This window comes from Caballeronia sp. HLA56 (genome assembly GCF_054655155.1).
Genome location: NZ_BAAHOB010000002.1, coordinates 567,397 through 625,067, shown reverse-complemented (window position 1 = coordinate 625,067; position 57,671 = coordinate 567,397). Strand labels below are relative to the sequence as shown.

The following is a 57,671-nucleotide window of genomic DNA, read 5'->3' as shown; positions in this document are numbered from 1 at the left end:
ATGACCGCCGTGAAGCCGCCTGTCATATCGACGATCACGCCCACGACGATAGGCACGATGATCGCGCCGCCCGTGCCCGCGAAGTTCATCACGCCGCCGACGAGGCCGACTTGCTCGCGCGGTGCGAGCATCGCGGGAATGAGCCAGTACAGGCCGCCCCACAAGTGAAAGAACACGCCGAGCGACAACACGGCGACCGCGAGCCGGATATCCGCCACAAACGGCAAAGCCAGCAGACAAAGAAGCGACATGCCGCCCGACACGCCGAAGAGGATCTTGAACGCCGTCTTGCGTGCGAAATGCCGTTGCAACCAGTCGGCTGTCACGCCCGACAGAATCTCGCCGACCGCGCCCGCGAGAAAAATGATGAAGGTCGCGAAGCCCATGCTGCGGATATCGAGCCCGCGTCCGACCGACAAATAGTTCGGTCCCCAGGTCACGAGGCCGAAGAACACCATCGCCCAACCGACACGGCCCACCACCATCGCCGAAATGATGCCGCGTGACAGCGGCGCCATCTTCGCGCTAGGGGCTTCGCCAGCAACGAGCTTCTGCTCGCGGATATACGCGACTTCCGCCTGGTCGATACCCGCGTGCCGCTCGGGCGTCTCGCGCAGCATGCGATAGACGACGAGACCGAAGACGATCGTCACCGCTCCCACGATCAGGAACGCCGAACGCCACGATCCCGAGAAGCCGATCAGCGCGCTGATGAGCAGGCCACCGAGCGCCGAGCCGAGCGGCGCGCCGCTATCGATGAGTGTCACGCCGCGCGCCCGTTCCGCGGGCGGCAGCCACGCCGCCGTGAGCTTGGTCGCGGCGGGCATGTAGGGCGCTTCGAACACGCCGAGACCGATACGCGTAAGCAACAGCGTCACGCCGTTCATGGCGAACGCGGCAAGACACTGGAAGCCGCCCCACAGCACCGCCGAGATGCCGATCATGCGGCGTGCGCCGAAGCGGTCGGCGGCCCAGCCAGCGGGAATCTGGAACGTGCTGTACGTCCAGAAGAACGCAGAGAGGATCAACCCCTGCATCGTCGCGGCGAGATGAAACTCGCGCACGATGGTCGGCATTGCAATGGACAGCGACATGCGGTCGATGCAGTTGATCGTATAGAGCACGAAGAGCAGCAGCACCATGCGCCAGCGGGTGGTGCAAAGAAGCGCGCGCAGCGAACTGCCCGAGGCGCTCGCGGATAAATTGGTTTGCATGTCTCCTCCTGTATGGGTCGAAAGCCCTCGTCGTATCGCAGGCCGTTTATAGCGACGGATTGCGCTTCCACGCTTCGTAAAGCGCCGAGCCTTGCAAGTCGAGCGCATCGAGCGGAACGAGGTCGCCCTGCTTTACATCGGCGAGAAGACGCTTGTTGGCCGCGAGATAGAACGGCGCCGCGACTCCCGCCTTCGCGCGTTCGATGAGCAATGGCGTCGCGCCCTGAATGGTGTGATGATGACCGCCCATGGCAAGCGTCTCGCCCGCCTTGAAGTCGCGTTCGGCACGCGCCACCATTTGCGCGTGCGGCAACTGCTCCGCGCTGCCAGTCGGCTGATTGAGCAGCACCGCCGAAAAAATACTCATCGGCGTTTCGAGACCCATCAGGTGATACGGCAAGTAGATGCATGCATAGCGGCCGTTCTTGCCGACCACATGGCCCTTTTGCTTGAGCAACTCCCAGGTTTCCTCGTCCTTGCAGCGCACGATGACGAACACGCCGCCACCGAAGCTCAGATCGTCCGGACGACGCAGGCAGTTGAAGACATCGACCACGCCGGTGCGCTCTAGAATGCCGCCGTCTTCCTTCGGCACGAAGATATCGGCGAGTTCATTCAAGCGCGCGAGCGGATAGTTGAGCGCATCGGCAGCCGGCACGAAGCCGGTCGAATTGGCGACGACGTTCATCTCGCAGTAATCGGGCGTCGCGCTTTGCGGCAGCATCGAGAGCGCCTTGCTACGGGCGGCGAGCGTCGCGGCGATATCGTCGCCTGGCGTCCAGCACGCATCGAGCGAGACTTCGTGGCGTTGATCGAGATAGTCGATGGTATGCGCGTCCGGATCGTAGATGAAGTCGTACTCGCTCGACTTGCCAGCCACGATCACTTCGAAACCGAGCACGCGCGCCCACGTCACGAGGCCGATTAGATTGCTCGGCTGATCGCCGTCGGGCGTCGTGTACGTCACGCCGTTTTCGAGCGCGAGCCGGTTCAGATACGGGCCCACGACCGAATCGGTTTCCTTGGTCGCCATCGCCACGTGCACGCCGCGCTTCAATGCGTTCTCGGCGATCTGCACGCTCACTTCAGGATGCCCCGTCGCTTCCACGACGATATCGAGCTCCACGTTCTTCAACAGCAGATGGTCGCCCACCAGCGCGATACGGCCATCGGCGCGAGCGGCGCGCACGTCGTCGGCGTTGTTGCAGACGCGCGCCGTATCGTTCGCGAAGCCGAGCGAAGCCAGGGCGGCGAGCGTGCCTTCGATATCGATATCGCACAGCGCGGCGATCTCGAGGCCCGGCAACGCGCGGCATTGCACGAGCAGCGAGCGGCCGAAGCCGCCTTTCGGACCGACGAGCGCCATGCGGATCGTGCGGCTGCCGAGCGACTTGAAGAGATGTTCGTAGTTCATGGCGATGTCTGTCCTTTAAGGCCTGATCTTGTGGGGAACGTGAACGGCACGTTTAGCCGATCACCGAGTTGATGAGGAGAATCACGCCGAGCGCGACGAGCGATTGAAACGAGACGAGCAGCGTCCAGGTCTTGAGCGTATCGGCGACCGAGAGGCGGAAATATTCCTTGAAAAGCCAGAAGCCCGAGTCGTTCAGATGCGAGAGCATCAGTCCGCCCGAGCTCACGGCGAGCACCAGCAGTTCGAGATTGACGCCGGGCGTGGCCGCCGCGATCGGCGCGACGATGCCCGCCGCCGTCACGGTTGCGACCGTCGCCGAGCCGATCGCGATACGGATCAGCGCCGCGACCGCCCAGCCGAGCACGAGCGGCGAGATCGACCAATGCGTGGCCCAATGCGCGATGGCGTCGCCGATATGCGTGGCGAGCAGCATCTCTTTCAGGCCGCCACCCGCGCCGAGGATCAGGATCACGGCGGCAGCGGGCGCCACGCTCTTGCCGAGGAGCTTTTGAATCTGCGGCAACGTGAGGCCGCTCTTGACGCCGAGCGACCAGATTGCGAACAGCACGGCAATCAGCAACGAGACGATAGGGTCGCCCACGGTTTCGAGCAGTTCGCGCATCGGCGTGCCGGTCGGCGCGTAGTTGCGGCCGAACGTGCGGATCATCATCAGGACCGGTGGCAACAGGACCGTGATGAGCACGAGCGCGAGCGGCGGCGTGGCGCGGCCGGCTTTCTTCTCGTCGGCGGCAGCGGGCGAATAAAGACCCTCGCCTGGCGTAACCGGCAGAAAGCGCATGACGAAGGCCGTGAAGAGCGGGCCGGAGAGAATGGCCATCGGAACGGCGACGATCAGGCCGAAAAAGATCGTGCGGCCCGCGTCCGCATGTAACGCGGCAAGCGCGAGCGTCGGCGACGGATGCGGCGGCAAGAGACCGTGCGAGACGTAGAGGCCGGCGGCCATCGGAATGCCGACGGCCATCAGCGGACTTTTCGTGCGATGCGCGATGGCGTAGACGAGCGGGACGAGCATCACGAAGCTCACATCGAACAGATGCGGCAAGCCGATGAGCAGCGACGCCGCGCAAATGGCCGCCGGAATCCAGCGCTTAGAACCGAGTCCGATGAACGCATTGGCGATGCGATCCGCGCCGCCCGATTCGAGCAGCAAGCCGCCGAGCATGGTGCCTAGTCCGACCACGAGCCCCACGGAACTGAGAATGCCGCCAAAGCCTTTTTCAAAGCTCTTGATGACGGCGGTAGGCGCGAGTCCGGCCGCGCAGCCGAGAAAGCCGGCCGTGAGAATGAGCGCGAGAAACGGGTGAAGCTTGACCTTCGTGATCAGCAGTACCAGCAGAAGGATCGCGATAACGGGCGCGATCAACGTATAGAGCGAAGGCGACATGAAGTAGTGCGGCTCGAAAAGCGTGGCGCCCCGCCAGTGTCGACGAGGTTTTCTTTGCGGTATACCGGACGAATGCGACGCCCGAACGATGGAGTTATTTGCCGAAAACACGGACGAACTACACGGGCATCGGCAAGAAACCCTTATTCAACGGTGTTTTCGGTTGATTGGCATGCAGGTCTCCAAGTCGCGTTCTTATAAATTTCGCAGGCGTCGGACGACGTTCTGCGCTCTGTCTAATTCTGGTATACCGAAATTTAGTTCTATCGTCGTGTACCGTCAAGTGCGGGATCGCACCTAGACGGGCCGATTGTCGGCCGCAAATCTCAGGTGACGCGTTCGCTGGTAAAGTGGCATACCAGAGCGGCCGAGGATGTCGCCGCGACGAGGGAACAAGCAAAAATGAAGGATTCAGACGACGAGCAGGAAGGCTTCGACAGCGCCGACGAGCCGGATTCGCTGCTCTCCATGCAGATTGCGCAACGCTTGCGCACGATGATCGCGACCGACGAACTCAAGCCCGGCGAGCGCCTGCGCGAGCGCACGCTCGCCGAACGGCTGACGGTCTCGCGCACGCCATTGCGCGAGGCGCTCAAGGAACTGGCGGGCGACGGCCTCGTCGTCGTGCTGCCTAAGCGCGGCGCGGTCGTGGCGGACCTGAGCGCGGCGGAAATCCGCGAGAAGCTCGACGTGTTGGGCGCAATCGAGGCGTTTGGCGGCGAACAGGCGTGTCGTTTAGCGACGGATGCGGAGATCGCCGAGATTCGCGCGCTCCATCACGAGATGCACGCGGCTTACGAGCGGCGCGACCGCATGAATTACTTCCGGCTCAATCAGGCGATCCACGCGAACATCATCGTGGCGGCCAAGAACGCCACGCTCACGCAAGTGCACGAGCGGCTCAACCGGCAGCTTTATCGCTATCGCTTTCAGGGTAGCGTGACGTCGGAGACGTGGCATACCGCTATAGATGAACACGAGATCATCGTGCAATTGCTCAACGCGCGCGATGGCGCGCGGCTGGGGGAATTTCTGAGGCGGCATGTGCATAGCACCTGGGAGCAGATTACGCCCGAGCGCGACCACGAAGTGAAGGAGCAGACGCTGCAACGCGTATGATCGAGGAACCCTCACCCACCACAAGAAACCATGCTGCCGTCAGGAGACACCTACGAAGCAGTCGATGCCGCCTTCACCTGGCGCATCCCCGCGCGCTATAACATCGCGCAAGACGTGTGCGACAAATGGGCGGACGGCTCGAACCGGCTCGCGCTGATCGTCGAATCGAACGATCTCTCGCAGCAACGCTATACCTTCGACGACCTGCAACGCCTCTCCAACCGCTTCGCCAACGCGCTTGCCGAACGCGGCGTGCAGCGCGGCGAGCGCGTGGCCATCTTCGTGCGGCAATCGGTCGAAGCGGCGATCGCGCATCTCGCGGCCTATCGCATGGGATGCATTGCCGTGCCGCTCTTCGCGCTCTTCGGTATCGATGCAATCGAGTTCCGGCTCGCGCATTCCGGGGCCGCCGCCGTCGTGACGGACGCCGAAGGCGCGGCGAAGATCGCGTCGATTCGCGCATCGCTGCCGGAGTTGCGCCACGTCTTCGCGACCGATGGCAGCGACGCTACGTTCTGGCCCGCGCTCGAAGCGGCATCGGAAGAAGACGCCCTCGTCGATACTTCCGCGGACGATCCCGCCGTCATCATCTATACGTCTGGCACCACGGGCAAACCGAAAGGCGCATTGCACGGACATCGCGTGCTGCTTGGGCATCTGCCGGGCGTGGAGATGTCGCAGCAGTGCTTCCCGCTCGACGCGACGCTCATGTGGACACCCGCGGACTGGGCGTGGATCGGCGGCCTCTTCGATGTGCTCTTGCCTTCGTGGCATCACGGCGTGCCGGTACTCGCGCGGCGCTTCGACAAGTTCGATGGCCACGCCGCGTTCGATCTGCTCGAACGGCATGGCGTGAGCCACACGTTCCTGCCGCCGACCGCGCTCAAGATGATGCGCGCGACGCCGCAAGCGAAAGCGCCGGCGCTCGCGTTGCGTTCGGTGGCGAGCGGCGGTGAATCGCTCGGCGAGGAGTTGCTGTCGTGGGGCCGCGCAACGCTTGGCGTCACCATCAACGAGTTCTACGGGCAGACCGAATGCAACGTGGTGCTCTCCTCGTGCGCCAGATGGTTCGAACCGCGCAACGGCGTGATCGGGCGCGCGGTGCCGGGGCACCGCGTGGCTGTCGTCGACGATTCGGGTAGGCCGCAGCCTTTGGGCACGCCCGGCAATATCGCCATTGCCGCGCCCGATCCCGTGATGTTTCTCGGCTACTGGCGCGACGAGGCCGCGACCGCGCAGAAGTTTCGCGGCGACTATCTGTTGACGGGCGACCTCGGCATGCTCGACGCGGAGGGCTTCTTTCGCTTCATCGGTCGCGACGACGATGTCATCACGAGCGCGGGTTATCGCATCGGGCCGGGACCGATCGAGGACTGTCTTTTGAGGCATCCCGCCGTGCGCTTCGCGGCGGTCATCGGCGTGGCGGATGAACGGCGCACGGAGATCGTCTGCGCGGTCGTCGTGCTCAACGACGGCTTCGAACCGGGCGATGCCCTCGTGCTCGAACTGCAGCAGCACGTCCGCACGCGGCTTGCGGCACATGAATATCCGCGCGAGGTGCGCTTCGTCTCCGAATTGCCGATGACGGCGACTGGCAAGATCATCCGCAAGTCGCTGCGCTCGCAGTTCACGTCTTAGCAATCGCGCGTCATACCGAACCGGCGATGAAGTCTCGCAACCACCGATGTGCCGGATCGCGATGCACGCGCTCGTGCCAGAACATCGACATTTCATAGCCGGACACTTCGATTGGCGCATCCACCACGTGCAGCGCCGCATCGTGCTCGACTAGCCGCAATGGCAGCATGCCCACGAGATCGGTCGATGCAATCAGCGAGCGCACGAAGAGAAAATGCGGCGCGGACAGCACGACGCAACGCGCGACGCCGAGTGCCGCGAGCGCTTCATCGGTCGGACCGAAGAAGCCTCCGCCGTCCGGCGACACGATCACATGTTCGAGCGCACAGAACTGCTTGAGGCTGGGTTTCCGCTTGAGACGCGGATGCCCCTTCTTCGCCACAAGCACATAGCGTTCGGTAAAAAGCGCCTGCCGATGCAGACCCGGTGGCGCGCCTTCGGTGATATGAAACGCAAGATCGATCTCGCCGCGTTCGGCTTGTCGCGCGAGACGCGGCGGCGTGGCTTCGAGCACGGCAATGCGCGTCTGCGGTGCGGCCAGCCGCAAGCCGTTTATCGCCGGCATGAGCACGGTGGACTCGCTGTAATCGGTTGCGGCGATACGCCACGTAAGCTCCGCGCTCGCCGGCTCGAATGCCTGCTCCGGCGACACCGCGCGCGCAAGTGCTGCAAGCGCTTCGCGCAATGGCTCGCGCAAACCCTCGGCGCGCGCAGTCGGACGCATGCCGCGCGGGCCGGGCAGCAATAGCGGATCGCCGAAGATATCGCGCAGTTTCGCCAGATGCACGCTCACCGAAGGCTGCGAGAAGTTCAGCCGTTCGGCCGCGCGCGTGACGTTGTGTTCGGCGAGCAGCGCGTCGAGTGTCACGAGCAGATTGAGATCGAGTCTGCGGAGAATATTATCCATCGAAATGCCTGGCATATTGACTATTCATTTCCAATATACCTTCATCCGCACTAGTCTGGCGGTCATACGAACCCGGAGAGTTGCAGCCATGAATGTGCTGATCGTCTATGCCCACCCCGAACGCCGCTCGTTGAACGGCGCCCTCAACGACTTTACCGTGCAGCGCCTGCGCGATAACGGCCACACGGTGCAGGTGTCGAACCTGTATGAGATGAACTGGAAGACGACGCTCGACGCGAACGACGTGCGCGAGCGCAACACCGACGCGCCGTTTCATCCCAGTCTCGATTCGAAACACGCGTTCGCAAACGGCCTGCAAAGCCGCGACATCGAAATCGAACAGGACAAGCTGCGCTGGGCCGACGCATTGATACTGCAATTCCCGATGTGGTGGTTCTCCATGCCCGCCATCATGAAAGGCTGGTTCGAGCGCGTCTATGCCTATGGCTTCGCTTACGGCGTGGGCGAACACACGGACACGCACTGGGGCGATCGTTATGGCGAAGGCATGATGTCGGGCAAACGCGCGATGATCATCGTGACGACCGGCGGTTGGGAATCGCATTACGACGCGCGCGGCATCAACGGCCCCATGGACGACATCCTCTTCCCGATCCAGCACGGCATGCTGTTCTATCCGGGCTTCGACGTGGTGCCACCGTTCGTGGTGTATCGCACGAGCAAGATGGATGAAACGCGTTTCGAGGCCACGCGCGATGCGCTCGGAGAACGGCTAGACACCCTCTGGGACAACGCGCCGATTGCTTATAGACGGCAGAATCATGGCGACTACCGCATTCCGCAATTGACCTTGCAAGACGAGCATGCTGCGGGACAGACCGGATTTGCCGCGCACGTCGAATAAAAAGAAGCGGGCTCCTTTTGCAAGAGGAGCCCGCTTTGCCTGGCACGAGGATCAGTTCGGGTCCGCGTACTTCAAGGTCCAGCTAAAGTTGCGTTGCGCGCCACCCGCAAGAGAGAAAGCATTCGTCTTGCATGCGAAGTTCGAATGCAACTGGCCGACAGGCGTAGTCGACAGCGGATTGGTGACACCGTTCGCGACATCGAAATTCGACAGCGCGCAAGCATCGAAGCCGCTCGTGGCATAGCTCGTCGCGGCGCTATTGGCGTACGTGACCGAGTTACCGTTCGCGCCCGCCGCCGTGCTTTGAAAGTCCGCGAACGAGGTAAAGTCCGTTTCCACCGCGAGCGGCGCCGCAAGGGTGGCCGAACTCAATGTGTCCGTACGCGTGATCGTGCCATGCGCGAAAGTCAGCACCGTATGCGCTTGCAGGTCGATATCGGTCGTGTACGCCGCGTTCTTGGTCGCTTGACGGAACTTCGTCGTATCGAAGGAAACGGTCACCTGACCGTTGCTCTCCTGCACGCTCAGGTTCTTGTAATACGTCACCGGGATGTACGTCTTGCCGTTGTACGTCACTTGCGGAATCAGCAAGGCGTAACCCAGGTCGGTCGTGCCGTAGATGAGCTTGTCGGAGAACGGCACCGGATAGTACGGCGAATACGAGTTGTAGTCCGGCGCCTGACTCAGATTCAGGTTGATCACACGCTCGCCATCACGCACCGTCAGCAACGCCGCGTTATACGGATGCGCGCTGTCGCTCGGCAAGTTGTAATACGTGAGCGTGTAATGAGGCAATGCATCGCGCCATGATTTGAAATCGCTGTCGCTCATGGGGGCTTGGCCGCCGAAGCCGAGCTTGCTCCACCACGCGTTGACGTACATGTACTGATGCAGCAGGCTGAAGTTTTCGCCCATCACGCGAGGCTTGCCGCGATATGTGTCCGTGCCGCGCCCCTTCACCCACATGTTCACGGACGGCGTCGGCAGGTTCGGGTCGTACCAAAAGGTGTCGAAGCGCAGCGCTGCCTTGTAGATGAACGTGTAGGCGACCTGCATCTCCTTGGCACTCAGCACGCCCGCGTTGGCTGCGGCCGTGAGAATCTCCATGAAAGCGGAATCGCCGTAAGGTCCGATCGAGCGGCCGTAGTTGAAGCCCTGCCCGTCCGGATTGATCTGCGGCAGAATCAGATCGATCGACTTGCGCAAATAGCCCTTCAATTCAGGCGTCAAATTCGCTTCGTTGCCCATCTCGAGACTGCGCTCGACCGTCTCCGCGATAAGCAGCGTGCTGTAGCGGTCGAAGCGCGCCTGATCGTAGTAGGTCGTATGCGTGTTCGATGCCTCATCCGAGAAGCCGCCCGACGAATCATTGCGGATATGCTTGGTTAGCGTGTAGAGCAGCGCATCGCGCGCGCCCATGGTCGCAACCGCCGGGTCCGAAGTGGAGACGAAGCCCGGATTGCTCCAGCCGAGCTTCTGTCTCAGCCCGGCAATGCCATATGACACCGCATAGTAATTCTGCGCCGTGTTGAGCGAAGCCACGTCGATAGACGCGCCGCCAGCCGGGCACGTATTGTCCTTGCCGCTTGCATCGGGGCCGAACATGTCGCAGAACGTGAGGCGGCCTTGCAACGTGTTGAGCATGGCATCGCTAAAGACTTCGTTCAGCATGCCGTTCGCCTTCAAATTGTTGAGGGCGACGAGATAGTAGTACTCGCCCCAGGACGTGTTCGCGTAGACGTAGTCGCCGCTCGCGGACTGCGCCATCATCGCCGTGGTTATTTTCTGATAGGTTGCGAGATAGTCGGCGTACTTGGGGTCGCCCTTCTTCTTCATGTCGATGAGGATGTAAGACAGACCGAGCGCCAGCTTGCCCGGCAAGAACTTGTCGCCCGTGTTGGTATCGAGTACGTGCACGGGGCTGCCATCGCCCAGATCCATCACGACCTGAGTGAAATCCGGCGACTTGCGGATGAGGTCGAAGAGCGCGCGCATCTGGCCCATCATCGTGATGGGGACGCCGGCGCCGGCGGGCACGCTCGTGTCGTTCGCGCCGTAGACCACGGCTTGAAGCGAATTAGCCGCCACAGCGGCGGGCGGCGGCGTGGAACCATCCGATGAGTCATGGCCACCGCATGCAGCGAGGACGAGCGCCGAGAGCGTGCCGAGCGCGAACGCACGCGTGATTTGCCTGTTTCGATTCATGTTGTCTCCGTCTTTAGTTATGAATGTGGGTAGTGCGGGGGGTTTCTTTTGCGCCTCCTTTTAGCGCTTGATCGACACCGGACGTTATTTGGCCTTCCGAAGTTTTTCATCGGAATCGGTGAAGATTAAAAATGATTTGAATGAAGCCCCGAGCTTGAGTCAGCGAACTTCATCGGAAAACGTTTTCCAAATTTAGGCTTTGTAAGCCGATGCTGTCAAACGTTTTATCCAACGACCTGATAGGGGATTACCCGGCACGATCAAGGCATGGTTTTGCATGGAATCGGAGTTTCCGAAACAAAAAGGAAACCGTTTACTCATTTCTCGGCTGCGAACCAAATGTGAGATTTCACCGCGAAGTGACAGGAAGATCGACTTCTGCGCGGGGATAAGGAAAGGCCGCATGCGTCTTCTGCCATGCCGTCTGCTTTCGCGCTGCAATAAGGGAATTTGAAACAGATAACAGCGAGACTCAATCCGCGAACGGCTCATGCGCCTCGAACGAGGCAAGCCGCTGCGGACCGATCGATAGGCTAAACGCCTAACGCACTTCCATCTTGCGCTTTACGATAAGCGCGAGCGGCACAGTGAAAAAGATATGCGACATGAATCCGCCGATGACGACAGCCGGATCATAGTAATTCGGATGATTGTCCGAAGCGATCATGATGGCGACATGCATCACTATCCACGCGAGCACGGCATAGAACAATGCGATGAACGTCGCCTCGTAGCCGCGTCGGCGAAAGTACGGCCAGACGAGTGCGAAGAGAATGCCCCAAGCAATGGCGAACACGAAGTGAATACCCGTGCCAATCACATACGCCCAAATGCCGCTCGCTTCCTGAAACGCTTTTCCGAAGACCAGCCCGGTCGCGTTACGCGGAATGCCCGCGAGGGGCATCAGATGCTGTACGCCTACCCAGATCAATGCTTCGTAGATCCAGATGACGACGGCGCCCGCGAGACCACCGGCTACACCGGCGCGTATGGCCGACGACGCGCTCGTGGGCTTGGGCGTTGCAATGCCGTTCGGAAACTGACTGCCGCTCGGATGCAGGTTGCTACTCATGGACGCTTCTCCGGAATGGTTATCAGGCGATGACGCAAGCTAGTCCCTGTGTTTGATAACGCAAAGGATGGGTAAACCATGCCCATGGGCCGGAAAATGCACGTCAGCGTGATTTGGCGCGGCGTTGCGCAGCAAGACCATGCGGTGCCCGATAAACAGATTCGATGCCTTCGAAGCGTTTTCGCATGAGTCAGGCGAAGCGTCTCGGTGAAGCCGCGTACGGCATGAAGGACGCTTTCCTTGCGTATCATTTGCCTTGCTATCTGTTTTGTTTATCGGCCACCGGAAGCGCGGTATGTCCGCTCCGCCTTGGTGCAGCATGCGGGCGCCGCAAACGTTGACGCTTTAGAGCGCCGACGAAGCAGGGTTGCCGGGTATACGCCCCCTCCCTATTGCGAAACTCTTTCGTCATCCTCCGTACTCGCTGGAAAGTGACCCGACGACCTCAGGAGACGATGATGCGATTACTCTGCAGCAACCCCGCCCTACTCAGACGATGCATCCGCACGCTTTATGCGTGGCTTGCTCTTTTGACGACATGCGTATTCATGGCGCCTCAAGCAATGGCGGCCAATTCAAGCGGTCTAGCCGACCTCCCCTCGATCCTTCCCGCGATGAACTGCGCGGCAGTCGCCACGCTCGATCTAAGCGGCGTCACCGATGGTACCGTCACCATCACCTCAGCCACGGTCCTTGCAAAAGGAACGGTCATCAGCAACCCCGGCATGCCTCAAGGCGCGACGGCTGGACCCGGACTGCCTTCCGAAGTGTGCGATATCAAGGGAACCATAGGCCCTGGCGCATCGCTCTTTGAATTGCGCTTGCCGACGCAAGGCTGGACGCAGCGCTATCTGCAAACGGGATGCGGCGGTCTGTGCGGCAATCTCTCGATCAGCGCGCCGATGGCATCGACCTGCGTGCCGGTCACGAACGGTCAGATCGCCATCTCCGCCACCGACATGGGCCACGAAGGCGGCAACGATGGCGCATGGGCGCTGAATCCGAAAGCCAAGATCGATTTTGCTTATCGCGCGGAGCACGCCACGGCGCAGGTATCCAAGGCGATCATCAACAAGTTTTATGCGCGCGCTCCGAAGTACTCGTATTTCGACGGCTGCTCAGACGGCGGACGTGAGGCGCTGATGGAAGCGCAACGCTATCCCGACGACTTCGACGGCATCGTCGCGGGCGCGCCGGCCAACGATCTGATCGTGCAGAACACGTTCCACCACGGCTGGGCGGCGGCGGTCAACATCGACCAGAAGACGGGCAAGTACATTCTGCTCGCCGACAAGTTGCCGATGATCCACGCCGCCGTGCTGAAGTCGTGCGACGGTCAGGACGGCGTGACGGACGGCATCATCGACAATCCGCAGGCTTGTCATTTCGATCCCGCGAGTCTCGTGTGTGCGAAGGGACAGCCCGACGCCACGTGTCTCACGCCCGCGCAAGCCGCAGTGGTGCGCAAGATTCACGATGGCGCGACGGATCAGTATGGCCGTCATCTCGAACAGCCGATCGCGCGTGAATGGGGTTCGGAATTGCAATGGTCGCTCTTCGTGCCCGCGACGGACGCCGGACCTAGCGGCAGCATCAACTTCGTGATGCCGTTCCTAACATACCTCGACTACTTCAACGACTCGCGCCCGAACGCCGCGTTCAGCGATCTGAAGTTCACTGTCGAATCGTTCTGGAAGACCGTGCAGACGTCGAACTATCTTGCTGCAACCGATCCCGATCTGAGTGACTTTCATCGACGCGGCGGCAAGCTGATTCTCTGGCACGGCCTGGAAGACCAGCACATCTCGCCGCAATCGACGCTGCAGTACTACGCGAAGATGAAGGAATACATGGGCGACGAGCGCGTCGAGAAGTTCGCGAAGCTGTATCTGTTCCCGGGCGTTGCGCACTGCGGCGGCGGCGACGGTCCCAGCACCTTCGACATGCTGACGCCCGCCATGGCGTGGGTTGAAACGGGCGCGAAGCCGGGCAAGATCGTGGCATCGCTCGTCGATACGACCGGGCAGACCACGCGCACGCGTCCGGTGTTTCCGTATCCGCTGGCAGCGCGCTACACGGGCTCGGGCAGCACGGACGACGCAGCGAACTTCGTCGCGTACAACCCCGGCAACACCAACGTGAATCCGCATTGGGTCGGCGAGTTTCTCTATTCGCCGGGCTATGAAGCGTCATGCAGCGCAAACGGATCGCAACTCGTGTGCAAGGGCGGCAACCACTGGCGCGCCGCTCATACCGGTCATGACGACGACAACGGCTGGAACGACGGCCGCTGGGAGCACGATCATAGGTGATCGCACTTGATTGCATTTGATCGCACGTGAGGAAAGCGCTGGCGCCTACTTCGAAGTCCGGCGCCTGGTCACCGCCCTCACGATCAACAAGCCGCCGACCATGACCGCCAGCGACATCAGCGTGGTCATGGTCCCGAGCGCATAGATGACCGGCGTGGTCACCGATGTCGTCAGGCCCTGCAATTCGAGCGGCAACGTATTCTGCTCGCCGATAGCCTGCGACGTCCGCGCGATTTCATCCCATGACAGCGTGAAGCCGAACATTCCCACGCCAATGACAGATGGCCCGATGATCGGCAACACTACATTCCTGAAGCTCTGCCACGGCGATGCGCCCAGATCGTGCGCCGCTTCCTCGTAAGCCGGATTGAAGCGGTTGAAGACAGCGAACATCACGAGCAAACCGAACGGCAGCGTCCACGTCAGATGGGCGCCGAGCGCGGAGGTGAAGAGGCCCATCGACGTGGTCCACGAATCCGCGAAAGAAGTAAAGCCCCACTCGTTCGCCAGATACTTGATCACGTTGTCGAGCAGACGAAACGTGAGGCCGATACCGAGCGACACGATGATCGACGGCATGATGAGACTCGCCACCGACACGTAGAACACGGCCGTATCGCCACGAAAACGCCTTCTGAAGGCGAGACCCGCCGTGACCGAGAACAGCACGGTCAGCACCGTGACCGCGAGCGCGAGCTTCACGGAGCGGCCGAACGAAGCCCAGATATCGATATCGCCCACACCCTGACGCAACTGCTCGAACCAGTGCAGCGAGACGCCGCGCATGGGAAACGTCAGACCGCCTTCGGGACCTTGAAACGAGAGAATGAAAATGGTGATGACCGGTCCATACAGGAATAGCACGAACAAGCCGAACAGCAACGCGAGCCAGTAAAAGCTGGCGGGCCGGTGCTCCCGATGTTTCTTCAAACCCGCAATGCCGCTGGCCATGTCAAAGCTCCTTCCTGATATCGACCACACGCGTGAGCGCCCACACGATCATCAGCACGACGGCCAGCAAAATGATCGCGTTGGCCGCCGCGGCGGGAAATTGCAGATAGCCCGTCTGCACCTGAATGATCTTGCCCACCGACGCAATCTGCTGTCCACCCATTACGCCCACTGTGAGAAAGTCGCCCATCACGATGGTGATGACGAAGATCGAGCCAATGACGATTCCGGTCTTCGAGAGCGGCAACACGACATCGCGGATCACCTGCCAGCCGCTCGCCCCGCCATCGCGCGCGGCTTCCAAGAGCGACTTGTCGATACGCATCATCGCGTTGAAGATCGGCACGATCATGAAGAACGTGAACAGATGCACGAACGCGAGCACCACCGAAAAGTTCGAATACAGCAGCCATTCCAGCGGTTGATCGATGAGATGCGCGTTGATCAGCGCCTGATTCACGAGCCCGTTACGGCCGAGCAGCGGAATCCACGAGATCATGCGGATGACGTTGGACGTCCAGAACGGAATCGTGCAGAGCAAAAAGAGAATGGTCTGCATGGCCGTGGTGCGCACGTGAAACGCGAGGAAGTACGCAATGGAGAAACCGAGCACGAGCGTCACGGCCCACACCATTGCGCAGAACTTGAGCGTCGACCAATATGTCTTGAAGGTCACGCAGACATCGGTGAAGGAGCTGCAACCGTCGAAGATCGCCACATAGTTCTTGAGCGTGAACGCCGGGATGATCTGATATTCGTTGAAATCCCAGAAGCTCACGATCAACGTGATCACGAGCGGCACGATGAAGAACAGCACGAAGGTGAGTGTGAGCGGCGTGGCCTGCAACCATGCGCTCACGCGCCGATGACGCTTCGGCGCTTCCTTCGCTTGCGACAGATACTCGACGGATGCCATCAGCAAATGCTCCTTGTGTGCATCATGTGAACCTCACGTGAACATCAGGCGGCGATGAACTCGTTCCACTTCTGCACCATGTAGATGTTCTCGTCCATCACCGCGTTCCAGCATGCAATGGCGCCCATGCGCTGGGTATAAGAGCCGCCGTCGCGCACCGCGCCGGTCTTTTCGAGCAATTGGCCATCGGGTGCCTTGATGTCCTGTGTCGCGGGCTTGCCTTCCATCCAGTAGTCCCACTCGTAAGCCTGCATGTGCGTCTTGGCCGTCTCCGTCACGCCGGGGTAATAACCCTGACGCATCAGATAGGCGCCCGCCCAGCCGTCCTGGAACCAGTTGACGAACTCATAGGCCGCATCGAGTTTCTTGCCTTGCAGCGAACGCGGAAAGCCGAAGCCCGACGCCCACGAGCGATAACCTTCCTTCAGCGGCTGAAACGTGCAGGCGATACCCATGGTGCGCACCTTCGTGACCGCGGGCGACCACATCGACTGAATGACCACTTCGCCCGATGCCATCAGGTTCACGCTTTCGTTGAAGTCGCGCCAGAAGGCGCGGAACTGACCTGCGCGCTTCGCTTCGATCAGCACCTTGATGGTCTGATCGATCTCGGCCTTGGTCATGTTGCCTTTGTCGCCGTACTTGACCTGACCCATCGCTTCGATGGCCATTGCCGCATCCATGATGCCGATAGCCGGAATGTTGAGCAGCGCCGCCTTGCCCTTGAATTGCGGATTCAACAAGTCGGCCCAAGTGTTGACGGGACGCTTGATAAGGTCCGGGCGAATGCCGAGCGTATCCGCGTTATACGTCGTGGGAATGAGCGTCATCCATTCGGTAGGCGTCGCGGAGAACTCCGTCGAGCGCGCGCCCTTCAAGAACATCACTTTCTTCGGGGCCGTGCCCTGATCGCCAATCTTCTTGCCGTTCACTTCGCCCTTCGTGAGCACCGGCGTGATCTTGTCCGCGAGCTTGATGCGCTTTGCATCCATGCCGGCCAGCGTGCCCGCCGGAATCAGCTTCTTGAGCGAAAAGTATTCGGTATCGACGATATCGAACGAGTTGGGCTGCGTAATGATGCGCTTGGTGACGTCATCGGTCGTCACCGGAATGTATTGAATCTCGATGCCCGTGTCTTCCTTGAACTTCTTCGCAATGTCCGCGCTCTGGTTGACCGCCGTGCCGAGATAGCGCAAGGTGATCTTCTCTTGTGCATGCACGTAAGGGAACCCGGCAATGCCCGCCGCCGCCACGGCGCCCTTGATGAAAGTGCGGCGCGTGCGGCCGCGGCTTTCCAGTTCCTCTTTGGTCTCTTTGATTTCCTGAGTCGCTTGCGGACGTGCGTTGTCATTGCTCATAGCCTTCCTCCTCGTTTCGGGTTTTGATGTGTTTGGCTCAAGCGCGCATCACGCCGCGAGCGGATGCGCGTTGCGTTGATCCCACCAGACGGTCACGCGCGCATCGGGGCCGAGGCGCTCGGCGTCGTAGTCGGCATCGCTGACGATAGAAACGAGTTCGGGGGAACCGTCGAGCGGCACGAGCGTCATGCGCACATGCGTGCCTTGATACTCGGCCTCGCGCACCGTGCACGCGAGTCCGCCGATGCGGCTCAGTCCTCCCTCGCCCGCGCTCGTGCCGGGCGTCGTGCCCTGCGGCGCGATCCGCAGATGATCCGCACGCACCGTGAAAAGCCCGCCCTTCGAACCGAGCACGTTATGGCCGCCGAGAAAGCGCGCGACGAATTCGGTACGCGGCCGGTTGAAGACTTCGAACGGCGTGCCGCTTTGTTCGATATGACCGTGACTCATCACGACGACGAGATCGGCGAGCGCCATTGCTTCTTCCTGCGAGTGCGTGACGTGCACGAAAGTGATGCCCAGTTCTTTCTGCCAGCGCTTGAGTTCGGCGCGCATCTGCACGCGCAGGAAAGGATCGAGCGCGGAGAGCGGTTCGTCGAGCAAAAGACAGCGTGGTTCATTGAGCAAGGCGCGCGCGAGTGCCACACGCTGCTGCTGCCCGCCGGAAAGCTGCGCGGGCTTGCGGTTCGCATAGGACGACATGGCGACGAGTTCGAGCAGTTCGCCCGCGCGCTTTCTGCGTGCTTCCTTCGCGACGCCGCGCATCTTGAGGCTGAAGGCGACGTTATCGAGCGCGGACAGATGCGGAAAGAGCGCGTAGCTTTGAAAGACCATCGCGGTGCCGCGTGCGGCCGGCTGTTCGCGCGTGACGTTGCGCCCGCCGATCAGCACATCGCCTTCGGAAATCCACTCGTGCCCCGCGATCATGCGCAAGGTCGATGTCTTGCCGCATCCCGAAGGACCGAGCAGGCAACAGTACGCGCCGCCGGGAATGCGCAGGTCGATCGCATCGACGGCGACGGAATCCGCATAGCGCTTCGTCACGTGAACGAGTTCGATATCGGCGGCTGTCGCGTGAACCACGGTTGATGCCGGCTGAACCATAAAGGCTTGTCCTTATGAACGCGCTGACGGGAAATGGCTTGCAGCGCGAAGCCATTGCAAGACATATGCCATTTGCTGTCGTGGTTCGGCTTCATCGCATGCAACGCGTAGCGCAGCATGCGTGTCGACACGTTGGCTCGCATATTGCACACGATCGCAAGCCTCGATCGTCGGCACGTCGCGACGCGAGGCGTGTACGTTCGCGGTGCGCAACAGGTCCGCCTTGGGGCACGACGTAACCAAACCGGTTCATGCATTCATCGACAATGAGCGACTTCAATCCCGATGTACTCCGATCGCACGGCCGTTTCGACTATCAAGCGATTCATCATGGCGAGCCGTATTGCTGGCCGAACGGCGCGCGTCTCGCGGTTTATCTCGGCTTCAACCTCGAACACTTTGCGTTCGGCGAAGGACTGGGGGCCGCGCTCGGACCACTATCGCCGCAACCGGATGTCCTCAACCATAGTTGGCGCGAGTACGGGAATCGCGTGGGCGCGTGGCGTTGCATTGAATTGTTCGATGCGCTCGACATGCCCGCGGGCACGCTCATCAACACGTCGCTCTACGATCATTGCCCCGAGCTGATCGAAGCATGTGTGGCGCGGGGCGATGAACTCATCGCGCACGGTCACACGAACGCCGAGCGTCAGAGCGATTTCGACGAAGCCGGCGAGCGCGCCCTACTCGCGCACTGTCGCGAACGCATCCTTGCGGAGTCGGGCGTAATGCCGCAAGGATGGCTATCGCCGTGGATCTCGGAGACGCATCACACGCCGGACCTCCTTGCCGAAACGGGTTACGGCTACACGCTCAACTGGTGTCACGACGACCGGCCCGTGCGCATGAAAACACGTCACGGCGCGCTGTGGTCCGTGCCTTATCCGCAAGAGCTGAACGATCTGCCGATGATCATGGCGCGGCATCTCGACATGTCCGCGTTCACCGACATGATCGTCGACCAGTTCGATGAAATGCTCGAACAGACGCAACGCGCGAGCACGCCGCAGGGCCTCGTCATGGGGATTGCGCTGCATCCGTATATCGTCGGGCAGCCGTATCGCTTGCGTCATTTACGGCGCGCGCTCGCGCATATCGCGGCGGCGCGCAACGACATCTGGCTCACCACGCCCGGCGCAATCGCGCGGCACATGGAACAGGCGGCGAGCACGGCCGCGCGCGCCGCATGAGCTCGCCGCGCATGCGTGATCAAGCCGATGCCGCCGATATGCGCATCTATCGAAGCATCTTCGACGGTGTGCTGAGCCGGCGTCTCGCGCCCGGCACCAAGCTGCCCGAGCCGGAACTGTGCGAGCTCTTCGGCGTGGGCCGCGCAGTGGTCCGGCGCGCGCTCGAAAAGCTCGCGTACGACGGCATCGTGGTGTTGCGGCCCAACAAGGGCGCGGTGATCGCACAGCCGACGCGCGAGGAAACGCGCGAGGTGTTCGAAGCGCGCCGCTCGGTGGAACGCGCGCTCGTCGAACTCGCGGCGGAGCGCGCGAGCAGCGCGGACATTGCCGCCTTGCGCGAGCAACTCAACCAGGAACACGAAGCGATGCACCGCTTCGATCAACCGTCATGGGCGCGCCTCGCGAGCGAGTTTCATCTGCGCATCGCGGCGCTCGCGGGCAATGCCATCCTGCTGCAGTATCTGAACGAACTCGTCTCGCGCTGCTCGCTTATCGTTGGCGTCTATGAACCGGCGGGCAACGCGCCATGCGAGCACGACGAGCACACCGCCATTCTCGATTGCCTCGAACGACGCGACGCAAAAGGCGCGGCGGCGCATATGAGCGCGCATCTGCAGGGACTCGAAGCGCGTATAGAAACCACACGGATGCCAGGCACCAAGAGCCTTGCGCATCTGCTCGGCATTGAAAAGGTGCAATGACATGGAAATCGACTTCGAGGCCATCACCGAATACCAGCGCTACAAGCTGATGGCGAGCCTCATCGTGCCACGGCCCATTGCGCTCGTGACCACGCTCGGTGCGGATGGCACCGTGAATGCCGCGCCTTTCTCGATGTTCAACATGCTCGGCGAAGAACCGCCCATCGTGATGATCAGCATCAACCGGCTCGCGGATGGCACGTTGAAAGACACAGCCGCGAACGTGCCGCGCGAGAAGGAATTCGTCGTCCATCTCGCCGATGAAGCAATCGCCGAGCAGATGCATCGCTGCGGCGAACGCTTCGCCGCCGATGTCAGCGAACTCGACGCGGTTGGTTTCACCGCGCTGCCGTCGCTGCGCGTGAAGCCGCCGCGCATCGCCGAGGCGCCCGTCGCGTTCGAATGCGTGCTGTGGGAAACGCTGGAAACCGCAAGCCGGCACATCTTCATCGGCAAGGTATTGATGCTGCACGCACGCGACGAACTCATCGACCTCGACACCTGGCGCGTGCGCTTACAGCATTACTTTCCGGTCGGGCGCTTCGGCGCAAGCGATTACGTGACGACCCGCGACCGCTTCGAGTTGTAACATGGAGCCCGTCAAGGCTCGCGACCGCCATCATGCCCTCCACCGTTCGTAATTCGCTGCTATGGGTTTTCGAGCCGCTCGAGAGCGATGACACGTTCATTCAAAAGCGCATGTTCGGTTCCGACGCCGCGTATATCGATGGACTGATGTGTCTCGTGGCCGCCGACCGCGACAAGCCATGGAATGGCGTGCTCGTATGCACCTCGCAAGAGCATCATGCAGCGCTCATCGAAGACATTCCGGCTTTGCAGCCACATCCCGTGCTCGGAAAATGGCTTTACGTGCCGCAGGACGATCCGGCGTTCGAAGACACGGCGCGTCGGCTCGCGGAACTCGTACTCGCTCGCGATCCGCGCATCGGCGTCGTGCCGGGTGCGCGCAAACGGCGCAAACCAGCGAAGCGCAGCGCGCTTGCACGGACTTGAGCCTGTCCGATAACGCACGGCGAACCAGCGTACACTGAGCGACTGCGCACGATCAGGTTCCATGATCGGTCAGCGCCTTTTGCTACCCGTTCTGCCCTCGTACTCATGCCCAAATCAACGCACAGTGGCGCGGCCGTGCCCGCCACCGAAGCGGAACGTCTCTATACGCTGCGAAGCTTCGACGTACTCGATTCGTTGCCCGAACCCGCTTTCGACGACATCGCCACGCTGGCCGCGACGATCTGCCAGTCGCCTATCGCGCTCGTTTCGCTGATCGACCGCGACCGGCAATGGTTCAAGGCGTGCATCGGTCTCGGCGCACGCGAGACCCCGCGCGATCAGGCGTTCTGCGCGCATGCCATTCTGGAACCCACCTCGCTGCTGGTGATCGAGGACGCGACGCTCGATCCGCGTTTCAGGGACAACCCGCTCGTGCTCGGAGAGCCGCATATCCGCTTTTATGCGGGCGCGCCTATCGTCACGGACGACGGTCACGCGCTCGGCACCGTCTGCGTGATCGACCGCGAGCCGCGTGCCTTGAGTCAGGAACAATGCACGGCGCTCGAATCGCTCGCGCGTCAGGCTGCCATCATGCTGAAGCTGCGGCGCATGGGCATTCAGCGCGGCGAGGAGAAACGCGAACTGCAGCGCAAGATCACCGACGCACTCGCCGATGACGACGCCGCGCACGAAACGTTCAAGCAGAATCAGCGCGTGGGTTCGGTCGGGCAGTTGACGGGCGGCATCGCGCACGACTTCAACAATCTCCTGCAGACCATCAGCACGTGTCTGCAACTCGTCGAGCATCGCGCGCACGATGCGGATCAGGTGCGCCGTTGGAGCGCCAACGGTCTGCAGGCGGTCACGCATGGCGCGGCGCTCATCAGGCAATTGCTGACGTTTTCCCGGCAGGAATCGGTCGAACTGGAGTCGCTGTGCGTCACGCGTTCGGTGCACGGCATGAAGGAACTGCTGGCGCGCGTGCTCGGGCCCGAAACCCAGCTTGCGTTTCAGCTTCGCTCCGAAGGCGTTCGCGTGCTGACCAACGCGACGCAACTCGAAGCGGCGCTGCTCAATCTCGTCATCAACGCACGGGACGCAATGCAAGGACGCGGGCGAATAGAAGTCGCCACACGTGTCTTCGAAGCCGAGGGCGACCCTGATCTCGCGAATGGCAATTACGTGGAGCTGCGCGTGTCGGATACCGGCCCCGGCATGCCGCCCGAAGTCGCCCGGCGCGCGTTCGAGCCTTTCTTCTCGACCAAGCCCGAAGGCAAGGGCACGGGGCTCGGGCTTTCGCAGGTGTATGGCGTGGCGCTCAAAGCGGGCGGGATCGCGCGGATCGGCACGGAACCGGGCGCGGGCACGACCGTCTCGCTGTATCTGCGAACGGCCGTTCAGGAAGCGGGCGATGCTGACGGCGAATGCGAAGCGGCGAGCCCGGTCGCGCTGCGAAAGCGCGTGCGCATCATTCTGGTCGATGACGAAGCCAACGTGCGCGAAGCGTTATCTGAACTGCTGCGCGACGCGAACTACGATGTCGAAGCGGTGAGCGGCGGCATTGCGGCGCTGCAGGCGATCGATCGTTCGCCGCCCGATGTCGTTGTGACCGATCAGGCCATGCAGGGCTTGAACGGCGGCTTGCTCGCGCGCATTCTCGCGGAAACGCATCCGCGTCTGCCGGTGATGTTCATGACCGGCTACGACGATATCGATGCCGTCAAGGCGACGCTACCCGAGGACGCCATCGTATTGCGCAAGCCCGTCTTACTCGATGAATTCGCGCAGGGCGTGCAGACGTTGCTGGGCGACTAGCGCTGTGGCTCGTTGCGCGGCCAGCTGCAAGAAAACGACTGAGCGTTTCCGCAGTGCAGGGAAACAAGGTAAGGACTGATGGAGGGATAGTTCGCCGGTTTCCCAGTCGCTCGTCTATGGATTTTCCTGACAGTATCGATTGCAATCCACAGGTGGCTGCGCGCGCGAGCTTTCGTCGAGTTTAACGAAATACCGCTAAACGTGCGCCGTAAGCGTGCAAATTCCGTGGCAGTCCCGCAAAAAACAACGCCATTGTTGTTTTAACGAGCGCTGATGTTTTCCCCAAGTTACACTCCGCTTCGCAGTCTCTACAGTGCTCACCGCGCATGCGGCGAAGGCCTCGCCGCCGCGCATTTCCAAGCCTTTCTTCTCTGCGAGTTCCTGATGAAAATGTCTCTCAAGAAAGCTGTTGCCCTGTTGGCGGTCGCCGCTATCTTCGCACCGAGCGTGTCGTTCGCCGAAGCGCAATACCCGAACAACAAGCCGCGGCCTCCTTACAAGAAGCACAGCCACAAGCATCACGCAAAGAAGGCCGCAGCGGCATCGCAGTAAGCAGGATCATGAATGCCGGGCGCGGCATTCATGCGGGCTTCATGCTCGCCGATTGCCGCGCTCAACCTGCATCGCCTGAACTGATCACCGTCTGCATGCTCTTCAGAAGCGTGCGCAGATATCGCAGTAACCCCACCGTATCGCCAAATTCCATGAAGCCGGGCGTTTCTCCGTCGCTGAAAAGCCGTGCGCCGTCGAGCGCTTCGTCGATGATGATTCCGCCATACGCCGCGTGCGGACGATAAACGCCCGTCTCGACATGCAAGGTATTGGCATTGACGGCGGCATCGCGGATACGCATCAGAAACTGCACTTCGGGCGTGCGCGAACCGGACAGGCGATGCGCATCGAAAAAATCGGCGACGGCGAGAATCGCGTTCGTCGACGGCACGCGAAGCGCGAAAGCCATGCGTTCGGCGGGATCGTCGAGTGACGGAAGCGACGGCGGCGGATCGTCCGGCGCGCGCTTGGCAGGCATGCCGTCTTCACTATGCGTGTGCGCTTCGGGATGCGCGTGGCGCATCGTCAGGAGCCGCTCCACGCCGCTGAAATCGGGCGCAGGACCGCCGTTCTCGATCCATCCGCTCAATAGCGCCGCGTGGATATAGAGCGATTGCAACTGGGCGTCGATAAACGCGACACCCATGCGGCAGACATCGGGGGATTGATTCTCGGGCATGTCGTCTCCTGTGAGGGGCAGTCAGCGCAAGCACGCTGACTGCGGTCCTTCTTCGAATAGCACGAAAGATCGCAATATTCGCACCCGCAAGAGGCGACATCGACGGCGCGGTGCGAACGCGCCGTCATCGATAGCACTTAGAAAATGTTGCGCAGCCCGATGGAAACGCCCGTTTGATTCGAGCGTCCCGGCAGTTCCACGAAGCCCGCGCCCGTTACCTTGTTGAAGTCCACCGTGCCGTAGACTTCGGTGCGCTTGGACAACGCATATTCCGCGACCGCCACGCCCGTATAGCGATTGCCGCTGCCGACTTCTCCACCGCCGATCGCCGCATTCTTCATGTGGTCGTAGTAGAACGCGCCGGTGAGCAAGAGCGCGGGCGTCACTTGATAGGTGATGCCGGCGAAGGGACCATCGTCGCGACGACCCGAGCCTTTGAGGATATCCACGCCCGATACGAGATCGCGTTGCGACAGCGTGCTATCGACGAAACCGGTGTCATCCGTCGAATGCAGATAGCCGACGTAGAGCTTTGCCTGACCGATGGTATAGACCGCGTTGGCGTTCCAGATCTTCTGCTTGTTGCTGGCGTTGTCGCTGTTCTGCTGGTAGCCGCCGCCGATGGCAAGCGGCCCCACGACATACGAAGCCGTGAAGCCGTACATGTTGCCCGCGCCCATGTGACCCGGCACCTGGCCCGAGAAGCCGCCCGCGCCCGTCGACGTGTAGTTGGTGCCGAACGAGTACATCGCCGCGACCGTCAGGCCCGCGAACGTGCCGTTGTACTTCACCGCGTTATCCGCATAGAGACCGGCGCCGAGCGCGACCGGCAACCACGCATTCTCGAAGTAGTTACCGACCGTGAGCGGGTCGTAGGTATCGCCCAGCATGTCGAAAAGCGGCGTCTTCTGGCGGCCGAGCGTGAGCGTGCCGTACTGGTTCGACAGACCGACATACGCCGCGCGATTGAACTCGCGCTGGCTATCCGAGTACTGGCCGTTCTGCAATTCCACGCCGCTTTCCAAACGGAAAATCGCCTTGAGACCGCCGCCGAGATCTTCAGTGCCTTTCAAGCCGATCCGGCTATTGGTGATTGCGCCGTTGGTCATGAACACCTTGCCGTCGTTGTTGGCATTGGCGTTGGTGAGATAGCGCACGCCGACGTCGGCGACGCCGTACAGCGTGACCGAACTTTGCGCGAATGCGGTGTGACAGGCGAGTGCAATGGCCGTGATGCCAAGGGCGGATACGGCACGCGATGTGATCGTCTTCATGGATGTCGTGAGCTGGATGCTTTGATCGATGTTGTATGTCGCGCTTTGCCGATGGCTCTCGTGAAGCCGATCGAAAAAAGCACGCGGACTTTTATCACATCGAATATCGCAGCGGACACGATGGGGCAAGTCATCGCAAAAAGGTGTGGTGTTTTGCGCAACTGACGCGCGTTGTTTAGTCGATCACGTGACACTGGCGTTTTTGTAAAGATACGTTATATCATCTCACCGCCTGCGGTGGATGCCGTTCCTTACGCCTCCGTACGCTCATCGGATGCAACGTTATATCATTTCGACAGGAGCAATAAAATCTTGCACCACACGCCTTTCGCTCATCCAGCGCCGCGCAGACAACGCCTCTTGCCACTCGGCATGCTGCTGGTCACCGCCGTGGCACGCGGCCAGACGGCCGCCGGCAACGTAACGGACACCGCGCTCACGCCGGTATTCGTCACGGCGAATCCGCTTGGATCGAACCAGTTGATGTCGCCATCCAGCGCGCTCGACGGCGACGCCCTCGCTCTGCGACGCGGCGATTCGCTCGGCGAGACGCTCAACGGTCTGCCCGGCGTCTCCACGACGACTTACGGTCCGATGGTCGGCCGGCCGATCATCCGTGGCATGGACGGCGACCGCATCCGCATATTGCAAAACGGCGTCGCGGCCTTCGATGCGTCGTCGCTCTCGTACGATCACGCCGTCCCGCAAGATCCGCTTTCAGTGGAGCGCGTCGAGATCGTGCGCGGACCGGCGGCGCTGCTATACGGCGGCAACGCGATAGGCGGCGTGGTGAACACCATCGACAACCGCATTCCGCGCGAGCCGATCAAAGGCGTCTCCGGTCAGGCCGATGCCAGCTATGGCGGCGCCAACGATGCGCGCGCGGGCGCGGCGCTCGTGGAAGGCGGCAACGGGCAGTTCGCGTTTCACGTCGATGCCTTCGACCGCGAAACCAGCAAGGAGCGCGTCCCCGGCTTTACGCGCTCGGATCGCCAGCGCGCGCTCGACGGACCGGACGCGCAAGAGCCCTACGGCAGCATCCCGAATAGCGACGGGCGCTGGCACGGCGGCGCGGTCGGCACGTCCTACACCTGGGCCGACGGATATGCGGGTGTGAGCTACAACGGCTACGAAGCGAACTACGGATCGGTCGCCGAAGACGATGTGCGTCTGCGCATGCATCAGGATCACGTGACGGCGGCATCGGAGATACGCAATCTGCAAGGACCGTTCAGCCAGCTCAAGTTCAACTTCGGCTATACCGATTACGAACACAAGGAGATCGACGACGGCGAAACTGGCACGACCTTTCGTAACCACGGCTACGAGGCGCGCATCGAGGCGCGTCACAAGAAGATCGGTCCGTTCGATGGCGCCATCGGCGTGCAGTTGAGTCAAAACACATTTTCCGCGCTCGGCGACGAAGCGCTCGTGCCGACATCGCAGACGACGAGCGCCGCGCTCTTCGGACTCGAGGAATGGGCCGTCAACGACGCGCTCACGCTCAGCGTCGGGGCACGCTACGAGCATGTGAAGATCGACCCGACGGCGGGCGGCAACGAGAAATTCGCATCGGCGATGTTGCGTGATTTCAACGCGGGAAGCGTGTCCGCGGGCGCGTTGTTCAAGCTGAATCCGATCTGGTCGGTGGTCGGCAATCTCGCCTACACGGAGCGCGCGCCGACTTACTACGAACTCTTCGCCAACGGTCCGCACGATGCCACCGGTCAGTACCTGATCGGCAATCAGGACGCGCAGAAGGAAAAGGCCGTGTCCACCGACTTGTCCTTGCGCTTCGCGAGCGGCCCCAACAAAGGCAGCGCGGGCGTGTTCTACAGCCGCTTTCGCAACTATCTGACCGAGTTCAACACGGGCCGTCTCGTCAACGACGACGACACGCCCGTGGCGCCGGGCACCGACGACGCGCTCGACGAAGCGGTTTATCGCGGCGTGCGCGCGGAGTTTTACGGCATCGAACTGGATGGCAAATGGCGCGTGCTCGATCAAGGCGCGCATCGGCTCGATGTAGAAGTCGTCGCCGATTACACGCATGCCCGTAATGTCGATACCGGCGAAGCCTTGCCGCGCATCTCGCCGTTGCGCACGACGCTCGCGCTCGACTACGGCTACGGTCCTTACGGCGCGCGCGCGGAAATGGTTCACGCGTGGGCGCAGCATCGCGTGCCGGAGAACGATCTGCCGACGGGAAGCTACACGACGCTCGGGCTCACGCTCACGTACAAGTTCCGCGTCGGACCAACGGACTGGCTCGCTTACGTGCGCGGACAGAACCTGACGAATCAGGAAGTGCGTTACGCGAGTTCGGTCGTAAGGGACATCGCGCCTGAAGGCGGTCGCAGCGTGATGATCGGATTACGCACGGCGTTTTGATGGATGCGAGGCGTGGGCGATGCTTCATTCATCCACGAACCTCGCGTCGCTCAAGCAAGATGAGCGCGCCATATACGATGCCTGCGGCAAGACTCGTGCATCCGCTAAAGCTCACGAGTCCGAGCGCCCAGCCTTCGCCGCCGACGAGGTATCGAAGCGCGAGCACGAGGCCGCACCATCCGGCGGTGCGAAACGCGCGCGACTGACCGCGTGACAACTCGCGTCCGAAGAGGGTCTCTTGATGCCGCTCCATTGCCAGCGCAAGAAACGCGAATGACACGACGCAGACCAGCAAGGCGATTCCCTGCGTCACGTGCTTTCCTCCTCGGTTTCCTTCATCGGCACCTTGCGCTCGTCGACGGTTCTCGCGGGCTTCACGCGCGGCGTGTGACGTGCTGTGCGTATCGCCAATGCGGCATGCAACGCGGCGAACGCCCACATCATCAGATCGAATCCGGCGAACACCCAATCGCCTTCCGCGACACTGCGCCAGAACGGCCTTTGCGTCGTGAAGGCATTGAGCATCGGCAAGAGCGCGAGCAAGGCAGCCGCAAGCCAAAGCAGTTCCATCCACGCGCGCTTCGCGGGCCGCGCGAACACCCACGGCAACGTTGCCGCCCAGATGGCGAAGAACAGGTTGATCTCCGCTTCGGCGCGGTCGTGCATCGACACGGGCAATAGTCGATTCGCCCACAGATATCCGGTCATGGCGATGGAAAGTCCCGCAATGCTCACGATATTCAGCCGCTCGACGAGCCAGAAGCCGAAGTACGGCCGCGTCGGATCGAGCAGCTTTTGACGGCGTTTGACCGTCCACATGACGAGGCCGGTGCCGACCATCGCCGTGCCCGCGAGACTGACGATGAAATACAGCCAGCGCAGTTGCAGACCGCTGAAGCGCCCGAGATGCAACGCATAGAGCACACCGCGCGTTTCGGCGGCTGCGCCCACGCTGTCCTTCACGTCGATGAGTTTGCCCGTCACGCCATCGAAGAGAAGATACTGCGGACTCATCGATACACGCACCGCATCGCCACGCGATACGGCCACGCGTGCCGCGCCGTCGCCCGGATTCGTGATCGTCACTCGTCCCGCGTTTTCCCGGCCCCAGCGCGCTTCGGCTTCGCGCACCATCGGAGCTATGGGCGCGAGCGGAACCTTCGTTCCATCGGGCTTGCCCGGTTGAATGAATGCGCTCAGTTGCGCCGTCATCTGCTGGCGTTCCGCGGGCGTCTTGAATGCGGCCGATGCGCCGAACGGCATGTACATCGCCATCAACGTGACGAGACCGGTGTAGGTGATCATCAAGTGGAACGGCAGGCCGAACACCGACAGCGCATTGTGCGCGTCGAGCCATGAGCGTTGTCCCTTGCCCCATCGAAAAGTAAAGAAGTCGATGAAAATTTTTTTGTGCGTGATGACGCCGCTTACGATTGCGACCAGCATGAACATCGCGCAGAAGCCTGCAATCCAGCGTCCCCACAGCGCGGGCATGTAGTAAAACTGGAAATGAAAGCGGTAGAAGAAGTCACCGCCAAGCGTCTCGCGCGTAGTCACTTTCTGGCCGGTTGCAGGATCGAAGCTCGCTTCCGAAAACGTGCGCCGGCTCTGCGCCGCGCCCGGCGTGCGCCAGAACGATCCCATCACGCTGCTGCGATCGTTCGGCAAGTCGAAGCTCCATTGCGAGCTTCCCGCAGCGATGGTGCCAAGCGTCGCGGCGACGCGTTCGGCAGCGGATGCCGCGTCGGGCAAGACCTTTTGATGCGCGACTTCCGGGCGCATCCACTGCGAGATCTCGTCCTTGAAGTAACTGACCGTGCCGGTGAGAAACATGGCATAGAGAATCCACCCGACGAGCAGACCGGCCCATGTATGCAGGTCCGACATGCTCTGGCGGATGCCGCGCGGTTTGACGTCTGCCTTCATACCGACCACGCCGCGATCAGGAGCGGTATCGATACGATAAGGCATCCGAACCATGCGCGCGTTGCGCTCCGCACCGCGAAGACCCAGATCACCGCGCATACGTAGACGACGAAACTTGCCAGCATGCCGGTGAGCACCGCTTGTGGCTTGCTCATCGGCAGCGCGAGCGCGGCGACGCTCGTCAGGGCGGCAAGCGTGTAACCGCCGAACATCGCGCAGACGATGCGCGATACGAGCGGCCCCACGCGGGCAATTCGGTTCGTAATCAAACCAGTCATTGGCTGGCGAATCCTTGAGTTCATGAGTGCACTGTGTCCCGTCGCGGACACGCGCCGTGTGACCGACGGCGATGGCATCGAAACAGATGGCCGAGCAGAAGTTGCAAGCGCGATGGTCACGCAAGCCAGCGGCGTGATCGATTCAGGTTAAATGATAACCATTATTAATAACAGTTGCTGAACGAGGCTGTCAAGGAGAGGTCCTATCATGCTGGAGGACCGTGAGTCTGATCTCTTCGGGAGCGAAACCTGCTCGCCGCGATACCAAGTCATCCATCACGGCATGAGTACTCAAGGAGACAAAGAAAATGTCCGCATTCGACCGTCGTAATTTCCTCAAGACCAGCGCAGCGAGTGCCTTGGCATCGGCTACCGTCAGTCCGGCCGCGTTCGCTCAGTCTAACGCAGCTACTGCTTCGTCACCTGCACCCGCAAGCGCACCCAACGCCCGCCCGCCGAAAGTCACACGCATGCTTGCGGAGTTCATCTGCAAGACGAGCTATCGGGACTTGCCCGCGCCAGCACGCAAGGAAGGCGTGCGCACGCTCATGAACTGGGTCGGCGTCGCGGTGGGCGGCTCGCACGATGAAACCGTCAGTCGCGCCGTCGCCGCGCTCACGCCATTCTCGGGTCCGCCACAAGCCAATCTGCTGGGCCGCGCCGAGCGCTTCGACATCATGAACGCGGCGTTTATCAATGGCGTCAGCAGTCATATCTTCGATTACGACGACACGCATCTCAAGACGATCATTCACCCAGCGGGTCCCGTGGCATCCGCGATCCTCGCGTTCTCGCAATACCAACCGGTGTCGGGCAAGGACTTCCTCAACGCACTCGTGCTGGGTGTCGAAACCGAACTGCGCATTGGCAATGCCGTGTATCCCAACCACTACGATGTCGGCTGGCACATCACCGGAACATGCGGCGTATTCGGCTCGGCCGCCGCGACCGGCAAGCTCATGGGACTGAGCGTTCAGCAAATGGTATGGGCGCTGGGACTTGCAGCGTCGCAACCGGTAGGACTGCGCGAGTCATTCGGCTCGATGAACAAGAGCTTCAATCCGGGGCGTGCCGCCGCGAACGGCATCTTCGCGGCCTTGCTGGCAGCAAGGGATTACACGAGTTCTGACGGCATGATCGAAGCCAAGCGCGGATGGGCGAACACCATTAGCACGAAGCAGGATTACCGCGAGATTACCGAAGGTCTGGGATCGCATTACGAATCGACCTTGAATACGTACAAGCCGTTTGCATGCGGCATCGTCATTCATCCGGCAATAGACGCTGCAATTCAGCTTCGCAACGAAAACAAGCTGCAAGCGGATCAAATAGAACGTATCGATCTTCGCGTGCATCCTCTCGTCATTGAGTTGACGGGGAAGAAGACGCCGCAGATCGGGCTCGAAGGAAAGTTCAGCATCTATCATGCGGTAGCGATTGCGATCATCGACGGCGCGGCCGGTGAGAAGCAGTTCAGCGATGCGAAGGTGCGCGACCCGAACACCATCGCGTTGCGCGACAAGGTGAATGCGATCATCGATCCCGCGATAAAACCGGAACAGGTCGACATGACGATCGTGCTGAAGGACGGCCGCAAGCTGCACAAGTATATTCAGCACGCTATCGGCAGTACCGAAGTGCCGATGACTGATCAGCAATTGGAGAAGAAGTTCTCCGATCTCGCCGATGGGATTCTCTCGCCCGAGCAAACTCGCGCGTTGATGGATAAATGCTGGCAGGTCGAGCAATTAGGGAACGCGGGCGATATTGCGTTGGCGGCGCTTCCACGTGAATCGTGAATATCGACTCAGCCAAGCAGATTCTCCAAACCGATACCTCATCAACCGACCTGACCGACTGCCCTTCAGTCCACGCAGTTTCGAACTCTGTGCGTCGCATTGTCCCCGGATGGTTGCTGGCAATAGCGGCACCGCTTAACGAAGGCAAGGTGGTGCCAGCACGGAGTCGTCATGTAGCGAAGGGCTGTCACTGGTGTGGTCAAACATCGCTCGTCGAATCCTTCGGAGCCTGCGCGGCAAGTCGCGCAATGGCTCATCGACTAAATGCGAAGCGAACTGGCAAGCGCGTGGCCCTTGCTTGACTCGCTTGGGCAATCCGTCGATAAACCGCAGCATCAACCGCCAGGCTAAACTCAACCCGCCAACCCATGCGCCGGCTGCTTCGGCAAGCGCACGCGAAAGATCGCGAACTTGCCTTCGCGCGGGTAAGGATTGGAGAAGTTGTTCAACTCATGCAAATGCGAATCCGCGATATACAAGTAGCCGTTTTGAATAGCAAAGCCATCCGCCCATGAAAGCTGCGGATGCTTGCCTACCAGCGTCTTCTGCACGAGCCCGGGCTTGCCATTCTTCTCGACGACATCGAAGCCCACCACGGTCCGGTTCTCCAGATCGCCACCGTATAGCACGCCAGCTGGACTCATGATGAGACCGCCGGTCAACGCGCCGTCGCCGAGAAACTGCACCTTTTTCGATAGGGCGTCAGCAGAAAGCGACGTATCGATAAGCGCCTTGGTCGGCACTCGCCAATAGTGGTGATCCGTGAGCGGCCGGTAATAAAGCCATTCGCGATCGGGCGAAAGCGCAATGCCATCGGTCTGTAAGACGAGGACGCTGCCATCGCCCTTGCGCGCAATCTGATCGCGGAACATGAGATGCTGCTGCGGGTTCGACATGCTCGACTTGTCGCCCGCGAGCACGAGACGCGACTCGCCAGTTGCAAGGTTCGTCACTGCCACGCCGCCCTGATTTGCAGCATTGCTCAAAAACACGTAGCCGTGTTTCAGATCGACGCGAATGTCGTTGAGCGAGTCCTTCGGCGTCACCACACTGCCATAGTCGAACCGACGCACGATCTTCTTCGTAGCCAGATCGAACTCGATCAGCTTCGGTGGCTGACGTGTCTGATCGACCGATGTCAGCGACGAGTCCAGCGCCCACAGATGGTCCTGTTCATCGACCCATAGCGCTTGTACCGAGATCCACTGATGCGAACCATCTTCATCCGGTTTGAAAACATTCCAGCTTTCGTCGGGAAACGGCGTGAGCGCGCCGGTCTTCGTATCGACTTCGACCATGCTGTAGCGCGATCGCTTCGACGAAGCCGGCGCCGTGGCGAACACACGCCCCTCTTTCGATACGCCGATTCCCACGAGACGAAAATCATCGTCGAAAGTTGCCACGGTTTCCAGACGAGGCGCGTTTTTTGCACCTGCAGCAAATGCCGTCTGCGTCGCTGCACCCACACTCATCGTGCCGAGCAAACCCGCGCCGATGGAAGCAAGCACGCGTCGCCGCATGTTCGATTGTCGTGATTCATCGTTGTGCATCAAGTCTCCTTCGCATGGCTTGGACTGTTTCCGTGGCGCGTTGAAAGCGAGTAACCCGTGTTCAACACATAAACCGATGCCGCAAGTTTGGAACCAGCCCGCAGCAGCGGTGTCGCACCAGTATTCAAGCGGTTCGCGTCGTTCGGCAATCCTGCACCATTCGAGGGACGCGCGCCGTTTCATCAATCGATACGCTCATCGAAAGGAGCCCGCATGTCACGTTTGACGATCGCTTTCGCTTTTCTTTTCACGTTGCTGACAGGATGTAGCGCCATTCGAACGCATGAAGCCCGCAACACCGACGGCGCGCTCATCGGCTCCAATGTGCTCGATCTGGTGCAGTCCGTCGGCATTCCCGACAAGACCATGAAGCTCGTGGATCGCAATAGCCCAAGCGACCGTATGGAAGTGCAGTGGAATTTTTCCAACTCCGATGCGGCGCTCGACTTGAACGCGCTCGTGCTGGATTTGAAGGTGGGTGGGGCTGGCAAGTGCAGCATGACCGCGACCGTCAATCGTTGGGGCGGTCAGGTCACGGGCGTGAACTTCCCACAAGCGCATAGCGACAGTGTCGGTTCGGATTACGGCGCATGCGAACCGCTCGTGGCTGAAGCGCTCACGCACAATCCGCACACGCCTATCGATCCGACCTGGGACGCTTTCTCGCTCGTCGGCGCAGCCAAGTAAGCGCGCCCTTCGTTTCCTTACTGCGCCTCGGCGACGATCTTGCGGATGGCCTCCTCGAACGCTTCCACGGGCTGGCCACCGCTCACGAGATATTGTCGATCGAAGATGATCGCGGGCACCGAACTGATGCCGAGTTGCTGGAACTCGCGTTCCTCGTCTCGGACTTCGTTCGCATACGCACCGCTCGTCAACACTTCACGCGCGGCGTCGCCGTCGAGCCCGACGGCCTTGGCGGCTTCGATCAATACATCTCGATTGCTCGGGTTTTTACCATCGGAATGATACGCACGCAGGAGTTCGAGCTTGAGCGGCACTTGCTTGCCTTCGATACGCGCCCAGTGCAGCAACCGATGTGCATCGAATGTGTTGTACACCCGATCGCGCTGACCAAAGGTAAAGCCGGCGCTCGCGCCACGCTCGCGGATCATCGCTTGCGCTTCCTTTATTTGCTCGGGCGTGCGGCCGTACTTCCTGCCCAGGTAATCGACAATACGCTCGCCTTCCGGACCCATGTCCGGGTTCAGTTCGAACGGATGCAGCGTGATGGTTGCATCGACGGTATCGCCTAGGCGTTCCAGCGCGCGTTGCAATGACGAAAGACCAACGGCGCACCACGGGCACGCGATGTCGGAAACGAAGTCGATTTGCAGGGGACGAGACATGATTTTGCAGCCATGAGTTGAGTCGAGACATCAAGCCTAGCTCAAAACTCGAAGGCTGGCTAACTCCGCCCCATGCACGCCGTACTCACGAAGCGCCAGTGCGCTTCAACCGCGCGCGCGGCCTTGCCTCTCGCTCCAGATAACCCAGACATAGCGACTCGAGTTGACGCGGCAGGGCCCGCAACATGGCGCGCGGTGCTCCGCCTTCGACCATCAAGCGCGTGGGTCCAACCATCGCCGCTGCGAGCATGAAGGCAGTGGTATTGAGATCGTCGAAGATGGCGTCCGACGCTGTCGCAAGCATGGCAACGAGCGTAGCGCGGCTTCGGCGTTCCGCGCCTTGCGCAAGCTCCCGCACATCGAGTTCGGCCGCGACCGCATACAGCGCGCGCGCTTCATCTATGCGTGCGGTCTTTGCTCGTACGAATGCCTCCACGACTGTAGACACCATGGTCGCCAGCGACTCGCCATGCACCGACTCCGCCGCCTGCTGGAGCACGTCGCCTACTCTGCCGAGATGCCGCTCCAGCACCGCGAACAACAACGCCTGCTTGTGCGGAAAGTATTGATACAAGGTGCCGATGGACACACCGGCCCTCTCGGCCACGCGAATGGTGGTGAGCCGCTGCAAACCATCGGCCAGCAAAACCTGAATAGTGGCGTCGAAGATTGCATCGACGGTGGCCTGCGAACGCGCCTGGCGCGGCAGCTTGCGGGGCTTCAACGCGGTCTTGTTGTCGCTCGACATATGCGAATGCACAATCTGAAGGATTATTCGTATTATAGACGAGCAGTTTCAAGAATCCATTTCGCATCGACGGATGCAAGGAGCATTGCAATGACCGACGCAAACCGCGCTGGCCTCTATCAACTCGGCGAATCGTCCGTGACGCGCATGGGTTACGGCGCCATGCAACTCGCAGGGCCGCATGTGTTCGGCCCGCCCAAGGACCAAGACGAAGCCATCGCCGTGCTGCGTGAAGCGATCGACAGCGGCATCACGCATCTCGACACGAGCGACTTCTACGGCCCGCACGTGACCAATCGACTGATTCGTGAAGCGCTCTATCCGTATCGCGACGATCTCGTGATCGTCACCAAGGTTGGGGCCAAACGCGGCGACGACGCATCGTGGAATCTCGCGCGGTCTCCCGCCGAACTCGAATCTGCCGTGCACGACAATCTGCGCAATCTCGGCCTCGACGTGCTGGACGTCGTGAACATGCGTGTCATGTTCGACATAGCCGGTCCCGCTGAAGGCGATATCGAGGAACAGGTTACGACGCTTGCGGAATTGCAGCGCAAGGGCCTCATCCGGCATATCGGCCTGAGCAACGTCACGGCGAAGCAACTCGCGCAAGGACAGAGCATCACGCCTATTGTCTGCGTGCAGAACCAGTACAACCTCGCGCATCGCGGCGACGACGCCATGATCGATCATCTTGCGCAGCAAGGAATAGCGTATGTGCCGTTTTTTCCGCTCGGCGGCTTCTCGCCCTTGCAATCCGACATTTTGAATCGCGTCGCGCAACAAGTAAACGCCACCACCATGCAAGTAGCGCTTGCATGGCTTCTGCAACGCTCGCAAAACATCCTGCTCATTCCGGGTACGTCATCACGCGCGCATTTGCGGCAGAACATCGAAAGTGCGGGCCTCGAATTGTCGCCGGAAGTGATCGAGGAACTGAACGGCATCGGGGCTGCCGCGAAATAAGCCTTACGGAGTCGGATCAGGAACACGCCGGAATACGCCGAATCGTCAATGTGAAGTAAGAGGTGCGAAAGCGCTTCGACTTCGACGCGCAACACGCGAGTGTTGTAATCCGCGTCGAGGAGAAGCCTTTGCGCCTCATCAAACAAAATCACATCGACCCCCGGAGTTCCTTCATGTTTCGTCGAGCCATCATGGTCGCAACATCGGCCGCGATCGCCGCCTTCGGCCTCTACGCCTGCGGCAGCGATCACGACAACAACGCTCAACAGAGCGCGCAAAACAAGCTCGTCACCGCCACGCCCATCAAGCACGTAGTCGTGATCTTCAACGAGAACGTCTCGTTCGATCACTACTTCGCAACCTACCCGAACGCCGCCAACCCCGCGGGCGAGCCCGCCTTCACGGCGGCCGCCGGCACGCCGACGGTCAATGGCCTCACTGGCACGCTGCTCACGGCCAACCCGAACTTCGTCAACACGCTGAACGGCGCGGCTGCCGCGAACCCGTTCCGCCTCGATCGCACGCAAGCCGCGACCGCCGACCAGAACCACGCTTACACCGCGGAACAACAAGCCTATAACAACGGTGCAGCCGATCTCTTCCCGAAATACACGGGTAAGGGTTCGAGCGGCGGCGCGGGTGCATTCGGCACGGCAGGCCAAGTCATGGGCTATTACGACGGCAACACGGTCGCCGCGTTGTGGAACTACGCGCAAAACTTCGCGATGAGCGACAACGCGTACACCGACACCTACGGCCCGTCCACGCCCGGCGCGCTCGAAGTCGTCTCCGGCCAGAACAACGGCATGCAGATCGTGAAGACGAGCAAGCCCGTGTTCAACCTGACGACGGCATCGGGCTCGTACTATGTCGCCGACGGTCAAGGCGGCTTCTCGATGATCAACGACGTCGATCCCGCCAACGACGTCTGTTCGAGCACGACGGATCAGGCGTTGATGACCTCGAAGAACATCGGCGACTTGCTCAATGCGAAGAGCATCACGTGGGGCGGCTTCATGGGCGGTTTCAATCTCGCCACCGTGAACAGCGACGGCTCGACCGGTTGCAAGCGCGCGACCTTCTCGAACGTGGTCAATGCATCCACGGCCGACTACGTTGCACATCACAACTGGTTCCAGTACTACGCGTCGACGGCGAATCCGCAGCATTTGCGTCCGAGTTCGACGGCGGCCATCGGTTCGTCGCTGGAGGCGGATGGCAAGACCGCCGAGCCCGCGAATCACGAATACGATAGCGACGACTTCTTCGCTGCGGTGAAGGCCGGCAACTACCCTTCGGTGAGCTTCATCAAGGCGCCCGCGTTCCAGGACGGTCACGCGGGTTATTCCGATCCGCTCGACGAGCAGGCTTTCACGTCGAAGATCGTGAACTTCCTGCAGCAACAACCCGACTGGAACACGACGGCCGTGATCGTTGCATGGGATGACTCGGATGGCTGGTACGACCACGCTTATGCGGTACCGACTTCATCGTCGTTCGATCCGCAAGCCGACCAGTTGAACGGTGCGGGCAAATGCGGCGCGGGCGCGGCGCCCGTCGGCGTGAACGGCGGCGCGGTGAATGGCCGCTGCGGTCCGGGCACGCGCATTCCGTTTCTCGTGATCTCGCCTTGGGCGAAGGTGAATTACGTCGATCACACGGCGATCTCGCAGGCTTCGGTGGTGCGCTTCATCGAAGACAACTGGCTTGGTTCGACGCGTCTCGGCAGCGGTTCGTTCGACGCCACGGCCGGCAGCATCATGGGCATGTTCGACTTCTCGGGCAAGGGCAACAACCCGAAGGTCTTCGTCGATCAGTCGCTCGGTTCGCCGGTCGCATCGGTGCCCGCAATCTGAAGGTGACGCATGGCGCGCGCATTCAATGCGCGCCATCGCCACTCGTATCGTGTCGCCGCTCGCCGGCGACATCGCGTTTTTCCGAACTCATCCGCACATGTCCGCTACTGTCGAACCCGCCTTCGGTCGTTCCCCTCACAAGCCGCCGCTCAGGCGTCATGCGTTACGCGGCGTTGCTGCCCTCGTGATCGCCGCAGGCGCGTTCGGTGCGTTTGCGTTGATGTATCCATCGCATGTGCCTGCGGTCGTCGGCGAGATCGTGGAAAACCTGACCGGCGCGAATCCCGCGCCGGTTGTCTTGCAGCGTCCGCCCGCCGTGCAACTGAGTGCGGTCGCGCAACTCGGCAAGAACATCTTCTTCGACAAGACGCTTTCCGCATCCGGCAAGCAGTCGTGCGCGTCATGCCATGACCCGGCCCATTCGTTCGGGCCATCCAACGATTTGTCCGTGCAGGAAGGCGGACCGCATTTGAGCTTGCAGGGTTATCGGCCGCCGCCTTCGCTCATGTATCTGTATCGGCAACCGAACTTCAGCATTGGTCCCGATGCAGGCGATGCCGACGCCCCGCCCGATCTCGCGCAACTCGCCGATCAGGCCAAAAGCACGCAACGTGCCACGAAGAACGCAGGCGTGGCGCCCGCCGCACCCGCGCTGGTTCCACAAGGCGGCCTGTTCTGGGACGGCCGCGCGGATACCTTGCAGGCACAGGCATCCGGTCCCATGCTCAACCCGGTCGAGATGGCGAACACGAGTCTCGACGAAGTGTCCGGCAAGCTAGCGCATACGGCCTACAAAGGCGAATTCGAAAAGCTCTTCGGCCCGCGCATCTTCGATACGCGCGGCCTGGCCGTGTCGGAAGCCATGTTCGCGGTGGCGCGTTATCAGGTTGAGGAACAGGCGTTTCATCCTTATACGAGCAAGTACGACTACTGGCTCGAAGGCAAGACGCGCCTCACGCAAGCGGAGTTGCACGGCCTGCACCTCTTCAACGATCCCGCCAAGGCCAATTGCGCGGGATGCCATTTGTCGAAGCCTGGCGGCGATGGCCTGCCGCCCATGTTCACGGATTATCAGTATGAGTCGCTTGGCGTGCCGCGCAACGACAAGCTCGCGATCAATCACGATCCGAAGTTCTTCGACATGGGCGTATGCGGACCTTTCCGTGACGATCTGCGCGACCAGACGCAGTATTGCGGCATGTTCCTCACGCCAACGCTGCGCAACGTCGCTACGCGCCACGCGTTCTTTCACAACGGCATCTATCATTCGCTCGACGACGTGATGGCCTTCTACAACGAGCGCAATACCGCGCCGCAAAAGTTCTATTCGAAAGACGCGAAGGGCGCGGTGCGTAAGTACGACGATCTGCCGCCGCGGTATCACGCGAATATCGATGACAAGGACGCGCCGTTCGACCGCAAGTTCGGCGACAAGCCCGCGATGACGGACGCGGATATTCGCGACATCGTCGCGTTCCTGCAGACGTTGAACGACGGCTACAAGCCCTGAGCTTTGCGATGGCTTCATCGCCTCGTGATGAAGGCGATGAAGCGCGACTCGGGCTGCCGCGTCCAGAAGTTCGCGGTTCACCTTTGCGCTGAAACCCGCGCGAGCGCTGGACACTTCGCCGTGCCTCGTCCGGTGAACGGCTTCAATGCAGCTTAGAAAACCTTCCCTTCGGTCAAATGCGTGGTCACGCCGTTCAATTCGTAGTCACCGATCACGCGTGCCTTGTGCAGCAGCGGATTGTGGCTGAAGATGGTCCGCAGATTGCGCCAGTGCCGGTCGAAGTTATGCGCCCGGGAAGTCGCCGATGCACCGCCCGCCTCGAACATCCGCTCGCCTGCAAACAGCGCGAGCTTGCTGACCACGATCTGCGTGCGCGCCGTCGCAAGCGCGCCTTCGAGCACGAGCGCCTCGGCATTCGCAACGCCATTGCGAATGGCTTGTGCGGAACGCTCCAGCTCGCGCGCGTTTTCGCGCACCAGTGCATCGATGCTGTGACTATGCGCACTCAGTTCGCCGATCACCTGCTGAATGAACGCATCCTCGCGCGCGGTGGGCGCGGTGCTGTGCATCACCGGCCGGCCATGCTTCAGCACATAACGCTTTGCATCCGCGACGATATTGCGCACGATGCCCGCCGCCACCGTCACGAGATGCAACTGACGCAATGCGCCGCCATGACGTCCCGTGAGCGTCGATTGCACGCGCGGCGTGACTTCATCGGCATGCACGAGCAGATTGTCGAACTCGAGACTGCCGCTTGCCGTCATGCGCTGGCCCATGCCGTCCCAGTCGTCGATCACGCGAAAACCCTCACGCTGCACGGGCACGATGGCAACGGCCGCATCGCCGTTTTCGTCCTGCACGTTGAGGCGCGCGTAGTCCGAGAACGCCGTGCCCGTCGAGTAATATTTGCGGCCGCTCAGGCGAAAGTGTTCCCCGTCGCGCTGCAAACGGGTCGTGATCTCGCCGGGACGCGACGTGCCCGCTTCGGTCGAAGCTCCGCCGAAGATCGCGCCATCCACCACGCGCCTGATCTGCAATTCGTTGAACGGCGTGCGGGGCGAGAGCAACAGCGCTTCGGTCTGATCGAAGTGAATACGCAGCGCATGCGCGACATTGCTTTCATGCGCGGCAAGCGTGGCGATCACATGAAACACGTCTTCGAGCGACCCGCCGAGACCGCCCCATTCCACCGGCAAGCGCAGCTTGCCAAGACCCGACTGACGAAACAATGCGAAGCCCTCGAAGGGCAACTCGCGGCGCACTTCGCGTGCGGCCGCATCTTCGCCGATCGCTTCGGCGAGCGCGGGCAGCGCATCGAGCGCGGCCTGGCGCGGGTCCTGTTGTGACATACCTTCTTCCTTGTTTGAATGGTTCTGTGTCATGCGGCTTCCGCATCGAATTGCTTCACCGGAATGGCTTCGAGCAGCGTGCGCGTATAAGCATGCCGCGGCGCTCGCCATATCTCGCGATGATGTCCACTCTCCACGATGCGTCCGCCCTGCATCACATGCACGCGGTCCGCGATATAGCGCACCACCGAAAGATCGTGCGAGATGAAGAGATACGCAAGCCCGAGATCGCGCTTGAGTTCGACCAGCAGATTGAGAATCTGCGCCTGTATGGATACGTCGAGCGCGGACACGGGTTCATCGCAGATGAGAAGCGCGGGTTCGAGAATCAGCGCACGCGCAATGCCTATGCGCTGACGCTGACCGCCCGAAAATTCATGCGGATAGCGCCCGAGCGCGGCACTGGGCAAACCAACGCGATCGAAAATGGCCGCAGCGCGTGCACGCCGTGTCTTCCCATCGCCGATGCCATTTACTTCGAGCACCGCTTCGAGTATTTCACCCACGCTACGGCGCGGATTGAGCGACGCATACGGGTCCTGGAACACCATCTGCACCTGACGGCGCAACGGGCGCAAGGCACGTTCGGAAAGCGGTGCGAGGTCGGTGCCGCGCAGTTGGATAACGCCGGCAGCGGACGGCACGAGCCGCATGATCGCCTTCGATAGCGTGGACTTTCCGCAACCCGATTCGCCAACGAGACCGACCGTCTCACCGCGTGCGATGTCGAACGACACGCCATCGACCGCACGCAGCAAGTCCTTGCCATGACGATGCGCGTAATGCACCGACAAATCCCGCACTGAAAGCAAGGGCACATCGTCCGCCTGTGCGGTCGGCACGATCCGATGCGGCGCAAGCGGCGTAACGTCGAAGACGGGCTTACCGTCTTCGGTGACGGTGTGCCTTATCTCCGGCAGCTTCCACTCGCGATAATGCAACTCGCCGGACAGATTCAACGACGCCCCGAGCAATCCCCGAGTATAGGCATGGCTGGGCGCGGTAAAAAGCTGCTCCACGCTCGCTTCCTCGACCTTCTCGCCCGCCAGCATCACCGCCACCCGGTCCGCATGGTTCGCGACGACGCCGAGGTCGTGCGTGATGAGCAACAACGACATCGAGAGTTCGCGCCGCAGCTCCGCGAGCAATTCGAGGATGCGCGCCTGAATGGTCACATCGAGCGCGGTGGTGGGTTCATCGGCGATGAGAAGACGCGGCCTGCACGCCACCGCCATGGCGATCATCACGCGCTGACGTTGCCCGCCCGAAAGCTCATGCGGATAGTCGGACACGCGCCGCTGCGGCTCGGGAATATGCACGAGGTCGAGCAATTCGATGGCACGTTTATGCGCGGCTTCCTTCGAGAGCGCCTCATGCTGCCGCAAGGTCTCGACGATCTGCGCGCCGATCGACAGCACCGGATTGAGCGATGTCATCGGCTCCTGGAAGATCATCGATATCTGTCGGCCGCGCATCGCACGCATTTCACGTGGCGCCAGCGCAAGCAGATCGCGTCCGTCGAAACGCACGCTGCCCGTCACGCGGCCGGGCTCCGGCACGAGACGCATGAGCGAAAGCGCGGTCGCGGACTTGCCGCAGCCCGATTCGCCGACGAGCGCCAGCGTCTCGCCTTCCGCGATATCGAGGTCGATGCCGCGCACCGCGTGTTGCGCGCCGAAGCTCACGCGCAGGTCGCGCACTTCAAGTAGATTGGCCACGTCGCGCCTCGTCATGGTCGTTCGCGCATGCGCGGGTTGAGTGCGTCGTTGAGACCGTCGCCGAGCAGGTTCAATGCGAGCACGGCGAGCACGATGGCCGCGCCCGGTATCGCCGTCAGATACCACGCGGTACGCAGCGAATCGCGTCCCGCGCCGATCATGCCGCCCCACGTGACGACGTTCGGGTCGCCCATGCCGAGAAACGAAAGCGACGATTCGATCAGGATGGCGCTCGCCACCATCACGGATGCAGTGACGATCACCGGCGGCAACGCGTTCGGCAGAATCTCGCCGAAGATGATGCGCGCGTTGCTGAAGCCCTGGCTGCGCGCCGCAAGCACGAAGTCCGACTGACGCAAGGTGCGGAACTCGGCACGCACGATTCGCGCGACCGTGGGCCACGAAGCAATGCCGATGGCAAGCGCAATGATCGTCACGCTGTGCCGTCCTATAGCGACGATCACGATCACGAGCAGGAACGACGGCACGGTCTGAAAGAGTTCGGTGATACGCACGAGCAGATCATCGACGAGACCGCCGAAGAAGCCGCCGATAGCGCCCACGAGCGTGCCGATCAACAAGCCGATCGCAGCCGCCGATGCGCCGATCAGTAGCGACACGCGCGTGCCGTGGGCTACGCCCGCGGCGACATCTCGGCCAAGCGAATCGGTGCCGAGGCGATACATCGGATCGGCGCCAGGCCATTCGAATGGAACCGCAACCATGTCGAGCGGATCGCCCGGAAAGAAGTGCGGCGCGCTCAACGCAAGCACGATGAACGCCGCGAGCAACACGAGTCCCGCAAGCGCCGAAGGGTTGCGCAATAACGCGTGCCATGCGCCACGCCGCGCGCGGGCCGTGGGTGCGCCTTCACCACGGCGGGTGCCGAACAACGCGCCCGCGAGCTGACGCCGCCAGGGCGAGGCATGGGATGAAACGAGTTCGGGGGAATCGGAAGCCATGCGTCCTCGAATGAATGTCAGGCGTGTCGGGCGTGCCGGGCGTATCAGGCTATACGCGGATCGAGCCATGCCTGCAACAGATCGACCACCACGTTCGCCACGATCACGAGCAGCGACGAAAGCAGCAGGACGCCGAGCAGAACGCTGAAGTCGCGCGCCATGACGGCATCGAGCGCGAGGCGGCCAAGCCCTGGCCAACTGAACACCGTCTCGGTCACGGCCGCGCCGCCGAGCAAGGTACCGAAGTGAATGCCGACCATCGTCGTGAGCGGCATCAGCGCATTGCGCAGCACATGCCGCACGGTGACGCGCAACGGATGCAATCCTTTTGCATGCGCCGTGCGCACGAAGTCCTGCCGCTGCACTTCGAGCATGGCGGCGCGCGTGAGACGCGCGTAGATCGCGACGAAGAACGTGGCGAGCGTGACCGCGGGCAACAGCACGTGCTTGCCGATATCGGCCAGATAAGCGAAGCCATGCAGGTTCGCGCCAACCGTCACGTCGCCGCCGCTCGGCAGCCAGCCGAGATGCACCGAGAACAGCACGATGGCGAGAAGCCCGATCCAGAAGCCCGGCGTCGAATAGAGCAACAACGCAAGCACGGACAGCACACGGTCCGGCCACTTGCCGGCCCAATGCGCCATGACCGCGCCGAGTACGATGCCCGCCACGATTGCAATGCCAAGTGCCGCGCCCATCAGAATAAGTGTATTGGGCAACCGCGAAAGAATTAGCTGCATGACGGGCGCGTCGTAACGCGGCGAGAAACCAAGACTGCCGTGCGCGAGATGCGAGAGATACGACCACAACTGATGGAGCACCGTCTGATCGAGACCGAACTTCGCGCGCAATGCTTGCAAGCTCTCCGTCGTGGCCGAGCCGGACTCTCCCGCGATGACATCGGCGGCATCGCCCGGCATGAGCTTCAGCAGGAAGAAGTTGAGGATCACGATGGCAAGCATCGTCGGCACGGCTTGCCAGGCCGTGCGGCGAACGATGGCGGCGAGGCGCGTGCGTCGGCTCATGTGGATGCCTTCACGCGCTCAGCCAGACATCGGCGAGATTGCCTTCCAGACCTTGCGCCGACACCGTGTGGTTATGCACGCGCTTGTTGGCGACCGTGATCATGCGCGGCGCGATGAGGTTCAGAACAGGCAAGTCGCGATTCACGATCTGCTGGAACTGCTGATAAAGCGCGACCCGTTTGCCTTCATCCGTTTCCACGGATGCCGATTCGAGCAGCGTATCGACTTCTGCATTGCTGTAGTGCGGCGCATTGGAAAACGGCACGCCCGGACGAATATTCTTCGACCAATAAAGACGCTGCACGCCCACGCTCGGATCGAACAGCGTATTCACGCCTATGCTGGTGAAGTCGAACTGGCGGTCCGCATACACGCGCTTCAGGAACGAAGGCAAGTCCTGCGAGCGCACTGTCACGTCGATCCCCACGCGCGAGAGCGCCGACTTCACATAGTCCGCCTGACGCCGATGCATATCGCCATAAGGCAGGAAGTCATGCGTGAGACTGAAACGCGGCCCGCCGTTCTTGCGCGGATAACCCGCCGCATCGAGCAGCTTCTCGGCGCTCGCCGTATCGAACGCATAGGGCGTGATCTTGGCGTCGTGATAGGGCGATGCAGGCGTGATCGGTGTCGGCGAAATATCGGCGTAACCGTATGCAATCGTGCGCTGCACTATCTGCGGATTGATGGCGTGCGCAATGGCCTGACGCACGCGCAGATCCTTCAGGATCGGATGATTGAGATTGAAGTCGATCTCCGATTGCGGCTGAAGAAAACGATACCCGCGCGTTTCCGTGGCAAGCTGCGGCAGTTGCCCAAGACGCGGCAAGTCCGTGAGCGGCACCGGATTCTCGCCGCCGAGATCGAGCGCGCCGGTTTCGAACGCAGCGGAACGCGCCGCCGCATCGGGAATGACCTTGAACACGAGCGAATCGATATACGGCTTGCCCGCATCCCAGTAGTCCGGGTTGCGCTCATAGACGATATTCGCGCCGCGTGTCCACGACTTGAAGCGGAACGGTCCCGTGCCGACGGGTGCGTTGTTGTGCGGATTCGAGAGCGGGTCGCCCGTGGCGTAGAGATGCTTCGGGACCATCGGCGATTCGCCCGCCGACAACGCCTTCAACAGATACGGTGCGGGCTTCGACAATTCGATCACGGCGGTGCGCGCATCGGGAGTCGAGACCTTCACCACGTTGGCAAACGTGCTACGCCCGCGAGGATGGATCGACTTGAGCAAATCGATGGAAAACGCGACGTCGGCCGAGCTGAACGGCTGGCCGTCGTGCCATTTGACGTTCTCGCGCAGCGTGAACGTGTACTTGAGACCGTCCGGGCTTACGTTCCATGCGGTCGCCAACTGCGCTTTCGGTTTCAGATCGAAGTCGTAGGCGAGCAAGCCTTCCAGCACTTTCGAGCTGGCGACGAGCGCGGGCCCCGTCGTCTGAAAGATGGACACGAGCACGGGCGGCTCGGGATTGATCAGCATGTTGAGCGTGCCGCCGCGCTTCGGACTTCCGGCGTCGCCCTGAGCGAACGCCAGTGAGGACAGGCTTGCGGACGCGAGCGCCGCGCCCGATGAAATGAGAAATCCCCGTCGATCGATGCCTGCCATGTAATGCCGTTCCTTTGTTTCGTCTGTCGTCGATGATCTTGGCGGCGTTGCTGGGCTGCTGCCGCAGCGCACACGTTAAAACGCCGTCACGCGGACGCGAACGAATCGATTTGCATATGCAAAAGCACGAACGGGTGGAAAGCTTATGACGGGATTGGGAGTGCGCGGACGACTTCGCCTAATCGTCAGACATGAATCCATGGCATTGATGCGATGAATTTCGTCGCACCTGAAGATTGTTTCGGGTTCCGATCTAATTCCATGCAAGCGATGACGCCGAGGCATCGCCCTTCTGTTTCCTTTCATATTCCCCTCTCACGGATTTCAACGCCAACCGGCTTTTACCGTCTCGCTCGGGTCATCGTGTGGTGAAGCGAACAGATCGAAAAAGATTAGGGATACGACATTCTTCCAATCACCTAATGTCCTCTTGCAGCGAGCCAACCGTGTTCGTCCATGCAAGGAGCGGATCATGAAATCCCTCGTTCGTCGTTTCAAAAGCGCTCTGCCGATCGTGCTTCTCGCTTGTGCATTCGCGCCCGCTATGAGCTTCGCGCAGAGCACGTCGAGCACGCTGACCACACGTTCGTTCGACGATCTCAGCGACGACTCCGACACCACGGCGGACAACACAGCGGTCGCAACGCCGGGCGGGCTTGCTTCGATACTTGCGCGGCTTCAGTGCTTGCAAGGGCTGAATCCATCGGGTAATTCGGCCTCGGTCACGCTGTCGGTGCAAAAGGGCAGCTACCGCATCTACAACCCCTCCACCAACGCCTTCGATACCGTGTCGATGCGTTCGTACAATGGCTGCCCATCCGGGCCGACCATCAGCATCAAGCCGGGCGCCACGCTCAGGCTGAAGCTCAACAACAGGTTGCAGGTGAACGATCCCGTGGACGACTGCCCGGACAATCCGGATCACTCCACGCCGCATTGCTTCAATCACACGAACATCCATACGCACGGTCTGCATGTCTCGCCTTCCGGCAAGTCGGACAACGTGCTGCTGACGGTGCTGCCTCAGCAGTCGCAGCAATACGTCTACAACATTCCGTCGACGCATCCCTCCGGCACGTTCTGGTATCACGCGCATCTGCACGGCTCGACTGCCATCGATGTCGCGAGCGGCATGGCCGGCGTGCTGATCGTGCGCGGTTCACGTCAGGCGCGCCGTGGCGTCGTCGATGGCAGCGCCGATATCGACACCATCCTGCATCGCCGCTTCCTGCTGTTGCCCTTGCCGATGCGCGAACACGTCATGCTGTTTCAGCAGATCGAATACGGCTGCTTCAGCGACGCGCAATCCACCGTGCCATTGGCCGACCCGACCACTTTCGAATGGATCTGCCCATCTGGAAAGATCGGCGAAATTCGCGGCTATACGAACCAGCTTTCCTTCGTTCAGGACCCGCGGCCCGGTCACACGGGGCAGTTCAATTCGACGTGGCAAATATCCGGCCGTTATACGCAGATCAACGGCGCGGTTCAGCCAGTCTTTCCGAGCGCCACGACCTTCGTACCCGCAGGCGAAGTGCGCCGTCTTCGCATGGTGCATGGCGGCAATCGCGACACCATCAATGTGAAGATCGTGCGTGCAAATCTCTCGGCCGTTGGCGTGGCGGATTCGCAGTCCTTGAGCGCGGCGCAGGTCAACACGGCGACGAGCGCGGCAGCCTCGGCGCTCGCGAAGGACAACACCAAGACGTCGCAGACCCTGACGCTCGATCAACTCTGCAGCGATGAAACCGTCAAGCAACTCGAGTTCGCCGAAGACGGCATCACCATGAACGCGATGGTCGAAAAGGACGTCAATTCGATGAACCCCGGCTACCGCAGCGACGTGCTCGTGGCCTTTCCATCGCCGGGTGTGTATTGCATACTCGACGAAGCCGCCTCGGCTTCCGCGACCATCAACTTCAGAACCAATTCATCGAAGGCGAAGGACCGGCGTCTGTTGTCGCTCGCGCGTGTCGGTCCCGGCGTCAACATTCCGAACACCACGGTCGGCAATCACTCGCGCTACTGGCAATACATTCGCAATCAACTGGTCGCGGCCAATCCCACGCTCGCGGAACCCGCGAAGACGGATCTCGCATCGCTTACGTTGCGAGCGTTCGCGCCCAGTGTGCCGGTGGATGGCAAGGTGGTCAACGTCGTTCCTGCCGTGTTCGACATCAAGCCGCCCGCATTCACCATCAACGGCAAGAGCTACGATCCGAGCGTCACTGCTTACACCGGCGTGCTCGGCAACATCGATCAATGGAACGTCTCTGCCACGGCCTTCGCCACACACGTGTTTCACATTCACACGAATCCGTTCAGGATCATCGACATCAAGAACGCAGCCGGCAACTCCATTTTCAATGGCTCGGGGGGTTGCACCGACGAAGAGCTTCAAACCGGCGACACGGAGTACTGCAACCTGCAAGGCGTGGAGCGCGATACGCTTTTCATCAAGGCCGGGTATCAGCTTTCCATGCGCACGATCTATCAGGACTTCACGGGCGAATTCGTCATGCATTGCCATATCCTCGATCACGAAGATCGCGGCATGATGGAGAACGTCAGTATCGTCTCGCCGATGACAGCCTATCTGCAACGCGTGACCGCGCCGTTCGCTACTGCATCGGCAAACGCGGGCAAGTGGCTCGCGCGTCTGCGCGGCGAGGATGAAACGCAAGTCGCGCTGGCAGCCTCGCTGTGTTCGGCGAAAGACTATGCCAGGCGTTGAGATGCTTTTGTAAGTTATCCGGGTCGGGACGTTTTGATGTTTAATGAAGACATCGAATGCGTGCACACCCGGAGAATCATCTTGGCTCAGTCGAAGTTTCAGGCCGTCTACATGCGCGGCGGCACCAGCAAGGGCGTATTCTTCCGCGACGACTGGCTACCCGCCGACGCTGCCGTGCGCGACGCCGTCCTGCTACGCGTGATCGGCAGCCCCGACCCTTATGGCCAGCATATCGACGGCTTGGGCGGCGCGACCTCCAGCACGAGCAAGGTCGTGATCATCGGTCCTTCCTCGCGTGAAGATTGCGACGTGGACTATCGCTTCGGTCAGGTCGCCATCGACCGGCCGGTGGTCGACTGGTCGGGCAATTGCGGCAACCTGACTGCGGCGGTCGGTCCGTTCGCCATCGCGCAGGGTCTCGTCGATGCCCCGCGTAACGGCACGGCCACCGTGCGCATCTGGCAGGCGAATATCGGCGCGAAGATCATCGCGCATGTGCCGATGAAAGACGGCGAAGTGGTCGAAGAAGGCGACTTCGAACTCGACGGCGTGACCTTCCCCGCAGCCGAGATAAAGATCGAATTCCTCGATCCGGCCGGCGATGCAAACGAGAGCATGTTTCCGACCGGCAACGCTATCGACGTGCTCGACGTGCCCGGCGTCGGCCCGGTCGAAATGACCATGATCAACGCGGGAAACCCGGCCATTTTCGTGGATGCGGCATCGCTCGGCTTGAAAGGCAGCGAACTGCAGCGCGACGTGAACAGCGACAGCGTTTTGCTGCAACGAGCCGAAGCCATTCGCGCTCACGCCGCGGTGCGCATGGGTCTCGCCGCGTCAGCCGACGAAGCCACGCAATCGCGCCCGCATACCCCGAAGCTCGCCTTCGTCGCGAAGCCCGCGAGCTACGTTGCATCGAGCGGCAAGCATGTCGATGCGACCGCGCTCGACATCAACGCGCGCATCTTTTCCATGGGCAAGCTGCATCACGCGATGACGGGCACGGGCGCCGTGGCTATCGCCGTCGCGGCGGCCATTCCGGGGACGGTCGTCAACCGGCTCGTCGCGAATGCGCACGCACCGGTGCGCTTCGGGCATCCTTCCGGCAGTCTCGAAGTGGGCGCGAAAGCCGAGCAACGCGACGGAAGCTGGACTGTGACGAAAGCCATCATGAGCCGCAGCGCGCGGCGTCTGATGGAAGGTTTCGTCTTCGTGCCGTCGTCGGTCACGACGAAGTAAGCTGGACGTGGCGTGACTTTTGATGCACCCTCGCACAGGTCATCGCCCGTGCCTCGCCTTTCATGAACGCCTCTTTCGAATCTTCCACGCGCGACGCGTCTCACGTCGGCGTCTATGTTCATCCCGCCGATGCAAACGCCGGCCAATGGACCGTCAGTCACGCGGACCGGCCGCATCTGTATCGCATCCTGCATCGTCTGAATGCGGGCGAAGTCCGTGTCGATACAGTGGTCGATCTCGACAATCTCGAAGCCAAGCTGCAAAAGTGGCGGCGTGAAGGCTTCGTGAAGCATCGGGAAGATCAGGCGTCGTCTCCAAACCGTCATGCGTTCATGCAGGACTTGAAGCGCGCGGCCGTTGCAAGCGTGGGCGTCGTGAGCATGGTGGGCAGCACGGTCATCGACTCCGTGCCCATGCCGACGGGTGCGGGCGGACCCTTCGTTCCCGCACGGAACCCGGCCTATCTCTTCGCGGCACGCTCACGCGACATCCTCTTGGACATCGTCGAGAACCGGCGCCTCTTGCTGATCGGGCATACGGGAACGGGCAAGACGAGCCTCATCGAACAAGTCGCCGCGCATACGAATCAGGGCGTGCTGCGCTCGAACATGAACGGACAGACGACAGTCGGCGACTTCGTCGGCTTCTGGACCGTCAAGGGCGGCGAGACCATCTGGATCGACGGCGTGTTGCCCACCGCCATGCGCGAAGGTCTCTGGCTGATCGTCGACGAAGTGGACTTCGCCGAACCCGCGATACTCGCCGTCCTCACCGCCGTGCTGGAACCCGGCGGACGTCTCCTGCTCAAGGAGAGGGGCAACGAGATCGTGACGCCGCATCCCTCGTTTAGATTGTTTGCGACAGCCAATGCAGTCGGCGCGATGAGTCAATATCGGCACTTGTATCAGGGCGCCAACGTGATGAACGAGGCGTTCCTCGACCGCTGGCGCGTGTATCAATTCGACTACCTTTCTCCCGCCGATGAAGCCGAGGTGCTCGTGCGTACCTTCGGCGAGGGCGTGAGCGCATCCATGGCGACGACGCTTGCCTCCATCGCGGCGGACTGTCGCGCTGCCTTCGCGCGCGAAGATCTGTCGAGCGCGTTCTCCACGCGCAGGCTGCTCGACTGGACCGCGCTCATGCTGAGAAGCGGCGACCCGGAAGCCGCCGCGGGTCCGACGATCTACGCCAAGGTCAGCGCCGAGGACGCCGCGTTGATCCGCGATATCGTGCAGCATTACATCGCGAGATGAACGCATCGACGCCGATGGATGACGACAATCTCGCGAAGCTCGCGCGCACGCTGGCTCGTCGTGACGATCTGGAAATCGGCTTCTCACCGGACGGGCCTGTCGTGCGCGGCAAGCTGCTTTTGCTGCCGGATACGCTCGACCCGACGACGCAAAACGACACGGTTAATGGCTATCTCGACTTGCTCGTCGCGCGGCATTGTCATTGCGATTCAGACGCACTCGACAAGACGGCAGCAGGTGCACGCGGTATCGCTCGCGCACTCGACGACAGACGCGCGTGCGCCCTTCTGCTCGATGCTTACCCCGGTGCCGAAGCGTTATTGCGTTCGTACCGCGAGCATCGGCAGGAACTCGTTCTTGGCGGCTGGCAGAAGCTCAGTTGGCGCGAGCAATTTGCTTGGCGCGTCGAACGCGCGCTCTGGAACGAGCAAGCGACGGCCGTGGAGGACACGCCATCGTTGGGCACGGCGCTTCATGTGATGGAAGATATCCTGCGCGAAGGGCGTGCGAGCGTATCGACGGAACAAAGCGTGCGTCTTGCAATGCGCGCGCTCGAACGCATTGCAGCGCTATCGGCGGGCGACATCAACAACATGATGTTCACCGTGGACCACGAGTCGGCATCCGAGCCCAAATACGACGCAAGCAGCGAAGAGTCGACGCCCGCGCATTCCAGCGCGGCGCCACTCGACGATTCCTCGCCCGATTCTCAAGGCGATGCCATCGCGCCCGAAAGCAATGCATCGCCGATCGAACGACCGACACGCTCCGTTCCCCTCACCACGGAATTCGATCGCGTGACCGATCTCACCGGCATGGGCGACCCCACCGCATGGCGCAAGCTGCGCACGCTGGCGCGCGCACAAACAGGGCCGTTGAAGGCACGTCTTGAACGCGCATTGAAGGCCGACGAACAAACGCACTGGCAGCGCGAACAGGAACGCGGCGAACTCGACCGGCCGTCGCTCGTGCGTCTTGCAACATCGCCTGGCTATCGCACGCCGTTTCGTGCGGCACGCGCGCGTCCCGGCCGCGATGCCGCCGTCACGCTGCTGATCGATCGAAGCGGCTCCATGGCTGGGCGCAAGATCGAACTTGCACGGCTATGCGCGACCGCGCTGTGCGACGCGCTCGAACAACTCGGCTTCGCATGCGAAGTGCTGGGCTATAGCTCGATAGAAGACGCGGACATGCGCGCTTATTACGAGCGCTGGCTCTCTAGTGGACACACGCCGCCCGAAGGCTTCAATCGCTTTGTCGAAAGACTCGATTTGCAAGTCTTTAAGCGCTTCGATTCGGCCAATCTCAGCGGGCTTGCGCGCATAGCATGCGGCCACGAAAATCCCGATGGCGAAGCGCTGACCTGGGCCGCCGAAAGATTGCTCGCGAGACGTGCGCGCCGTCGCATACTGATGGTTTTGTCGGACGGTTATCCGGCGACGGGAGAAGGTCATCCCGCGCTTTTGCGTAGCGATCTGCGCGAGCGTGTGCGCGAAGTGCTCGCGCGTAAAGTGGAACTCATCGGTATCGGAATACTCGATGACGCGGTCGAAGAGTTCTATCCCGTATGCAGCGTCGTGGAAGAGCTTCAGCAGTTGCCCGCGGCGGCGTTCGAAGTGCTGGGGCAGACACTGCTCGGGCATCGGGAATGGATGCTGGAACACATCTAAACGCGCTTCCTCGGCGTATAGCGGCCGGGCGTCGTGCCGAAGGTGCGGCGAAACACATCGATGAATGCGCTGATGTTTTCATAGCCGAGTTCCAGCGCGATGGTCGTCACCGGCGCGCCATCCGCCACGCGTTCCAGCGAACGCAACATGCGTGCTTGCTGACGCCACTGCGCGAAGCTCAACCCCGTATCCGCGATGAAGCGACGGCTCAACGTCCGAGACGACACGCCTGCCCACGCGGCCCATTCTTCCAGACGGCGATTGTCCGCGAGATCGCGGCCGAGCGCATCCGTTATCTTGACGAGCGCGGCATCGGCGGGACGCGGTAGATGAAGCGGCTCTTCGTGCGCAGCCGCGAGTTCGTCGATGATGACATCCGCGATACGCGCCTGCGATGCATCGAGCGGTTCGCCCGGCCATGTCGCCGCGCGATGCACGGCCTCTCGCATGAGCGCGCTTGCGCGGATGGCTCGCGGTTCCTTCGGCAAGGCCCCGCAGCGCGCTTCGGCAATGAACACGCTCCATCCCGCGAACGGCCCGAAAGACCGCACCGAATGCGCGCGATGCGGCGGAATCCAGATCGCATGAATGGCGGGCACGACCCAGCGGTGAGATTCGAGACCTATCGACATGAGGCCGCTCAACGCGCCCATCAACTGTCCGCGCGCGTGACTGTGCAGGGACATTTCGCGCGGCGCGGCTTGCGTGAGTTCGGCGGCAGCGAGAAAAGGCCCGTCTGGCGAAGTGACGAGGTCGGGGCGAATGAGCGGGGTAGTCATGGCCGGTTTGCCGTATCGATTGGCTTTTATACCGGAGATTGGCCGCGCTCGCATGGCTAGACTGGATGCATTCGTCACGGAGGCACTATGAAAGCCGCAATTGTCAACGCAGCAGGACAACAACCGTTCTACGGCGACTTCGCCGAACCCGTCGCAACGCCGGAACACCACATCGTTCAGGTCAGTGCCGCCGCGCTCAGTCAGCTCGCCCGCGCCAAGGCGTCGGGACAGCATTACTCGTCGGGCAAGGTGTATCCGTTCGTCGCGGGCGTGGACGGCGTCGGGCGTCTGGATGACGGCACGCGCGTCTACTTTTTCAATCCGTCTGCGCCCTTCGGCGCGATGGCGGAACGCACGCTCGTGCCGCAATTACGTAGCGCGCCGCTGCCCGATGCAATCGACGATGTGACCGCCGCTGCCATCGCCATTCCCGGAATGTCGTCGTGGGCCGCGCTTACCGAGCGTGCACGCTTCGTCGCGGGCGAGACCGTGTGGATCAACGGTGCGACGGGCACGTCCGGACAACTCGCGGTGCAGATAGCGAAGCATCTCGGTGCGGGCAAGATCATCGCGACAGGGCGCAACGCGGCGGTGCTCGACGCGCTGCGCGAAGCCGGCGCCGATGTCACGATCGCCCTTGATGAAAACGAGGATGCGATGTCGCGTGCTTTCGAAGCGCAGTTCGCGGAAGGCGTCGATATCGTGCTCGACTATCTCTGGGGTCCTGGTGCGCGTGCCTTGTTGATCGCCGCCGCGAAAGCATTGGACGATGGCCGTGTCTTGCGCTTCATACAGATCGGCTCGATTGGCGGCGCCGAGATCGGCTTGCCGGGCGCCGTGCTGCGTTCCACTGCAATCACGTTGATGGGCAGCGGGATCGGCAGCGTTGCACTGCCGCGCTTGCTCGAATGCGTGAAGGCGGTACTGAACGCGGCTGCATCGGGAGCATTACGTGTCGATGCAAAAGCGGTGCCGCTCTCGCAGTTGAGCGAGCACTGGGACGGCAACGACAACAAACAGCGCACGGTGTTCGCCATGCGTTGAAGTTTAAAGTCCCGGCGCACCGCTCTCAGCGCAAGTCCGCGCGAAGGTCTCGCACACCGCGTCCCAGGCGTTGACGCAAGAGCGTGCGCAGGGTTGCGCCATCGACATAACCGACTTCGGCCGCGATAGCTTCGAGGTCGAGACCGCTGCCATGCAAAAGCGCCTGCGCGCGTTCCACCCGCAGATCCTGAAAGTACGCGAGCGGAGACTTGCCGAGCACGTCCTGACACCGGCGTTGCAGCGAACGCGTGCTCGTCGCGAGCGCGCTGGCGGCCTCCTGAAGCGAGAAGCCTGACTTGAGGTGCTCTCGCGACCATCGCTCGAAACGCAGAATGAGCGGATCGGCTTGCGCCAGATGATTGGGGATCATGTAAGGCGCTTGGGAGGAGCGAAGGTCCGCAAGCAGATAACGCGACACCAGATTCGAGAGTTCCGGGCTTGCCTTGCGGATCAGCCACAACGCCAGATCGAGATGTCCCAGTGCCGCGCCGGCCGTCACGCCCACATCGGTCGGCACGAGCATGCGCGATTCGTCGAGCAGCACATGCGGATAGCGCTGCCGGAAAAACGGACCGAGCCACCAGGTCGTCGTCGCTTCGCGATGATCGAGCAGCCCGGTTTCCGCCAGCAGAAACGTGCCGATGCACGACGCTGCGATAAGCGCGCCCTCGTCGTGCCATTGCAGCAGTTGCGCTCTGGCCTTTCTCACATCCGGCCGTTCGAGCGCGGGAACGAGCAACTCGGGCGTGCCGGTGCTCAATGCCGGCACGATCACCCAGTCGGGCTTCAGGTCGGCTGCAACCGGCCGAACCGGAATGCCGAATCCCTGCGCCGAGCGGACCTTCTTGCGCACGCCGACCAGCGAAACATCGAACCGAGGCGCACCGCCCGTGGCCTGAGCGGAGAACTTGTTGGCGAGCGTGAACGCATCGAGCAAGACCGTGAGCCCGGTATCGAACAGGCATTCCAGAGCGACGATTGAAATTCGCATGGCGTAAATGCCCTCAAAGTTGGCATTTGCGACGATACCGGTTTTTGCGTCCTAAGACTACAGTGAGCTCCGTTGTACATCGCAACGCAGTCAAGGAAGGAGTTCACCCATGAAGGTATTCGCAGTTGGATCCATCACCAATCCGCCCACACCGGAGCAGCAGCAACGGATCATGCCGAAGGAGGTTCCGCATACCCTGCAGCTTTATCTCGATGGCAAGATCGAGCAATTCTGGTTCCGTCAGGACCGTCCGGGCGTGATGTTTCTGATGGACGTCGAATCGGTCGACGCGGCCCGAGCGGAAGTCGGCGCGCTGCCGCTGACCGAAGGCGGTTTCATGACTTTCGACCTGATTCCGGTGGGTCCGCTCGCGCCGCTTGGGCGGTTGATTCAGAAGGGCTGATCAGGCGCGTCATGAAAGTCGAAGGGCGGCCATTCATTGGCCGCCCTTCAACACGCTACTTCGCAAACATCTACTTCTTTCCGTCGATCACCGCGACAACCTCATCCCGCGTGTATTCCTTGTTAGCCAGCGCGCCCGTTGGCGTCTTGGCCAACACCGCGTCCAGCTCTTCAGGCTTCACTTCGAGCACCGGCATGCGGATATCGTGCGGAATCTTCTTCCCGGCCAGCACCTGCTGCGTGACCCAGAACGCAAACGACGAAGCCCCCGGCGGAATGGTCACCGACATGGTCTCGTAGCCGGTCTTCTTCTGCTCCGCCCACCACGCCAGTTCTTCCTGCCGGTTGCCGAGGATGATGATAGGCGTCGGCCGGCCCGCTGCCTTGATGGCCTGCGCCGTACCGAAGCCATCGCCGCCTTGCGTGACCACGCCATCGATCTGCGGCAGGGTCGGCAAGATACCCGCAACCTGCTTCTGCGCCACGGTTTGCGTCCAGTCGCCATGCACCGAACCGACGATCTTCAGGCCCGGATACTTCTTGAGCTGATCGACGATACCCTGATGAATCTCGTCATCCACGGAAACGCCCGCGAGCCCGCGAATTTCCAGCAAGTTGCCCTTGCCGTTCAGACGCTTCGCCAGATAATCCACCTGCATGCGCCCCATGCCCTGAAAATCCACGGCGATGCGATACGCGCACGGTTCGGTCGCGATGCCGTCGAACGACACGACCGTCACGCCCGCGCCGCACGCCTGCTTGATGACGCCATTGAGCGCGGAGGGCGAGACGGCATCGACGGCAATGGC

General features: G+C 61.5%; 49 protein-coding genes (2 of these 49 only partly in view). 23 read left to right on the top strand and 26 right to left on the bottom strand.

The window, feature by feature from the left end; genetic code table 11:
- The 3 genes in view from ACYQ47_RS09235 to ACYQ47_RS09225 are tightly spaced (at most 52 nt apart) and all read right to left on the bottom strand, a layout consistent with a single transcriptional unit that may run on beyond the window.
- Window positions 1-1,214 carry the 5' portion of an MFS transporter gene (locus ACYQ47_RS09235; RefSeq protein ID WP_250469282.1) on the bottom strand. Its footprint begins 88 nt before the window's first position, so 1,214 of the gene's 1,302 nt are visible here — the first part of the coding sequence; its start codon is at window positions 1,212-1,214; the stop codon falls past the left edge of the window.
- A 46-nt stretch (window positions 1,215-1,260) separates the two neighbouring features.
- Window positions 1,261-2,628, bottom strand: coding sequence for an NAD(P)H-dependent oxidoreductase (locus tag ACYQ47_RS09230; RefSeq protein ID WP_250469280.1), 1,368 nt, complete (start codon window positions 2,626-2,628; stop codon window positions 1,261-1,263).
- A gap of 52 nt (window positions 2,629-2,680) precedes the next feature.
- The gene (locus ACYQ47_RS09225) at window positions 2,681-4,033 is read right to left on the bottom strand and encodes a GntT/GntP/DsdX family permease (RefSeq protein ID WP_250494526.1); all 1,353 of its coding nucleotides are present in this window, start codon (window positions 4,031-4,033) and stop codon (window positions 2,681-2,683) included.
- Between the two features lie 402 nt (window positions 4,034-4,435).
- On the opposite strand from ACYQ47_RS09225, the gene ACYQ47_RS09220 reads away from it, so the two are divergent.
- Both ACYQ47_RS09220 and ACYQ47_RS09215 read left to right on the top strand, forming a co-directional pair.
- Window positions 4,436-5,152, top strand: coding sequence for a GntR family transcriptional regulator (locus tag ACYQ47_RS09220; protein ID WP_250511002.1), 717 nt, complete (start codon window positions 4,436-4,438; stop codon window positions 5,150-5,152).
- Between the two features lie 30 nt (window positions 5,153-5,182).
- The gene (locus ACYQ47_RS09215) at window positions 5,183-6,790 is read left to right on the top strand and encodes an acyl-CoA synthetase (protein ID WP_459905182.1); all 1,608 of its coding nucleotides are present in this window, start codon (window positions 5,183-5,185) and stop codon (window positions 6,788-6,790) included.
- Between the two features lie 10 nt (window positions 6,791-6,800).
- Here ACYQ47_RS09215 and ACYQ47_RS09210 read toward each other — a convergent pair whose 3' ends face one another.
- Window positions 6,801-7,712, bottom strand: coding sequence for a LysR family transcriptional regulator (locus ACYQ47_RS09210; protein ID WP_459905181.1), 912 nt, complete (start codon window positions 7,710-7,712; stop codon window positions 6,801-6,803).
- Window positions 7,713-7,785: 73 nt separating this feature from the next.
- On the opposite strand from ACYQ47_RS09210, the gene ACYQ47_RS09205 reads away from it, so the two are divergent.
- Window positions 7,786-8,562, top strand: a complete 777-nt coding sequence (locus ACYQ47_RS09205) for an NAD(P)H-dependent oxidoreductase (protein ID WP_459905180.1) — start codon at window positions 7,786-7,788, stop codon at window positions 8,560-8,562.
- A gap of 51 nt (window positions 8,563-8,613) precedes the next feature.
- Here the strand turns inward: ACYQ47_RS09205 and ACYQ47_RS09200 are convergent, their stop codons facing one another.
- Both ACYQ47_RS09200 and ACYQ47_RS09195 read right to left on the bottom strand, forming a co-directional pair.
- On the bottom strand, window positions 8,614-10,767 hold the full coding sequence (locus ACYQ47_RS09200; RefSeq protein ID WP_459905179.1) for a hypothetical protein: 2,154 nt from the start codon (window positions 10,765-10,767) through the stop codon (window positions 8,614-8,616).
- A gap of 541 nt (window positions 10,768-11,308) precedes the next feature.
- Window positions 11,309-11,839, bottom strand: a complete 531-nt coding sequence (locus ACYQ47_RS09195; protein WP_250469272.1) for a hypothetical protein — start codon at window positions 11,837-11,839, stop codon at window positions 11,309-11,311.
- A 455-nt stretch (window positions 11,840-12,294) separates the two neighbouring features.
- Here ACYQ47_RS09195 and ACYQ47_RS09190 point away from each other — a divergent pair, with 455 nt between their 5' ends.
- Window positions 12,295-14,151: a tannase/feruloyl esterase family alpha/beta hydrolase gene (locus tag ACYQ47_RS09190; protein WP_459905178.1), complete on the top strand. Its 1,857-nt coding sequence runs from the start codon at window positions 12,295-12,297 to the stop codon at window positions 14,149-14,151.
- A 45-nt stretch (window positions 14,152-14,196) separates the two neighbouring features.
- On the opposite strand, the gene ACYQ47_RS09185 is transcribed toward ACYQ47_RS09190, so the two are convergent.
- The 4 genes from ACYQ47_RS09185 to ACYQ47_RS09170 are packed head-to-tail and all read right to left on the bottom strand — an operon-like array spanning window position 14,197 to window position 18,480.
- Complete coding sequence (locus ACYQ47_RS09185; protein WP_284503942.1) at window positions 14,197-15,102, bottom strand: ABC transporter permease; 906 nt, start codon at window positions 15,100-15,102, stop codon at window positions 14,197-14,199.
- Window position 15,103: 1 nt separating this feature from the next.
- Window positions 15,104-16,018: an ABC transporter permease gene (locus ACYQ47_RS09180; RefSeq protein ID WP_244830873.1), complete on the bottom strand. Its 915-nt coding sequence runs from the start codon at window positions 16,016-16,018 to the stop codon at window positions 15,104-15,106.
- Window positions 16,019-16,062: 44 nt separating this feature from the next.
- Window positions 16,063-17,376 carry an ABC transporter substrate-binding protein gene (locus tag ACYQ47_RS09175; RefSeq protein WP_244830874.1) on the bottom strand — a complete coding sequence of 438 codons (1,314 nt, stop codon included), beginning with the start codon at window positions 17,374-17,376 and terminating at the stop codon, window positions 16,063-16,065.
- A gap of 48 nt (window positions 17,377-17,424) precedes the next feature.
- On the bottom strand, window positions 17,425-18,480 hold the full coding sequence (locus ACYQ47_RS09170; protein WP_459905176.1) for an ABC transporter ATP-binding protein: 1,056 nt from the start codon (window positions 18,478-18,480) through the stop codon (window positions 17,425-17,427).
- Window positions 18,481-18,731: 251 nt separating this feature from the next.
- Between ACYQ47_RS09170 and ACYQ47_RS09165 the strand changes: the two genes are divergently transcribed.
- From ACYQ47_RS09165 to ACYQ47_RS09140, 6 genes are all read left to right on the top strand, one after another.
- Window positions 18,732-19,670 carry a polysaccharide deacetylase family protein gene (locus tag ACYQ47_RS09165; protein WP_459905175.1) on the top strand — a complete coding sequence of 313 codons (939 nt, stop codon included), beginning with the start codon at window positions 18,732-18,734 and terminating at the stop codon, window positions 19,668-19,670.
- Window positions 19,671-19,681: 11 nt separating this feature from the next.
- A complete protein-coding gene (locus ACYQ47_RS09160) occupies window positions 19,682-20,371 on the top strand; it encodes a GntR family transcriptional regulator (RefSeq protein WP_250510995.1) in 690 nt (229 codons plus the stop codon).
- A 1-nt stretch (window position 20,372) separates the two neighbouring features.
- Window positions 20,373-20,960, top strand: coding sequence for a flavin reductase family protein (locus ACYQ47_RS09155; protein ID WP_244830878.1), 588 nt, complete (start codon window positions 20,373-20,375; stop codon window positions 20,958-20,960).
- Window positions 20,961-20,992: 32 nt separating this feature from the next.
- Window positions 20,993-21,385, top strand: coding sequence for a hypothetical protein (locus tag ACYQ47_RS09150; protein WP_250469265.1), 393 nt, complete (start codon window positions 20,993-20,995; stop codon window positions 21,383-21,385).
- A 105-nt stretch (window positions 21,386-21,490) separates the two neighbouring features.
- The gene (locus ACYQ47_RS09145) at window positions 21,491-23,200 is read left to right on the top strand and encodes an ATP-binding protein (protein ID WP_459905173.1); all 1,710 of its coding nucleotides are present in this window, start codon (window positions 21,491-21,493) and stop codon (window positions 23,198-23,200) included.
- Window positions 23,201-23,473: 273 nt separating this feature from the next.
- The gene (locus tag ACYQ47_RS09140; RefSeq protein ID WP_459905172.1) at window positions 23,474-23,752 is read left to right on the top strand and encodes a hypothetical protein; all 279 of its coding nucleotides are present in this window, start codon (window positions 23,474-23,476) and stop codon (window positions 23,750-23,752) included.
- Window positions 23,753-23,813: 61 nt separating this feature from the next.
- Here the strand turns inward: ACYQ47_RS09140 and ACYQ47_RS09135 are convergent, their stop codons facing one another.
- Together ACYQ47_RS09135 and ACYQ47_RS09130 are read right to left on the bottom strand one after the other, a co-directional pair.
- Window positions 23,814-24,431, bottom strand: a complete 618-nt coding sequence (locus ACYQ47_RS09135) for a hypothetical protein (protein WP_250527624.1) — start codon at window positions 24,429-24,431, stop codon at window positions 23,814-23,816.
- A gap of 137 nt (window positions 24,432-24,568) precedes the next feature.
- Window positions 24,569-25,705: a porin gene (locus tag ACYQ47_RS09130; protein ID WP_459905170.1), complete on the bottom strand. Its 1,137-nt coding sequence runs from the start codon at window positions 25,703-25,705 to the stop codon at window positions 24,569-24,571.
- 372 nt (window positions 25,706-26,077) lie between these two features.
- Between ACYQ47_RS09130 and ACYQ47_RS09125 the strand changes: the two genes are divergently transcribed.
- A complete protein-coding gene (locus ACYQ47_RS09125; protein ID WP_459905484.1) occupies window positions 26,078-28,096 on the top strand; it encodes a TonB-dependent receptor in 2,019 nt (672 codons plus the stop codon).
- A gap of 28 nt (window positions 28,097-28,124) precedes the next feature.
- On the opposite strand, the gene ACYQ47_RS09120 is transcribed toward ACYQ47_RS09125, so the two are convergent.
- Genes ACYQ47_RS09120 through ACYQ47_RS09110 form a run of 3 tightly spaced genes read right to left on the bottom strand, consistent with a single transcriptional unit; the run spans window position 28,125 to window position 30,300 of the window.
- Entirely contained in the window at window positions 28,125-28,409 is a 285-nt protein-coding gene (locus ACYQ47_RS09120; protein ID WP_244830883.1) for a DUF3325 domain-containing protein, read from the bottom strand.
- On the bottom strand, window positions 28,406-30,022 hold the full coding sequence (locus ACYQ47_RS09115; protein WP_459905168.1) for a PepSY-associated TM helix domain-containing protein: 1,617 nt from the start codon (window positions 30,020-30,022) through the stop codon (window positions 28,406-28,408). The genes ACYQ47_RS09120 and ACYQ47_RS09115 overlap by 4 nt, the downstream gene beginning before the upstream one ends.
- Complete coding sequence (locus ACYQ47_RS09110) at window positions 30,019-30,300, bottom strand: DUF3649 domain-containing protein (protein WP_250469259.1); 282 nt, start codon at window positions 30,298-30,300, stop codon at window positions 30,019-30,021. Before ACYQ47_RS09110 ends, ACYQ47_RS09115 begins: the two co-directional genes overlap by 4 nt.
- A gap of 22 nt (window positions 30,301-30,322) precedes the next feature.
- Here ACYQ47_RS09110 and ACYQ47_RS09105 point away from each other — a divergent pair, with 22 nt between their 5' ends.
- Window positions 30,323-30,451, top strand: coding sequence for a hypothetical protein (locus ACYQ47_RS09105; protein WP_459905167.1), 129 nt, complete (start codon window positions 30,323-30,325; stop codon window positions 30,449-30,451).
- 157 nt (window positions 30,452-30,608) lie between these two features.
- Window positions 30,609-32,099, top strand: a complete 1,491-nt coding sequence (locus ACYQ47_RS09100) for an MmgE/PrpD family protein (protein WP_459905166.1) — start codon at window positions 30,609-30,611, stop codon at window positions 32,097-32,099.
- A gap of 353 nt (window positions 32,100-32,452) precedes the next feature.
- Here the strand turns inward: ACYQ47_RS09100 and ACYQ47_RS09095 are convergent, their stop codons facing one another.
- Window positions 32,453-33,649, bottom strand: coding sequence for an L-dopachrome tautomerase-related protein (locus tag ACYQ47_RS09095; protein ID WP_459905165.1), 1,197 nt, complete (start codon window positions 33,647-33,649; stop codon window positions 32,453-32,455).
- A gap of 213 nt (window positions 33,650-33,862) precedes the next feature.
- On the opposite strand from ACYQ47_RS09095, the gene ACYQ47_RS09090 reads away from it, so the two are divergent.
- Window positions 33,863-34,336 (top strand): hypothetical protein, encoded by a 474-nt coding sequence (locus ACYQ47_RS09090; RefSeq protein WP_244830887.1) that lies wholly within the window; start codon window positions 33,863-33,865, stop codon window positions 34,334-34,336.
- A 17-nt stretch (window positions 34,337-34,353) separates the two neighbouring features.
- On the opposite strand, the gene ACYQ47_RS09085 is transcribed toward ACYQ47_RS09090, so the two are convergent.
- Both ACYQ47_RS09085 and ACYQ47_RS09080 read right to left on the bottom strand, forming a co-directional pair.
- Window positions 34,354-34,998, bottom strand: coding sequence for a DsbA family oxidoreductase (locus ACYQ47_RS09085; protein ID WP_250527618.1), 645 nt, complete (start codon window positions 34,996-34,998; stop codon window positions 34,354-34,356).
- Between the two features lie 85 nt (window positions 34,999-35,083).
- Window positions 35,084-35,746, bottom strand: coding sequence for a TetR/AcrR family transcriptional regulator (locus ACYQ47_RS09080; protein WP_250469255.1), 663 nt, complete (start codon window positions 35,744-35,746; stop codon window positions 35,084-35,086).
- Window positions 35,747-35,836: 90 nt separating this feature from the next.
- Here ACYQ47_RS09080 and ACYQ47_RS09075 point away from each other — a divergent pair, with 90 nt between their 5' ends.
- From ACYQ47_RS09075 to ACYQ47_RS09065, 3 genes are all read left to right on the top strand, one after another.
- Complete coding sequence (locus ACYQ47_RS09075) at window positions 35,837-36,712, top strand: aldo/keto reductase family oxidoreductase (protein ID WP_459905163.1); 876 nt, start codon at window positions 35,837-35,839, stop codon at window positions 36,710-36,712.
- Between the two features lie 173 nt (window positions 36,713-36,885).
- The gene (locus ACYQ47_RS09070; RefSeq protein ID WP_250469251.1) at window positions 36,886-38,568 is read left to right on the top strand and encodes a phospholipase C; all 1,683 of its coding nucleotides are present in this window, start codon (window positions 36,886-36,888) and stop codon (window positions 38,566-38,568) included.
- A gap of 97 nt (window positions 38,569-38,665) precedes the next feature.
- Window positions 38,666-40,078 (top strand): cytochrome-c peroxidase, encoded by a 1,413-nt coding sequence (locus tag ACYQ47_RS09065; protein ID WP_459905483.1) that lies wholly within the window; start codon window positions 38,666-38,668, stop codon window positions 40,076-40,078.
- Between the two features lie 152 nt (window positions 40,079-40,230).
- Here ACYQ47_RS09065 and ACYQ47_RS09060 read toward each other — a convergent pair whose 3' ends face one another.
- The 5 genes from ACYQ47_RS09060 to ACYQ47_RS09040 are packed head-to-tail and all read right to left on the bottom strand — an operon-like array spanning window position 40,231 to window position 46,750.
- Window positions 40,231-41,430, bottom strand: coding sequence for an acyl-CoA dehydrogenase family protein (locus tag ACYQ47_RS09060; protein ID WP_250469250.1), 1,200 nt, complete (start codon window positions 41,428-41,430; stop codon window positions 40,231-40,233).
- A gap of 29 nt (window positions 41,431-41,459) precedes the next feature.
- Entirely contained in the window at window positions 41,460-43,148 is a 1,689-nt protein-coding gene (locus ACYQ47_RS09055; RefSeq protein ID WP_459905162.1) for an ABC transporter ATP-binding protein, read from the bottom strand.
- An 11-nt stretch (window positions 43,149-43,159) separates the two neighbouring features.
- Window positions 43,160-44,110, bottom strand: a complete 951-nt coding sequence (locus ACYQ47_RS09050) for an ABC transporter permease (RefSeq protein WP_459905161.1) — start codon at window positions 44,108-44,110, stop codon at window positions 43,160-43,162.
- A 44-nt stretch (window positions 44,111-44,154) separates the two neighbouring features.
- Window positions 44,155-45,135: an ABC transporter permease gene (locus tag ACYQ47_RS09045; protein WP_244830895.1), complete on the bottom strand. Its 981-nt coding sequence runs from the start codon at window positions 45,133-45,135 to the stop codon at window positions 44,155-44,157.
- Between the two features lie 10 nt (window positions 45,136-45,145).
- A complete protein-coding gene (locus ACYQ47_RS09040; protein WP_310391824.1) occupies window positions 45,146-46,750 on the bottom strand; it encodes an ABC transporter substrate-binding protein in 1,605 nt (534 codons plus the stop codon).
- A 472-nt stretch (window positions 46,751-47,222) separates the two neighbouring features.
- On the opposite strand from ACYQ47_RS09040, the gene ACYQ47_RS09035 reads away from it, so the two are divergent.
- The 4 genes from ACYQ47_RS09035 (at window position 47,223) to ACYQ47_RS09020 (ending at window position 53,646) form a co-directional block, all read left to right on the top strand.
- The gene (locus tag ACYQ47_RS09035) at window positions 47,223-49,484 is read left to right on the top strand and encodes a multicopper oxidase family protein (RefSeq protein WP_459905160.1); all 2,262 of its coding nucleotides are present in this window, start codon (window positions 47,223-47,225) and stop codon (window positions 49,482-49,484) included.
- Between the two features lie 36 nt (window positions 49,485-49,520).
- Window positions 49,521-50,723 carry a 2-methylaconitate cis-trans isomerase PrpF gene (gene prpF, locus ACYQ47_RS09030; protein WP_459905159.1) on the top strand — a complete coding sequence of 401 codons (1,203 nt, stop codon included), beginning with the start codon at window positions 49,521-49,523 and terminating at the stop codon, window positions 50,721-50,723.
- 62 nt (window positions 50,724-50,785) lie between these two features.
- The gene (locus ACYQ47_RS09025; RefSeq protein WP_459905158.1) at window positions 50,786-51,976 is read left to right on the top strand and encodes an ATP-binding protein; all 1,191 of its coding nucleotides are present in this window, start codon (window positions 50,786-50,788) and stop codon (window positions 51,974-51,976) included.
- Window positions 51,973-53,646, top strand: a complete 1,674-nt coding sequence (locus ACYQ47_RS09020; RefSeq protein WP_459905156.1) for a cobaltochelatase CobT-related protein — start codon at window positions 51,973-51,975, stop codon at window positions 53,644-53,646. Before ACYQ47_RS09025 ends, ACYQ47_RS09020 begins: the two co-directional genes overlap by 4 nt.
- Here ACYQ47_RS09020 and ACYQ47_RS09015 read toward each other — a convergent pair.
- Complete coding sequence (locus tag ACYQ47_RS09015) at window positions 53,643-54,425, bottom strand: AraC family transcriptional regulator (RefSeq protein WP_459905155.1); 783 nt, start codon at window positions 54,423-54,425, stop codon at window positions 53,643-53,645. The two genes, ACYQ47_RS09020 and ACYQ47_RS09015, sit on opposite strands and share 4 nt — an antisense overlap.
- 87 nt (window positions 54,426-54,512) lie before the next feature.
- Here ACYQ47_RS09015 and ACYQ47_RS09010 point away from each other — a divergent pair, with 87 nt between their 5' ends.
- The gene (locus ACYQ47_RS09010) at window positions 54,513-55,469 is read left to right on the top strand and encodes a quinone oxidoreductase family protein (RefSeq protein WP_459905153.1); all 957 of its coding nucleotides are present in this window, start codon (window positions 54,513-54,515) and stop codon (window positions 55,467-55,469) included.
- A gap of 25 nt (window positions 55,470-55,494) precedes the next feature.
- Here the strand turns inward: ACYQ47_RS09010 and ACYQ47_RS09005 are convergent, their stop codons facing one another.
- A complete protein-coding gene (locus tag ACYQ47_RS09005; protein ID WP_459905151.1) occupies window positions 55,495-56,460 on the bottom strand; it encodes a GlxA family transcriptional regulator in 966 nt (321 codons plus the stop codon).
- 109 nt (window positions 56,461-56,569) lie between these two features.
- On the opposite strand from ACYQ47_RS09005, the gene ACYQ47_RS09000 reads away from it, so the two are divergent.
- Window positions 56,570-56,863, top strand: a complete 294-nt coding sequence (locus tag ACYQ47_RS09000; RefSeq protein WP_250469237.1) for a hypothetical protein — start codon at window positions 56,570-56,572, stop codon at window positions 56,861-56,863.
- 70 nt (window positions 56,864-56,933) lie between these two features.
- Here ACYQ47_RS09000 and ACYQ47_RS08995 read toward each other — a convergent pair whose 3' ends face one another.
- Window positions 56,934-57,671, bottom strand: partial view of an ABC transporter substrate-binding protein gene (locus tag ACYQ47_RS08995; RefSeq protein WP_250469236.1) — the 3' portion only. 285 nt of this gene lie beyond the right edge of the window; 738 of the gene's 1,023 nt are visible here — the last part of the coding sequence; the start codon falls outside the window, past its right edge — the gene reads right to left on this strand; its stop codon occupies window positions 56,934-56,936.

Bases quoted from the DNA above. Each gene is read 5' to 3' on its own strand.
- ACYQ47_RS09230 (WP_250469280.1), bottom strand. From the start codon at position 2,628: ATGAACTACGAACATCTCTTCAAGTCGCTCGGCAGCCGCACGATCCGC.
- ACYQ47_RS09225 (WP_250494526.1), bottom strand. From the start codon at position 4,033: ATGTCGCCTTCGCTCTATACGTTGATCGCGCCCGTTATCGCGATCCTT.
- ACYQ47_RS09220 (WP_250511002.1), top strand. From the start codon at position 4,436: ATGAAGGATTCAGACGACGAGCAGGAAGGCTTCGACAGCGCCGACGAG.
- ACYQ47_RS09215 (WP_459905182.1), top strand. From the start codon at position 5,183: ATGCTGCCGTCAGGAGACACCTACGAAGCAGTCGATGCCGCCTTCACC.
- ACYQ47_RS09210 (WP_459905181.1), bottom strand. From the start codon at position 7,712: ATGCCAGGCATTTCGATGGATAATATTCTCCGCAGACTCGATCTCAAT.
- ACYQ47_RS09205 (WP_459905180.1), top strand. From the start codon at position 7,786: ATGAATGTGCTGATCGTCTATGCCCACCCCGAACGCCGCTCGTTGAAC.
- ACYQ47_RS09200 (WP_459905179.1), bottom strand. From the start codon at position 10,767: ATGAATCGAAACAGGCAAATCACGCGTGCGTTCGCGCTCGGCACGCTC.
- ACYQ47_RS09195 (WP_250469272.1), bottom strand. From the start codon at position 11,839: ATGAGTAGCAACCTGCATCCGAGCGGCAGTCAGTTTCCGAACGGCATT.
- ACYQ47_RS09190 (WP_459905178.1), top strand. From the start codon at position 12,295: ATGATGCGATTACTCTGCAGCAACCCCGCCCTACTCAGACGATGCATC.
- ACYQ47_RS09185 (WP_284503942.1), bottom strand. From the start codon at position 15,102: ATGGCCAGCGGCATTGCGGGTTTGAAGAAACATCGGGAGCACCGGCCC.
- ACYQ47_RS09180 (WP_244830873.1), bottom strand. From the start codon at position 16,018: ATGGCATCCGTCGAGTATCTGTCGCAAGCGAAGGAAGCGCCGAAGCGT.
- ACYQ47_RS09175 (WP_244830874.1), bottom strand. From the start codon at position 17,376: ATGAGCAATGACAACGCACGTCCGCAAGCGACTCAGGAAATCAAAGAG.
- ACYQ47_RS09170 (WP_459905176.1), bottom strand. From the start codon at position 18,480: ATGGTTCAGCCGGCATCAACCGTGGTTCACGCGACAGCCGCCGATATC.
- ACYQ47_RS09165 (WP_459905175.1), top strand. From the start codon at position 18,732: ATGCATTCATCGACAATGAGCGACTTCAATCCCGATGTACTCCGATCG.
- ACYQ47_RS09160 (WP_250510995.1), top strand. From the start codon at position 19,682: ATGCGTGATCAAGCCGATGCCGCCGATATGCGCATCTATCGAAGCATC.
- ACYQ47_RS09155 (WP_244830878.1), top strand. From the start codon at position 20,373: ATGGAAATCGACTTCGAGGCCATCACCGAATACCAGCGCTACAAGCTG.
- ACYQ47_RS09150 (WP_250469265.1), top strand. From the start codon at position 20,993: ATGCCCTCCACCGTTCGTAATTCGCTGCTATGGGTTTTCGAGCCGCTC.
- ACYQ47_RS09145 (WP_459905173.1), top strand. From the start codon at position 21,491: ATGCCCAAATCAACGCACAGTGGCGCGGCCGTGCCCGCCACCGAAGCG.
- ACYQ47_RS09140 (WP_459905172.1), top strand. From the start codon at position 23,474: ATGTTTTCCCCAAGTTACACTCCGCTTCGCAGTCTCTACAGTGCTCAC.
- ACYQ47_RS09135 (WP_250527624.1), bottom strand. From the start codon at position 24,431: ATGCCCGAGAATCAATCCCCCGATGTCTGCCGCATGGGTGTCGCGTTT.
- ACYQ47_RS09130 (WP_459905170.1), bottom strand. From the start codon at position 25,705: ATGAAGACGATCACATCGCGTGCCGTATCCGCCCTTGGCATCACGGCC.
- ACYQ47_RS09125 (WP_459905484.1), top strand. From the start codon at position 26,078: ATGCTGCTGGTCACCGCCGTGGCACGCGGCCAGACGGCCGCCGGCAAC.
- ACYQ47_RS09115 (WP_459905168.1), bottom strand. From the start codon at position 30,022: ATGAAGGCAGACGTCAAACCGCGCGGCATCCGCCAGAGCATGTCGGAC.
- ACYQ47_RS09110 (WP_250469259.1), bottom strand. From the start codon at position 30,300: ATGACTGGTTTGATTACGAACCGAATTGCCCGCGTGGGGCCGCTCGTA.
- ACYQ47_RS09105 (WP_459905167.1), top strand. From the start codon at position 30,323: ATGAGTGCACTGTGTCCCGTCGCGGACACGCGCCGTGTGACCGACGGC.
- ACYQ47_RS09100 (WP_459905166.1), top strand. From the start codon at position 30,609: ATGTCCGCATTCGACCGTCGTAATTTCCTCAAGACCAGCGCAGCGAGT.
- ACYQ47_RS09095 (WP_459905165.1), bottom strand. From the start codon at position 33,649: ATGCACAACGATGAATCACGACAATCGAACATGCGGCGACGCGTGCTT.
- ACYQ47_RS09090 (WP_244830887.1), top strand. From the start codon at position 33,863: ATGTCACGTTTGACGATCGCTTTCGCTTTTCTTTTCACGTTGCTGACA.
- ACYQ47_RS09085 (WP_250527618.1), bottom strand. From the start codon at position 34,998: ATGTCTCGTCCCCTGCAAATCGACTTCGTTTCCGACATCGCGTGCCCG.
- ACYQ47_RS09080 (WP_250469255.1), bottom strand. From the start codon at position 35,746: ATGTCGAGCGACAACAAGACCGCGTTGAAGCCCCGCAAGCTGCCGCGC.
- ACYQ47_RS09075 (WP_459905163.1), top strand. From the start codon at position 35,837: ATGACCGACGCAAACCGCGCTGGCCTCTATCAACTCGGCGAATCGTCC.
- ACYQ47_RS09070 (WP_250469251.1), top strand. From the start codon at position 36,886: ATGTTTCGTCGAGCCATCATGGTCGCAACATCGGCCGCGATCGCCGCC.
- ACYQ47_RS09065 (WP_459905483.1), top strand. From the start codon at position 38,666: ATGTCCGCTACTGTCGAACCCGCCTTCGGTCGTTCCCCTCACAAGCCG.
- ACYQ47_RS09060 (WP_250469250.1), bottom strand. From the start codon at position 41,430: ATGTCACAACAGGACCCGCGCCAGGCCGCGCTCGATGCGCTGCCCGCG.
- ACYQ47_RS09050 (WP_459905161.1), bottom strand. From the start codon at position 44,110: ATGGCTTCCGATTCCCCCGAACTCGTTTCATCCCATGCCTCGCCCTGG.
- ACYQ47_RS09045 (WP_244830895.1), bottom strand. From the start codon at position 45,135: ATGAGCCGACGCACGCGCCTCGCCGCCATCGTTCGCCGCACGGCCTGG.
- ACYQ47_RS09040 (WP_310391824.1), bottom strand. From the start codon at position 46,750: ATGGCAGGCATCGATCGACGGGGATTTCTCATTTCATCGGGCGCGGCG.
- ACYQ47_RS09035 (WP_459905160.1), top strand. From the start codon at position 47,223: ATGAAATCCCTCGTTCGTCGTTTCAAAAGCGCTCTGCCGATCGTGCTT.
- prpF (WP_459905159.1), top strand. From the start codon at position 49,521: ATGTTTAATGAAGACATCGAATGCGTGCACACCCGGAGAATCATCTTG.
- ACYQ47_RS09025 (WP_459905158.1), top strand. From the start codon at position 50,786: ATGAACGCCTCTTTCGAATCTTCCACGCGCGACGCGTCTCACGTCGGC.
- ACYQ47_RS09020 (WP_459905156.1), top strand. From the start codon at position 51,973: ATGAACGCATCGACGCCGATGGATGACGACAATCTCGCGAAGCTCGCG.
- ACYQ47_RS09015 (WP_459905155.1), bottom strand. From the start codon at position 54,425: ATGACTACCCCGCTCATTCGCCCCGACCTCGTCACTTCGCCAGACGGG.
- ACYQ47_RS09010 (WP_459905153.1), top strand. From the start codon at position 54,513: ATGAAAGCCGCAATTGTCAACGCAGCAGGACAACAACCGTTCTACGGC.
- ACYQ47_RS09005 (WP_459905151.1), bottom strand. From the start codon at position 56,460: ATGCGAATTTCAATCGTCGCTCTGGAATGCCTGTTCGATACCGGGCTC.
- ACYQ47_RS09000 (WP_250469237.1), top strand. From the start codon at position 56,570: ATGAAGGTATTCGCAGTTGGATCCATCACCAATCCGCCCACACCGGAG.